Below are 57,671 nucleotides of genomic sequence, written 5' to 3' on the forward strand. Positions count from 1 at the left end.
GAAGAGAATCCGGGTGTACTCGGCAAACCCCGTCGCCGTGATCAGCAACGAGGCCCATGCGACGAGCGGGATCGTAACCGGGTCGTCGTCGCGAGCACTATCCTCGGAGAATGTACGAAACTCGTCTTCGCGGCGGTAGTCGTCTACGCGTTGTACGAAGCAGGCGTCGAATGGATCGTGTACGCGTTCGCTTTCGGTGGCGGCGGCTACGCACTCGTCGAGACGATCACGGACTGGCGAAACGAGCGCAAACCGTGGTATCCATCGAAGCGCGTTCAGCGACTCGACTGAGGGCGGCGGTCTGCGACGATAGTGCGGTTCGGCTGTTCGGTCCCGTTGATTCCGTAACCGAACTCGTCTCAGTCCCCGTCTCTGCCTTGCTAAGAACTAAGTCCGTACTAGTGAAGCTTGGTGGCATGGCACAAAAGAGTGCAGCCGTCGTCGGTGGTGGCATCATGGGCGCTGGCATCGCACAGGTACTCGCGCGGAACGAGTACGACGTAGCCGTCCGCGAGATCAACGAGGGGCTCGCTGACGAAGCCCGCGAACGGATCATCTCGGGGAACTACGGACTCGAGGACGCGGTCGAGGGTGGCTATCTCTCCGCGGACGAGAAAAACGAGGTCCTCGAGCGGCTATCGTTCACGACGGATCTTGACGAGGCGACCGACGGAACCGACTTCGTCATCGAAGCAGTGACGGAGGACCTGGCGATCAAGGGGCAGGTCTTCCGCGATCTGGACGCGGTCACGGACGACCAGCCCCTGTACTCGAATACGAGCGGGTTTTCGGTGACGTCGATCGCCAACGGCGTCTCCGACCCTTCGCGGGTCGCGGTGACGCATTTCTTCAATCCCGTTCCGATCATGTCGATGGTCGAGATCGTGCAGGCACCCCAGACCGACGCAGCCGTCATCGAACGCGCCGAGGAACTGGTCGACGAACTCGGGAAGACCTGTGTCACTATCCACGACGACCCCGGCTCCTACGGGTTCCTCGCCAACCGGTGTTACGCGGCCATGCGCGAGGAAGCCCAGAAGATCGTCGACGAAGGGATCGCGACCGAAGAACAGGTCGATAAAGCCCTCGAGGAGGGGTACAACCACCCCGTCGGGCCGTTCTCGCTGCGCGGCATCGGCGAGGAATGGGATTAGGAAGTCGATACTCCATCCCCGGGTCAACAGTACGGAAACGGGACATGCTGGTGCGCTGGGCCGCGGTGAGCGATTGGTGAACCGCGGACCGATTATGCGCGAGGGATGAGCGAACGCCGACAGGCGTGAGTGAATCGGCTGGGGAGGATATAGTTATCCCGTATTGCCACAATAGCAGTCTGCTGTTTTCGTCGTCATCTTTCGGTCGCGTGAATATGAGAGGTACCGACGTGTCCTGCACCTGCTGGCGGCATGGAGTCGCCACGCCCTCTCCAGCCGATTCGCTCGCACGAGTTTGCGCCGCGGTGAAGCGCGGCACAGCGCGCGCCACCATATCCGGGTCGTTTCGGACCGGAGAAAACCATCGTTCACCGCTACTGAGGCGTTACTTTCCTTCGAACTCGGGCTCGCGGTCCTCCGAGAACGCCGCCGCCCCCTCCGCGTGGTCGTCGGTCTGGAGGACCCTTTCGAAGAGCTGGCGGTCGTACGCCAGCCCCTCCTCGAGCCCGGAGTGGACAGCCATATCTGCGGATTTCTTGATCCCCTGAATAGCTAGCGGCGCCTGTCCAGCGAGGTCGGTGACGAACTCGTCGATCTCGTCCTCGAACTCGTCCTCGGCGAAGGCGTGGTTGATGATTCCTTCTTCGTCGGCCCGTTGGGCCGAGATGTGCTCGCCGGTCATCGCGAGTTCCTTGGCGATTGCGGGGCCAGCCAGCTTCGTGACGTACTGGACGCCGCCGGCACCGGGGAGGATCCCGAGGTTCACTTCGGGGAAACCGAACGTGCTGCCCTCGCTGGCCAATCGGAAGTCACACGCCAGTGCTGTTTCGAGCCCACCGCCCAGACAGTAGCCGTCGATCTTCGCGATGACAGGCGCGGGGAAGTCCCTGATGAAATCGTAGTGTGAGCGGGCCGAGGAGTCGCTGGCGGATTCCGCGGAGAAGCCGCCGATGTCCGTCCCCGCACAGAACGCCTTCTCGCCGGCACCCTCAAGCACGACGGCTCGCAGGGCGACGCCATCTGCCCCCTCGTTTTCCGCCTCGAGCAACTCGAGCCCCGCGACGATGTCGTCCCGTAGCTGACCGTTTAGCGCGTTCAACGCATCCGGCCGGTTCATCCTGATCGTCCCGACGCCGCGGTCCCCGTCGAACGCTATCAGGACAGTGTCCAGTGAGTCGTCCATGGTAAGTGGTTACGGCCAACAATCAAAAAGGTAGACTGTTCGACCCATTGCTTGCGTCACGTTCGGCTCCCTAAAGTCGAATGGCGAAGCTGGCGAGGTACCGTGTATCTGATAAAAAGTAATAGTAGTAAACAGAATGATAACGACGCTCCGAGGTCCGTCGGAATCGATTACTACCGGGTATCGTGACGTCTGTCGGCCAGTAATACCGCTACCAGAACTGAAGGAGAGATTCTGATCGAGAGTCGACCAAATTCGATTTGCGCTCGAGAGCGGATTTCTGCGTCCGTACGACGCCGTTCGGAGCGGACCAACCAAAATTCGAACTTGTCAATTTTGACTATGTATAGTAAGATATGTACAAATGCCGAAACGACGACCGATCGAAATGCTAGGTGATGCGGTCCGATTCCGATCAATTCGCCCACTGACCGGAAATCCTCGGTCGCTCAGAACGACTGCAGTTCCTCGAGTACCGCTTGCGCACTGCCGTCGGAAATGACCTCACGGCCCCGCTCGAGGCCTGCTTCGAGGCTGTCGACGTCCTGACGGGCGTACATCCGGAACGCGGCGTTGAGCGCGATCGCGTCGGCGAACTGGTCGTCGCGATCGCCGGCGAGCACTTCCTCGGTGATCGTCGCGGAGTCGGCAGTGACGTCGTCGACGTTCAGGTCCTCGCTCTCCATCTCCATGCCGTAGTTCGCGGTCTCGATCTCGTAGTCCTCCAGTCCGTCACCTGCTCGCGGCTCGTCGCCGCTCCCATCGTCCGAGGCGCGTAGCGCCTCGCTATCGTTCCACTCGGCGACCTTCGTGTATCCCGGACGGATATCGTCGTAGCCTTCCATCCCCTGGAAGAAGATCGCACGCGAGTAGCCCAGTTCTTCGCTCTCGTCGATCAGTTCGACCATCTTCTTCGCGAACGCGAGGTGGTAGAACGAGCCGAGGTGGACGTCGGCGTTCGCCGGGTTGGCGACCGTCTCGATCGTATTGACGAACGTGCGCACGCCCATCTGGTCGCGCCGATCGTAGAGGTCCTGTACGGCGGGGTTGAACGCGGGCTGGTAGTAGAAGCCGAAGCCGGTCTCGTCGGTCATGTCGGCGCTCTCGGCGGGCGTGAGGTCCGTCCGGACGCCGAGTTCGTCGAGGACGTGCTTGTACGCCGTGGCCTTCTGGGTCGGGACCCGATCGCCGGAGTGGACGACGACGGGCGTGCCCGCCGCGGCGGCGACGAGGCCGGCCCCGACGCCGAGCAGGGCGGAGGTGTGCTTGCCGTCGTAGTTCGCGCCGCAGTCGACCGGATCGCAGTCGGGTTCGGCGGTGACGACCGACTCCTCGCGCATGACGTCGGTGTAGGCCGCCAGCTCCTCGGGGGTGTTTCGCTTCCAGCGGTTGGCCAGCCAGAAGGCACCGAGGGTCGTCTCGTCGGGTTCGCCCGCGAAGATGCGCTGCATCGCTTCGCGGGCCTGCTCGCGAGTCATGTCGTCGGCCGACTTCGGGCCGGAGCCGACGACTGCGGTCATCAGCCGTTTGAGCGGCCACTCGCCGAACTCCTGGGATGTCTGCGCCATGAGCGGCAGTTCGGATGGAACCCGCAAAAGCGTCCCGCTTCCGGCGTCCGCGTGCCCCGTCAAATGGGGGGCGAGCCCTACAGCGTGATCGCCATCATCACCTCGTCGATGTACTCGTCGCCGAGTTTGTAGTGATCCTCGCGTACCGCCTCGGTCTTCCAGCCGCGATCCTCGAAGAACTCGATCGCCTCCTCGTTCGTCGAGGGCACGCTCTGGTAGACCTTCTCGTGGTCGCTCGCTTCGGCCCACTCGAGGGCGCGGTCGAGCAGTTTGCTCCCGATGCCCATCCCGCGGTACTCCTCTAGGACCCCGACGGTGAGTTCCGCGGTGTGGGCGAGTTTCTCGAGGTTCGGGACGTGCAGGTGGGCCCAGCCGACCACCTCGCCGTCGACGACCGCCACGAAGAACATCCGGGACTCGAACTCGTTGTGCCGGAGCAGGACGTTCTCGTGATCGAGTTCGTCCGCGACGCTCTCGGCCTCGATGTAGGTCATCTCCTCGACGACCTGTCGCATCGCGCCGACGATGCCCGAGAGGTCCTCCTGTCTGGCCGGCCTGATCGTGACGTCGACGTCCTCGGCCGTGAACTCCTCGCCCGCCGCCTCGACGTCGATCGCGATCCGGAGGGTGCCGTCGTCGTCCTCGTCGAGGTAGCCGTCCCGCTTGAGGATCGCGACGTTGTGCTGGAACGCTCGTGAATACTGGGGATCCCCCGGGGGATCCGCCGGGAACAGTTTCTCGCGTGCCTCCTCCCGATCGACCGCGCCGTGGGCTTCGACGTACTCGTAGATCTGTTCCCGCTCGTCGCCCTCGATCGAGATGGGTTCGGTGAGCTCCATGTTTAGTGGTAACGATTGCCTCGATAATAAGTTACAGTGGTCGCAGCGGAGCGTGACGATCGAGATCGATCCGTTTACCCGCACAAGTATATCTTCGATTAGAGTTATGTGGTAATGGTATACTGGCAGCAGTCACGACCAGATCCGGTCCTCCTCCGTGGCCGACCAGCGGTTTCTGGAATCGGCCTTTGAGTCGGTTTACGCCCGTATTCGTGCGATTAGGGAAAACGAGGATCGAAGCAACGCAGCGCATCCGGGGTATGGCCGTTCCATCGCGTTTGAATTCATAATCAGGGCTTGAGGCCGTATCAGCCCCACGATCGGTAGCTTTTCATCGGACTACGCCGACATCACTCTCCCGCCACTCGAATTATAACAGTTTTCTGGTTAGATCGAGTTATAAACAGATAGCAGACATATTATACTTCTATTAATTCTGCGACGGCACCCGACGCACCCGGTTCAATCTCTCGGACCGGTACGCCTCGGAACGACGTTCGGTTACGGATGATCGGCGCGATAGCGGCCCGTCGAACGCGGTCGTTCCAGACCGGATCGAGTACGGCGAACGCGGAGGCGGATACGGTTCGGCCCAACCCCACGATCAGTTTTACATTTATTACGAACGTATTAGCGGTATGGGACCCAGTTCTCGAACGTTTGACTGTCCGAACTGCGGTCAAGTTGGATTCGAGCGGCTGTCGACCCACTGGTCCGGACCGAAATGCGAGTTTCCGGCCGTCGAACCGCGCCAGCGCGAAACGATCGAGGGACTCGTTCTCGGGGGCGCACAAATCGGTGGAAACAGCGCGAACAAGCACCTCTTGACCGGATCAGTGTACGAGACGTTCGTCGAGTGGATCGCGAATACCCTCGACTGGCTCACCCACAGTGTCCGGAGGGAGAGCTACGACGACCGTCGTCAAGACCAGTACTACGTTCGAACGCACGCGCATCCGGAGTTCTCCCGCTACGCCGACTGGGTCACCGGTACGGTTCGACGGCCGTCCGATGACCTCCGGGTAACGAGACGCGCGGCCAGAGTCTGGTACGCGTCGGCCGGTTGCCTGGAGTGGCACGGATCGGACGACAGTCAGCCGAGCGCTGCGTTTTCCGCGCTCCACGAGCGGCGCGCAGCGTGGGTGATACGGATCCTAGAGAACCGCGGGTTCGATGTCAATCGGATCGGAAAGCGCGTCCAGTTTCCTCCTCGAGAGACCCGACGGTGGCTCGACTGGATCGGAGCGCCGGTTCCGGGAGTAGCGCACAAGTGGACCACCGATAGACACGAATACGATCGTCTCGCGCCGGATACCCGGTGAAAGCGCCGCGCCCCGAAATGCCGGTCCGGCCGAGAGCGGCGACACTCGCCGCTGGGTCACGATGGAGGCGCGAGAAAAGACGAGCGAGGATCGCTCAGAAGAGGCCGGGGAAGAGGACGTAGCTGAACACCGTCGCGAGGATCCCGACGCCGACGGCGTAGTAGACGAGCGGAATCAGGTTCAACCGTATCACGCGCCCCTCGTGACCGACGAGGCCGACGGTCGCCAGCGCGGCGACGACGTTGTGGATCGCCACGAGGTTCCCGATCGCGCCGCCGACGGCCTGCGCGCCGACGATGAGCTGGGTGGGCAGGCCGAGCTGTGAGGCGGCCTCGAACTGGAAGCCGCCGAAGGTGATGTTCGACACCGTGTTCGAGCCGGCCATCGCGGCACCGAGTGCGCCGATGAGCGCGGTGATGAACGGGTAGGCAGGGCCGACGAGGTCGGCAGTCGCCTGTGCCAGCACGAAGATCATGCTCTCGGTGCCCTCGGCGTGGGCGCCGGACTGGAGCATCACCTGGACCATCGCGATGACGAACACGAGCGCGATCAGCGGCGCGATGAGTTTCTGTCCCGTTTCCGCAAAGGCGGCTTTGACCTGGGTGCTGGACATTCCGTACAGGGGGATCGCGATCAGCGCACAGAGTACCAGCCAGAAGCCGGGCACGTACACCCAGTCGATGCCGCCGCCGATACCCGTCCCGAGGATATTACTCCACTCCGTGCCGAACCGCTGCAGAACGGCGGGGAGCGGATCGACGACGCGAGTGACGACGAGCAAGACGACCAGCAGGATGTACGGCGTCCAGGCACGGAGCAGCGACATGTCCGACGTACCGACGCCGCCGTCGGCGACGGTCGCGTCGCCAGTGCCGCTGCCCGTCCCGGGTGCACTGGCCTCGCCGGGTTCGATCGTGCCGACCCAGTGATCGGGCCACTCCTGGCGGTCCGGGAAGTCCCACTCCTCGTCCGGCACAAAGTAGCCGGCTTTCAGCGCGCCGACGACGATCGCACCACCGACCATCGCACCGAGCAAACTGGGGAACTCGGCGCTGATCTGGGCCGACAGCCAGTACGGGACGACGAACGCAATCCCGGAGAACAGACACAGCGGCGCGACCTCCCAGGCGGGTTCGAGACTGCGCTCCTCCGTATCGCCGAAGAAGTAGACGACCATCGCGACCGCGAACAGCGGCATGACGAACCCGACCAGCGTGTGGTAGGTCGCCGCCCAGACGGCGACCTCGAGCGAGTACTCCTGGACGGTGAATCCGCCCTCCGTGATCGCCGCGCTCGTGGCCTCAGTCGAGCCGAGCGGATCCTCGATCCCGATGATGATCGGCGTGCCGACCGCACCGTACGTGACGGCGATGATGTGGCCGATCAGGCCGGCGATGACGGCGGCGAACGCCGGAAATCCGAGCGCCAGCAGGAGCGGCGCGACGACCGCCGCGGGCGTCCCGAAGCCGGCCGCCCCCTCGATGAACGCCGCGAGGAAAAACGCGATCAACACGATCTGTACCCGCCGATCGTCGCTAATTCTCGCGAAGCCCTGGTTGATCCGGTCGAACGCACCGGCCTGCATCAGCGTGTACAGAAGGAGCAACGCGCCGAAGACGATCCAGAGGATCTGGATCGCCGTCATCACGCCGGACACGGAGGCAGCGACGAGGTACTCCCCTGGCATATCCCAGATAGCCCATCCGACCAGCACCGCCACGACGTACGCGATCGGCATCGCCCGCGTCGCGGGCCACAGCAGACCCACGAGCAGGACGCCCGCGAGCACGAGCGGCGTCGCTGCGAGCACGAGTTCGACGAGACTAACCATTCACATCACCCCCCGCAGATCGTGCGAACGACGGTGATTCGAACTTTACCTCGATGCCATTCTGGATCGCATCTGGCATGGAAAGTAAACTATTCATTTAGTATTTATAATTGTCGATTGTTATCATGTGACAGACAATCGTAGTCACCGAAGGGACCCGTGTGAACGTAGATGTCGTTTCTCGCTATCGGCGACGCACGAGCGGCCGATAACTACTAGAGGACGCCGTTGGCCTGTTTTCGCGGCGATCTTCGGCCAGCGAGTAGTCGGTCAGTGACCGACGCGGACCGACGGACGGTACACCTGTCTGAATCGATAAAGCACACGTCTATGAATCGACACGCCTTTGAATCGGTTGCCGAACTCGGTTATACTGGCTGTCCCGGTCGACCAAGGATCGAACGCCGGTCACGCGACGAGGCTTCGTGGCTCCGTCGGAGACGAACGGGAACCGATTCGAGGCGGCACTCGCCGATTTTGCGGTGCCGGTGACCCGCACCGAACCGGGAGGCCGGGAGTCGGCGCTCGACGCGATCGTTCGCGAGCAGTTCACCGAACCCCGGACTCGGGATCGGATCGTCGACGTGAGTGGGCTCCTGTGAGGACTAGCTCGAATCGCTGCTCGAGCGCGATGCCAGTTACCCGGTGGAACGGCTCGATCCACGGGAGCGGATCGGCCATTAGCGACGGTTACTACCGTCCCAGGAGTCGATGCGATCCGCTGTCCGGCGGGATCGCTCCCGCCGGTGCGATTCTCTCGGTGGAGTTGTCCGGCGTGGCGATCCGGATTGGCGCATGGCAATCACCGGGCGCTCACGAACCCGGAAACGGCTCAGTTCACCGTTTCCGTCGGAGACGAGTCACAGCAGCCACCCGGCTCCGAGATCGCGCAACTGCGCCCCGAATCGCGGAGGCGACTACGGGGCCGTGAGCAGGTCGTTCACTTTCTCGATCGGATGGGGTGGCTTCTCATCGCGGCGCTCGCGATCGCCGATCTGACTCCGACAGGACGCGCCGGGCGCGACCGGCGTCCCGTCGCTCGCGTCGAGTTTCTCGTAGAGCCGTTCTCCGATCGCCTTCGAGAGGTCGTAGTGCTCGGCTTCGTAGCCGAACGACCCGGCCATGCCGCAGCAGCTGGATTCGATCGGGTCGACCGCGTAGCCGGCCCGTCGGAGGACGCCGACGGCGTGGTGGTCCTTGCCGGTCGCCTTCTGGTGGCAGTGGCCGTGGTACGCGAGGGTTTCGTCCGTCTCGTCGAGGGGCAACCGTTCGACCAGGCGGTACGTGTCCAGATACTCGCTGATGCCGTAGGCGTGAGCCGCGATCGTCTCCGCCTGCGGCGTGTTCACCAGGTCGAGGTACTCGTCCTGGAACACCACGGCGTCGGACGGTTCGACGGCGACGATCTCGTAGCCGTTCTCGATGTACTCGGTGAATAACTCGATGTTCGTCCGAGCGCGCTCGTCGGCGGCGTCGAGCATCCCGACCGAGTACGCCGCCCGCCCGCTCGGCGCGACGTCGTCCGGAATTTCGACGTGGACGCCCGCTGATTCGAGCACGCGCACGGCTGCCTTCCCCGCTCGGGGATAGCTGTAGTTCGTGTAGGTGTCGGGGAACAGCACCACCTTTCGATCGGCCTCCTGTGGACTCACGCGCGGTCCGCGCTCGGCGAACCAGTCTTGCAGGGATTCACGCCGGAACGCGGGGAGTTCCCGCTCGGGAGCGATGCCGACGACCTTCTCCAGCAGGAGCCGGCTTCCCGGCAGCTTCTGCCCGACGTTCGAAAGCGGGGCGAGCGTGCTCCCGATCTTCGAGAGCGTGTCGATGTTTCCGAACAGCCGCTCGCGCAGTCCGACCCCCTCGCGCTCGTGGTACTGGTACTTGGTCTCGGCTTTGAGCTTCGCCAGGTCGACGCCGGTCGGACAGTCGCTCTTGCACCCCTTACAGCCGACACAGAGGTCGAGCACTTCGTCCTGGAACCGCTCGGAGTAGAGCTCCTCCTCCGGGATCTCGCCGGAGATCGCAGCGCGGAGCATGTTCGCCCGGCCGCGGGTCGTGGCGATCTCGTCTTTCATTCCCCGGTACGTCGGGCACATCACGTCGTCCGTCTGTCGACAGGTTCCGCACCCGTTGCACAGCTCCACCAGGTGTGAGAATCCCCCTTCGTCGGAGAAATCCAGCTTCGTCTGGGGCTCGATCGAAGTGTATTCCGTCCCGTACCGGAGATTCTCCCGCATGTCGGTCGGCTCCTCGTCGGTGTAGACGACCTTTCCGGGGTTCATCCGCCACTCCGGGTCGAAGACCGATTTAACCTCCTTGAACGCCTCCCAGAGGTCGTCGCCGTACATCTTCGGATTGAACGCCGTCCGTGCGAGCCCGTCGCCGTGTTCCCCGGAGAACGAGCCCTCGTGCTCGAGGACGAGGTCGGTCACGTCCTCGGAAATCGACTGCATCGTCTGGATGCCGTCGTCCTCCTTCAGGTTGAGAATGGGACGAATGTGGAGCGTTCCGCTCCCCGCGTGGGCGAAGTACGCGGCGGACGTGTCGTGGTTCTCGAGGACGGTCATGAACTTCTCGACGTACTTGGCGAGCTCGGCGGGCGGGACCGTCGCGTCCTCGATGAATGGGTACGGTTTCGGATCCCCCTGGAGACCCATCAGCAGCGGAATGGCCGCCTTCCGGAGCTTCCAGAGGTCGTCCTGATCCGCCTCGGTGTACGCTTCGATCACCTCGAAAGCGTCGCCCTCGTCGACGAAGCGGGCGTTGGTCCGTCCGATCGCCTCCTCGAAGTCGTCGTGGAGTTCGGAATCGTACTCCAGCATCAGCGCCGCTTCCGTCTCGTCGGGAATCGGCTCCTCGTAGCGGGAAAACTGCTCGGAGTCGCGAGCGAGCCTGAACATCTCGTTGTCCATCAGCTCCACGGCGCTGGGATCGAACTCGAGGGCCTCGGGAACCGCCTCGAGGGCGTCGAGCAGATCGTCGAAACAGTAGAGGACGAGCGCCGTCTCCTCGGGGAGCGTTACGAGACTGATCTCCGCTTCGACGATCACACCGAGCGTGGACTCTGCGCCGACGAACAGTTTCGAGAGGTTGATGACCGACTCCCCTGCTTCGTTTTCGTAGATCACCTTGTTGAGGTTGTAGCCGGAGACGTTGCGCTTGAGATCCGGGTAGCGGGATTCGATCTCGTCGGCGTTCTCCTCGACGAGCGCGCGAACGGTTCGATAGATCTCCGCTTCGCGGTCGTCTTTCGACACGATCGCGTCCCACTCCTCGGAGTCGAGTACGACCTCGCGAGTGTGGACGAGGGAGCCGTCGGCGAGGACGACTCGCAACTCTTCGGTGTACGCGTCGGTGATTCCGTACCGGACCGAGTGCGCGCCGGTCGAGTTGTTGCCGATCCCGCCGCCGATCGTCGCGCGGTTCGACGAGGCCGGGTCCGGGGCGAACTTGAGATCGTCCTGTTCAAGGTGGTCGTCCAGGTGGTCCTGGACGACCCCCGGCTGGACGCGGGCCCGCCGCCGATCGATGTCGACCGCCAGAATCTCGTCCATGTGGGTCGTCATATCGAGCACGACACAGCCCGGACCCACCGTCTGGCCCCCGAGCGACGAACCGGCCCCGCGGGCCATGATCGGAACGTCGTGTTCGGCGGCGATCCGAACCGCGTTCTGTACGTCCTCGGTATCGCGGGGGAACACGGCGCCCGCGGGCCGGGCCTGATAGATGCTCCCGTCGGTCGCGTACAACACCTGCGCGTACTCGTCGAAGCGGACCTCTCCCCTGACAGCCGATCGAAGATCGTCCGCGAGTTCGGCGTACTCGCGGACGTCACTGTGGTCGTGATCGAGCGCATCTCGAAACTCCTCGTAGCTACTTAGGTCGCCCCGTGGCTTTTCAACGGCCATCGTACGCGATCTTAGAAATCAATCGTTATAAACTCTATCGTTATTTTCTATGCGTACCGTCGCCCGGAAAAGGGGGACGGCGCAACGAAGTCGAGGACATCGTCAACCTCGCCGCGGTCGCCGTCGTCGACGCCCAGCGAGCGGAGCACTGACCGCAGATTCCTGCCGTCCGATTTCGGGGACCGACGGTCCGCGCCGGCGCCGAAGCCGGACGCGTGACCGCAATCTTTATATCTGAATTTTCCGCCCGGTACAGTATGGAGTACCGCGAAGTCGATTCGACGCGGGAGTATCTCGCCCGACTCGAGACCGGCAGCGAGTGGCGAACCGAAATCGAAGACCTGGCCCGGACGGAAGGGATCGAGGCTGGCTGGTTCGCCGCGATGGGCGCCGTTCAGGACGCGGAGATCTGGTTCTACGATCAAGACGAACAGGAGTACGGCTCGGTGACGTTCGACGAACCCCTGGAAGTCGCCGCCTGCGTCGGGAACGTCTCCAGGCTCGACGACGACGTGTTCGCCCACACGCACGTCGTCCTCTCTCGGGAAGACGGCGAGACGCTCGCCGGGCACCTCGACCGGGCCACCGTGTTCGCCGGCGAACTGCACCTGCGGGCCTTCGAAGAACCACTCGTCCGCACACCCCACGAACCCACCGGACTGGACCTCTGGCTGAATCGGTAAGGATCGGACGGGAGCTAGCGCTCGTGCGGCCCAGACCGTTACCGCCCGTCGCTCGTCGGCTTCCAGGCGATCGATCCTGCGCTCCGAACCGGTCGGAAAGCGGCTGCTCCGGTCCGGGAACCGGTCCTCCGCGGACGACAATCAACGAACTTAAGGGATCGTTCGTGCGGACCTAGCCCATGGAGCTTCTCCATATCAACATCAACGTCGCCGACGCCGACGAGACGATCGCGTTCTACGAACAGTTCGGATTCGAGGAAAGCTGGGCGTTCGAAACGCCGGACGGCGAAACGGAGAATCGGTACATCGCGGACGACAACGGAATCGAACTGCAGCTCTCGGACACGACCGGCGACGAGGATTTCGACCAGGGGACCGCGTGGGATCACCTCGCTATCGGCGTCGACGACGTCGACGACGTCTTCGCCGCGATCGATCACTACGGCGTCGAGAAGGAACCGGGCGATCAGCCCGAGGCCGGCGCTCGAACGGCGTTCGTCTCCGATCCCGACGGACGGAAAGTCGAACTCGTCGAATCGCTGGAGTAGTCCCGCGCGGATCGCGGTCGGCGGGTGCCGGCCCCGTTCGAACCGAACGTCAGTTCGATCGCTCGAACGCCGATCGCCGTCGTGAAGCCGTACGGACGGTTCGAGGAGGTGGTACGAGGCCGCTCGATCGGATCTCGCCCTCTCGTTCTCTATTTCAGAAGAGCGGTCGTCGTGCACGAGGGGGTTAGGTATATTACGCCGGTATGAGTGTAAAACCCGGAGGGTCCTCGGCGGGGCTGCACCGAAACGACGCGGCCGACCGTCGCGTTTTCTCTATTCCAGAACGATCGGCCGTCGATACCGGGGACCGTCGAGAAGGAACCGAACAGGTGGGTCGAACGTGGATCGATCCAGAAGTCGGGAGAGCGGGCTAACGGAGTACGAAGACGTGTAACGGGACCGCGTTTCCGGCGTGAATTCCGCGGTCCGCACCGAGACCGGGGTCGAACGATACGGCGACATCACGGCCCTTCCCGGCGGTTTTCCCCGACGGATCCACCGACTCGAAGCGGAGACGAGTTCCTGTTTCCTATTATAGAATAATATTTATACCTTCTGCATACGTGGACGTCCGCATGGGACGACAGGCGAAACACCCCGTCAGAACGACGGAAAAAACGTTGGGGCTCATCGCGGCACTCAATCGACTCGGGACGGCGCGGTTGACCACGCTGGCGAGCGAACTCGATATGGGGAAAAGCGCCGTTCACAACCACCTCAGTACGCTCGAGAAGCACGGATACGTCGTCAAGGATTCCGACACCAAAACCTACCGACTCAGTCTCAAGTTTCTCGACATCGGCGGCCAGATCCGGAGCGAGAGGGACGTCTACAAAGTCGCGGAACCGAAGGTCGAGGAACTGGCGGACGAATCGGGAGAACTGGTCCACCTCGTCGTCGAGGAGGACGGAAGGGGGGTCTACCTCTGCCGTTCGAAGGGCGATCGAGCGGTCGATCTGGACACGTACATCGGCTGTCGACACCACATGCACAGTTCGGCGTTCGGGAAAGCGATCCTCTCTCACCTCCCGCGGGAACGGGTCGACGAGATCATCGACCGCCACGGGCTTCCGAGGGTGACCCCCCGGACGATAACGTCCCGCGACGAACTGTTCGAAGAACTCGAACGGACGCGGGAACGCGGCTTCGCGGTCGACGACGAGGAGCGACTCGAGGGTCTGCGCTGTATCGCCGCGCCGATCAGGTTCGACTCGAACGTCATCGGCGCGATCAGCGTGTCGGGCCCGACCGCCCGAATCGACGACGACTGGGAGTCGAACGAGTTCGTCTCGCAGCTCCGTCGGGCGGTGAACGTAATCGAACTCAACAAGTACAACGTGTAGCGACGGCGATCGCGCCGCCGATCGCCGTCCCCGCGCCGTCGTCGGGATAGGAGACGAGCACCAAACTATTTTAATATAAGAAGGTACTAGATTCGACCGCACTCATGAGTACGCACACCGATCGACTTCACGACCGGAAGTTCGTGCGGACGTTCTTTACTACTCCGACTGCCGTGGAAGGAGAAGACGACTCGGCCAAGATGCTGCGCGGTGCCGTCCAAGTGCGCGGAATGCAGGCGCCCGACGTCTGGGTGCCCGACAACGAAGACGCGACGGCACCTTCGATGCGCGACGAAGGGATCGAGAACATCATCGACGTGGTCTCGGCACACGGCGCCGACTTCCCCGGCGAGATCCACCCCCGCGTCGTCTGGCACCGGGAGGACCCCAACACCCGATACCAGGGATTCCAGCACATCCTGGAGCTCGCGGACCCGGAGAACGGCGCCATCGAACACATCGACGGCTTCGTCATCCCGGAAGTCGGCGACATCGACGACTGGAAGAAGGCCGACGAGTTCATCACGATCGTCGAAAACGAGTACGGGCTAGAGGAGGGCAGCCTGGCGATGTCCGTCATCGTCGAGAGCGGCGAGGCCGAACTGGCGCTCGGCGACCTCCGCGCGGAGATGGGCAAGCCCGCGAACAACCTCGAGCGACTGTTCCTCCTCGTCGACGGCGAGGTCGACTACACCAAGGACATGCGAGCGATCACGCCCACCGGCGAACTGCCGCCGTGGCCGGAACTGCGGCACAACACCTCCCGCGGCGCCAGCGCCGCCGGGCTCATCGCCATCGACGGCCCGTACGACGACATCCGCGACGTCGAGGGCTACCACGAACGCATGACCGACAACCAGGCGAAGGGCATGCTCGGCATCTGGTCGCTCACCCCCGGCCAGGTGGTCGAGGCGAACAAGTCGCCGCTGCCGCCGAAGACCGGCAGCTGGCTCCTCGAAGTCGACGGCCGCGACGTCGAACTCGAAGAAGAAGACGGTCGCTTCGTGTACCGGGGTGACGAAATCGAACTCGACGACGCGGGCGACGACCGGTACACGCTCCGCGTCGGTGCCGACGAGCGCGAACTCGACGGGGACGAACTGACCGAGGAGCTGCTGGATCTGGCCACCTACATCCCGAGCCTGAACGACATCGTCGACTCGATGGAAGAGTTCGAGGCGGCCAAGGAAGCCGGGAAGGGCGCCATCGCCATGGAGCGATCGGCGACCCTGGTCGTCGACGGCGTCGAGGTCGAGATCAGCAACGATCGGATGTGGGACGAGGCGACGTACCAGGCGGCGCAGACGCCCATCAGTCTCTTTCAGGACGTCTACGAGAACCGTCCGGACCAGCACGAGGAACTCGAGGAAATGTACGGCGAAGACGTCGTGGAACGCGCGATCGTCGTCGGGTGAACGGCACCCGGCGCCAGTCGCGTTCGAGGGTGTGACGCCGCGGCGGAACGCCCAGAGATAGTCGCACCTCCGCCGGCGGCTGAGCCGGGACCAGTTCTTCGCGGACTCGGCCACGACCGACTGCACCAGGGGTCTCCGTGTTTTTCGATCGTACCGTGGCTCTCCGCGTTTTCGACCGCGTCGCGGACCGCTGCCTGCCCGTCGTTCCAGCCCCGATCGTCGCCCTCGACGTGATCGATTCGCGAACGTCTCGGAGCACGACTCGTCGTAGTCGCTGTCGTGGCAGCGGCGGACGAGCAGCGGTCGACCGTTCCTCGGGCGCGGGCAAACACGTCGCCCGCGAGAGCGGCATGGTCAACCTGCACATGGAACTGGGCGGCACCGCGCCCGCGATCGTCTTCGACGACGCCGCCCTCGACGACCAGTTCTTCGAGCCGACGCTGCTGGCGGACGTCCCCAGGGACGCCCGCATCGTCGACGAGGAAGCCGTCGAGATCGCCAACGGCTCCGACCTGGCGCTTGACGCCGCCGCCTTCACGAGCGACTACGATCGCGCCATGGAGATGGCCGAGCGGGTCGACGCCGGGGCCGTCCACATCAACGGCGCGCCGAGCCACGGCCTCGGGGACATCCCCTTCGGCGGGAACGAGGACTCGGGGATCGACCGCGAGGGCCTCGACGCCTCGATCCACGAGCTGATGCGCAAGAAGAGTATCGTCCTCTGACGGAACCGATCGCCGCCGTGGTCTCGCGTGCCGCATCTCTCGCCTCGCGTAGCGCATGTCGCATTCTGCGGAGAGCCGACGGGGTGCCGGCCGCCGGTGCGGCCGAGATGTACGACGGGAGCGTGCGATCGGCGGCCGACAGCCGCCACCGCGATCGGACGGGGGACGGACACGTATATCGTTCTCCGGAGTATACTATCGATCTGGCAATTTTACATCCGGGAGTGACGGCCTCGCATCCGCGGGGATCGGTTCCGCGGTCGGCGATCGACGGCGGGAACACGAATTGAAGCCGACCGAGATCGCCCGAAAAACGCACGAGTACGGTGCGATCGACTCGACAGAATCCCGAATTCTCATCTGCCGTGGTGCAACGACTGACGGGTTTCGGGCGACTGCAACTCGGGTCCGGACGCGAACGGTAGATGTGCTTCTAACGAGCTTTTCAGCACCTCTGTCGGTAGTTTTCCCGTCTTCGGTCGGCCCCGTCGAACCGTCGAATGTCTCTCCACAGAAACGTAGGTACAAAAGTAGCACGGCGATAATATCATATGAATTTGCTTTCCGGACGGGAGATCGCCGAACAGCTTCGGCGGCCGATCGGGGCTCCGGAACCGCCCGGTACCGTCGCGGGGACCCGAAAACGATACGGTCCCCGTTTCCCTAGGGTCGTCAATGAGCAGTCTGTCGGGGGACTGGCGCGAAGCGATCGACGACGTCGACGCCGCGATCGTCGACGGCTACCAGAGCGGATTCCCGATCGAGGAACGGCCGTTCCGCCGCGTCGGTACGGAACTCGGGATCGGCGAGTCGGCCGCGCTCGATCGCGTCCGAACGCTCTCGGATCGGGGTATCTTCCGACGGTTCGGGGCCGTCCTCAACCCGCCGGTGATCGGGTCCTCGACGCTCGCCGCAGTGCAGGCGCCCGACGATCGGTTCGACGAGATCGCCGACCTCGTCAACGACTACCGGCAGGTCAACCACAACTACGCCCGCGACCACGAGTGGAACATGTGGTTCGTCGTCACGGCCGGGTCGCGCGAGCGGCGCGACGAGATCCTCGCGGAGATCGAGGATCGGACCGGCTGTGCCGTGCTGAACCTGCCGATGTTGACCGACTACTACATCGACCTCGAGTTCCCGGTCGTTAACGCCGATCGGTTCGCGCGCGAATCGCTGGAGGACGGAACGGACTCCTCGGCGACTCGCATCAGCGAGGAAGCCGCGGGCGACCTCTCGGCGTTCGAGGCCGACCTCCTGCTCGCGATCCAGGACGGGTTCCCGCTCTCGCGGACGCCGTACGCGGACGTGGCCGATCGGATCGGGGCCGACGTGGACGACGTGCTCGCGGGGATCGAGCGGCTTCGAGACGACGGCTGTATCAAGCGCATCGGCTGCATCGTCAACCATGTCGTCACCGGCTTCGACGCGAACTGCATGGTGGTCTGGGACGTACCGGACGACCGCCTCGACGACTGGGGTGAGCGCGTCGGCTCTCTCCCGTACGTCACGCTCTGTTACCACCGCCCGCGCCGGCCCGAGCACGACTGGCCGTACAACCTGTTCACGATGATCCACGGGCGCGACCCTGCCGCCGTCGACGAGAAGATCGACGAACTGGCCGCCGACTACCTGCCCGTCGATCACGAGCGACTCTACTCGACCGAGACGCTGAAGCAGACCGGCGCGCGGTACGAGGACCTGGTCGGACGCTGATCGGCGAAGGCTTATCGAATCCGACGTGGTCGTCCGGCGTGTGACCGACGCGACGGCGGCGGAGTCGCCCGCAGACGCCTATCGCGGCGAGCCGACCCGCGGAAAACTCCTCGAAATCGCGGCCTACTACCTGTTCATCGGTATCGTCGGATTCGGCGGGCCGCTGGTCCACATCGCGATGATGGAGGCCGACCTCGTCGGCGAGGACAGCCGCGAGTGGACCGACGACTCGACGTTCATGGAGGGGCTCGCGATCTGCAACATGCTTCCCGGCCCCGCCTCGACGCAACTCGGGATCTTCATGGGCTGGCTCTACGCCGGCAATCCGGGCGCGATCGTCGCCGGCTTCTGCTTCATGCTCCCGACGTTCGCCGTCGTCGTCTTCTTCTCGTGGCTCTACTTCGCCTACCAGGCGCTGCCGTCGGTGACGGCGCTGTTCTACGGCATCAACCCGGTCGTGATCGGGTTGATCGTCGGCGCGTCGTGGTCGATGGCGCGCAGCGCCTTCGCGGAGGGACGGCGCGACCTCGAGTTCGAACTCGGCGACGAGACGGTGTCGATCGACTACCTGCTCGTCGGATTGCTCGCCGCCGCGATCGTCGCGACGGCCACGCTCGGCACGAACCCCGTCGTCCAGTTCGTCGTCGCCGGCGCGATCGCGGTCGCGATCTACCGCTCCTCGTGGGTCCGGGCGAACCGGCGGCGCGTCTCGCTGTGGACGATCGGCGGGGTCGTCGCCGGCGTCGCGTTCGCGCTCCGGGATCGGCTGTTCGACCTCCTCGGGCCGGCGGCGCGACGGACGATCGAGGCCAGCCCGCTGTGGGGACTCTTGCTCGCGATATGGGCGAACCCGTGGGTGAAGCTCTTCGCGTTCATGGTCTACACCGGGTCGTTCATCTACGGCGGCGGACTCGTCCTCATCCCGTTCATCGAACTTTACGTCGTCGGCGAGTTCGGCTGGATGACCGGCCGCGAGTTCGTCGACGGGATCGCGATCGGGCAGCTCTCGCCCGGCCCGGTCGTGATGACGACCGCGTTCGTCGGCTACAAGCTCATGCTCGACACCTACGGAGCGGTCTCGATCGCGATTCTCGGCGCGTTCGTCGCGACGGTCGGCGCGTTCGGGCCGTCGTTCGCGTTCATCATGGGGTTCTTCCCGTACTTCGCGCGGGTCCGGGAGAACGACGTCGTCCAGTCGGCGCTGGTCGGCGTCAACGCCGCGGTCGTCGGCGCGATCCTCGGCGCGACCGTGACCCTCGCCGCGGAATCGTTCGTGGACTTGTTCACGGTCCTGCTCGCCGCCGTGACCTGCGTGCTGTTCGTCCGCGGGCTCCACGCCGCATACCTCATCGTCGGCGGCGGCGCGATCGGGATGGCGTGGTTCTTCCTCGTGCTCTGACCGGCACGCGGCCGTTCGCGCTCGCGCGGTCGCGTATCCGGCCGGGGATCACTCGATCGCCGCGGCCACGAGTTCGATCGGCGTCGGCGGCTCCTCGTCCGCGCCGGGGCGGTTCTCGAGCTGGGTCCGACAGGAGGCACCGGGCGCGACGACCTGCTCGCCCTCGCTGTCGTCAACCTGGTCGTACAGAATCTCGGCGATCGCGTCGCTCATCGAGGCGTGTTCGGTCTCGTAGCCGAAGCTCCCGGCCATTCCGCAACAGCCCGAGTCGAGGGGGTCGACGGCGTAGCCCGCCCGCCGGAGGACGCCGACGGCGTGATGGTCCGTCCGGCTCGCCTTCTGGTGGCAGTGGCCGTGGTAGGTCAGGGTCGGACCCGTTTCGGGATCGCGGTCGAACGCGATCGAGTCGTCCAGGCGGAACGTATCGAGGTACTCGCAGACGCCGTAGGTGGCGTCCGCCACCCGGTCGACGGACTCCCCGGTGAGCAGGTCGCGGTAGTCCGACTGGAACATGACCGCGTCGGAGGGTTCGATCACGACCACGTCCCGGCCGTCCTCGACGAGGGGCGCGAGCGCACGGACGTTCTTCCGGGCGGCTTCGCGGGCCGTCTCGAGGAAGCCCTTCGAGAACGCCGGCCGGCCGGTGTCGCCGAGGTCGTCGGGGACCGTCACGTGGACGTTCGCCGCCTCCAGCACGCGAACGGCCGCCTTCCCCGCCTCGGGGTGGCTGTAGTTGGTGTAGGTGTCGGGGTAGAGCACCGCGCGCCGATCGGCCGCGTCGGGGTCGACCTGCGCGCCGCCGCGGTGGGCGAACCAGTCCCGGAACGTCGTCGCGTGGAACGTCGGCAGCGGGCGATCGGCGGCGATGCCGACGGTCGCGTCGAGCAGCGTGCGAGCCCCCGGGAGTTTCGGGAGGACGTTGGAGAACGGTGCGAGCTCCGACCCCCACTTCGAGAGGGTCGCGACGTTTGCGAAGAGCCGATCGCGGAGCGTCGATCCGTTGCGCTGGTGGTACTCGTGGGTCACTTCGGCCTTGAGCTTCGCCATGTCGACCTCGCTCGGACAGTCGATCGCACAGCCCTTGCAGCCGATGCACAGCCCCATCACCTCCTCGACGAACTCGTCGGTGAACGCCTCGCCGGGGGGCAAATCGCCGCTCATCGCCTGCCGGAGCGCGTTCGCCCGGCCGCGGGTGGCCGTGATCTCCTCGCGGCTCGCGCGGTAGGTCGGACACATCACGCCGCCGGTCGTCGACTGCTCGCCGCGGCAGCCGCCACAGCCGTGACAGAGTTCGACCATCCCCTGCATCCCGTTGTCGGTGTCCCACTCGAGTTCGGGGTCGAACCCCGCTTCGAACTCGTAGTCGGGATCGAACCGCAGGTGCTCGCGCAGGTCCGTGGGGTCGTCCTCGCGGAAGACGACCTGTCCGGGGTTGAGGAGCCAGTCGGGATCGAACGCCGTCTTGAGGTCCTGGAACGTCTCCCAGAGCCGATCGCCGTACAGCTTCCGGTTCCACTGGGTCCGGGCGCGGCCGTCGCCGTGTTCCCCGGAGACCGACCCGCCGAGTTCGACGACGAGGTCGGTCACGTCGTCCGCGATGCCGTGAAGCTGTTCGAGGCCAACCTCGGTCTTCGTGTTCACGAGCGGGCGGACGTGGAGCACGCCGGGACCGGCGTGGGCGTAGAAGCTCGCGTACGTGTCGTGGTTCTCGAGGATCTCCTCGAACCGCTCGACGAACTCCGGGAGATTCGCAGGCGGAATCGCGGTGTCCTCGATGAACGAGATATGCTTCTCGTCGGTCGTTCGCGAGAGCAGGATCGGCAGGCCGGACTTGCGGAGTTTCCAGAGTTTCGCGCGCTCCCCCTTCTCGTAGGCCTCGAGGGCGTCGATCGCGAGCGTCTCGGCCCCGGTTCGCGGCGCGTCTGCGGCCGGTTCGCCCTCGGGAGTGACGGCCGGACAGCGATCGGCCAGCAGACCGGCAACCTGCTCCCGACCGTGGTCCGCGTCCGCGGCGTAGAACTCGACGAGGAGGACGGCGTTCGTTCCCTCGGGAAGCATCTCGGTGACCGGGCCGAACTCCGCGGTATCACGGGCGAGATCGATCAGCACGCCGTCCAGCACTTCGACCGCCGCGGGATCGTGTTCGAGGATCGGCTCGACGTCCCGCATCGCCTCGTGGAGGTCCCGGTAACAGAGCAGGGAGACCGCCTTGGTTTCGGGTACCGGTTCGAGCGAGACCGTGGCCTCAGTGACGATCGCGAGCGTCCCCTCGCTACCGGCGAGCAGCCGTGCGAGGTTGACCGTGCCCGGATCGCCGCTAACTTCGGCGGTTTCACCGCCTTCGGTTCGCGACGACTCCGCCGGCGCGCTCTCCCCGCCGAGGAGCGTCTCTCCCCGGGCCTCGGCGACCAGTCGATCGAGGTTGTAGCCCGAGACGTTTCGCTTGAGATCGGGATACGTCTCGACGATCAGGTCGGTGTCGTCCGCGAGGATCCGATCGATCTCGGCGTAGATTCGACTCTCCAGGTCGCCGTCGGGGTCGGCCCGTTCGCCGATCTCCGCGAGCGTGACCTCGCCGAACGTCGTCACCGTGCCGTCGGCGAGGACGGCCTCGCACTCCTCGACGTAGGCGTCGGTCTTGCCGTACACGAGCGAGTGCGATCCGGTCGAATTGTTGCCGATCGCACCGCCGATCGCGCTCTTGTCGCCCCAGGCGGGGTCGGGCGCGAACTTCAGGTCGTGGGACGCGAGGGTCTCGTTCAGCGTCCCGAGAATCGTCCCCGGCTGGACCGTCGCCGTCCGGGACTCAGGATCGATCTCGCGGATCTCGTTCATGTACCGCGTGAAGTCGAGCACGACGGCCCGGTTGACCGTCTGGCCGGCGAGGCTCGTCCCGCCGCCCCGCGGGAGGACCGGGACCCCACGATCGGCGCAGTGCTCGACGATACCGACGACGTCGGCCGTCGACTCGGGAAACGCGACCGCGATCGGGGTCACCTCGTAGGCGCTCGCGTCCGTCGCGTACAACTGGCGCGAGTAGGAGTCGGCACGCACCTCGCAGTCGACGACCGCCGTCAGGTCCGCAACGAGCGCCGGGCGATCGACGTCGTCGCTCCGGTAGTCGTAGTTCGCACGCCGGTCGGCGGCCGGGTCGGCGCTCGGCTCCGTGGCCATACCTGCCTCTTGCCGCTGAGCGGCTTAAACGGTCGGCATTATCGGCAGATGGCTGACGACGGAAAGGAGTGATCGAAGGATACCGTGGCCCCGTCGTTTTCCCACGCGCCCCCGGGGCCCCGTCCGGGTATCGGACGGTAAACGAGTGTAGGCAACCACCGGACACGAACTGACTGCCTAACTGGTTGGGTAGATCTCCGCTCGGCTCGCGCTTCGTGGACCGCTCACCGATGGCCGATCGCCGATGTGTGCGAAAGTACCAACATAGAATTGTACATAAATATAATACATGTTTGATAAATTGGTGGTAGCCGAGACATATGTCGATCTGCATGATACCGTCGGAAGAACCCATCTAAACCGTGATTCGAATTCTATCCGGCGGCTATTTGAACCCTCGTCCGGATCTGCCTGTAGACGACTAAAATAGCCCTATTGCCGGCCAGATTTGTTCTCGATCCGTAGTTAGATATTTCGGCGGCTGAGCGCTCGAAAAGGAACTTCAGCTTTCAGATCTTCATATACATATGATAATTTAGATATCACCGAGCTGCTTTTTCGTCGGTGAGGACGCCTGTTCGCCGGGACCTGTCGTTCGGGTCGATCGGCGCAGGTATTCGCCACGCCCGCGTCCAGGCCGCTCGTACGGACTCCTGTCCGTCAGTTCCGGCACGATCGCCGGACGATCGCGGTTGCGCCGGGAACGCGGTGCGTCAGACCGTCTCAGTCGAACGTCGGGGATCGGCCCTCGAGGAACGCTTCGACCCCCGCCTCGTGAGCGTCCGTTCCGTACGCGAGCGTCTGGAAGTGGGCTTCCCGATCGAGTCCGTCGCGCCACGATCGGCCCAGGTTGTCGTGGATCGCCCGCTTCGCGAGTCCGACGTTCTCGATCGGCCGGGTCGCGAGCGTCGCCAGGAGGTCGTCGACCCGATCGTCGAGTTCGTCGTCGGACACCGTCTCGTTGACGAGTCCCAGCCGTTCGGCCTCCGCGGCGTCGACCAGTCGGCCGGTGAACGCGAGTTCCTTCGCCTTTCGCAATCCGACGAGTCGCGGCAGCGTCACCGTGGCGCCCGCGTCGGGAACCAGGCCGACGTTGACGAACGACGCGCCGAATCGGGCCGACTCGCCGGCGTAGGCGAAGTCCGCCGCTGCGACCAGCGAGAGCCCCGCGCCGACGGCGTCGCCGTCGACCTTCGCCACGATTGGGACGGGACTCGTCAACGCCCGTTCCGCCACGCGACCGAGGGTGGTACGGACGCGATCGTACGCCTGCTTCGGGGTTTCCTCGCGCTCGGCCATCGCCTCGACGTCGCCGCCCGCGCTGAACGCCTCGCCCTCGCCCGCGAGGACGACGGCGTCGAGTTCGGTCGGATCGAGATCCGCGAGCGCGTCGGCGAGGTCGCGCGCGACCGCCGCGGTGAACGCGTTTCGAACGTCGGGTCGATCGAACGTGAGGTACCGGACGCCGTCGGTATCGTGGACGTGCATGCGACAGCGTGCGTCGGCGGGCGACTTCAACGTCCGTGTGGTCACGCGACCGACTGGCCGGCCGAGCGCGATCGCTCCAGGCGGTCTCCGCCGACCCCAGTCCGCCGGCGATCGGCGGTCAGGTCACTCCTTGCGGTGAATGAGGAACTTCATGTCGCCCTGGAAGACGACGGTGTCGTCCTGGTTGGTCATCTCGGTGTCGAGGACGACGATCCCAGCGTCCTCGTGGTCGACGTCGTTCTTCTCGGTGACCTCCATCTCCAGCGAGATCGTGTCCCCGATGTAGACCGGGTTCGGGATGTCCATGTAGTTCATCCCGAGGAAGGCGTAGGCCGTCCGCTCGACGATCCCCGATCGGTAGACGAAGCCGGTCGCGTGGACGAACGTCATCGGACCGTGGGCGATTCGGCCGTCGAACGGGCCGTCCTCGGCGTACTCCTTGTTGGTGTGTAGTTCGGTCCAGTCCCCCGCAAGCGCCGAGTGCATGACGAAGTCGGTCTCCGTGACGGTGCGGCCGACGCTCTGGAACTCCTGGCCCTCTTCGAAGTCCTCGAAGTGATGCGGTTCGTAACTGTATGCCATACGTAGACATCCAAACCACCGTACAAATAAGTTACTTCGACTGAGGGATGCGGCGGATCGTCGGACGATTGATGCTGGATTTCCCGACGGGCGATCGTCCGGCTACCCGGCCTGCGCGGATTCAGTAGCGACTCGTCTCCCGAGACCCTCGTCGACGGCGTCCGTCGTCTTCAGCCACGTGGCGAGTGGTGGGCCGATAGACGTATCGACTCCGCCGGTGCGATCGGGGTCAGCGGTCGACCGCGGCCGCTACCGGTGATCGTAGACACGCTTGACTTTCCCCACCTCGGTCCGTTCGATGCCGCCGGGATCGGCGACGATCAACTCGTCCGGCGTGAACGAGAGGACGTTCTCGAGTCGGGTGAGCACGCGGTCGCGCAACTCCGCTTCGGCGACGTCGACGTCGGGTTCGCGCTCGATCGTGAGTTCGAGGCGATCGAGGGCGTCCTCCCGGTAGAGGTCGATCCGGTAGTACGGCGCGATCGCGTCGAACTCGAGGACGACCTCTTCGATCTGGCTGGGATAGAGGTTGACCCCGCGGACGATGAGGAGGTCGTCGGCCCGGCCGGTGATGTTGTCCATGCGAACCATCGTCCGGCCACAGTCGCACTCGTCGTACGTGAGCGTGGTGAGGTCGCCGGTGCGATACCGGATTGCCGGCAGGGCCGCTTTCGTCAGCGTCGTCAACACGAGTTCGCCCTCCTCGCCCGCGGGGAGCACCTCGCCGGTCTGCGGGTCGATCACCTCGGGGTAGAAGTGGTCCTCCCAGATATGTAGCCCGTCCTGGGCCTCGTGGCACTCGTTGGAGACGCCGGGGCCGATGATCTCCGAGAGGCCGTAGATGTCGATTCCGTTCGCCCCGAGTCGGTCTTCGATCTCCTCGCGCATCGGATCGGTACAGGGCTCGGCACCGAAGATGACCGTCGAGACCGGCAGTTCCGTCGGGTCGACGCCCATCTCTTCGGCCGTTTCGGCGAGGTACAGGGAATACGACGGCGTACACGCGATCGCGTCGCTCTCCAGATCCTGCAGCAACTCGACCTGTCGCTGGGTCTGGCCGCCGCCGATCGGGATGACCGTCGCCCCGAGTTCTTCGATCCCGTAGTGAAGGCCGAGTCCCCCCGTGAACAGCCCGTAGCCGTAGCCGTTCTGGACCGTATCACCCGGTTCCACGCCGGACGCGACGAGGCTCCGGGCGACGACCTCGCTCCATACGTCGAGGTCGTCGGCGGTGTAGGCGACGATCTTCGGCTTGCCGGTGGTGCCGGACGAGGCGTGGATGCGGCGGATTTCCTCGTCGTCGACGGCGAACAGCCCGTCGGGATACTCGTCACGGAAGTTGGATTTGGTCGTGAACGGCAACTGCTGGATGTCGTCGATCGTCTGGATATCCCCCGGCGCGACGCCAGCCTCGTCGAACGCGTCCCGGTAGTACTCGACGTTCTCGTAGGCGTTGCGGACCGTCTCTCTGAGCCGTTCGTTCTGCAGTTCCCGAATCTCTTCCCGCGGTGCCGTCTCGATCTGCGTGTAACTCATCCTCGTCTACCACTCTTCCGTGCCCCGACAAAAATCATGTGGTGTGTGCACACCCGACCGTGCGGAACGAGGTCTCTCTCGACCGGTGACGGGGCGGTGATCGAGTTCGGCGACGAGCGTCGGCGCGCTCGAGTCCCCGTTCGTGCGTTACCACCGATTGCGACGCTGTCGATCAGTGGGCCGCCGGTCGCTCCGCGGGCGGCAACTGCACCGTCTCGACGATCGGTTCGTCGAACGGGAGCCGCATCCGGAGGTCGTTCCCGCTTCGATCGACCGTCTCGAACCCCATCCGCCGGTAGACGTGCACCGCCCGCTCGTTCGCGGCGTCGACGTCGAGCACGAGCGCCTCGTGACCCGCGTCGGCGGCGTAGGCGATCAGGTGCCGACAGAGTTCGGTCCCGATGCCGCGGTCGTGGTGCGCCGGATCGACGAAGACGACGAACTGGGGTTCCACGCTCGAGCGCGGCGAGTAGGCCGCGTGGCCGACGACCGTCCCGTCGTGAACGGCCACGACGTTGAAGCCGCGTTCGAGCAGGCGCTCGAGCCACGAGTCGATGCGCTCGCGGCCGACGGGCGGAATGCCCATCGATCGGTGGGCGTCGGGATAGTCGACGTACATCGAGGCGAGCGCGTCGAGACGCCGTGCCTCGAACGGTTCGACCAGGATCGGTTCGCCGTGCTTGTCGACGAACCGGGGACAGCGAGGGGGGCAGCCCGTCGTCCCCTCACAGTCCGCGGGATCCCAGGCGGGGCATGTGTCGATCGTCATCGACGGTCACGGGTGTGAGTTGGGCGCACACGTTCATCACTCTCGTCCCGTTCATGTATGGTCTTTTTATACTGAGTCGCCCGGCGAGCGACGAGAGGTCACCCGTCGCTACGATTCTCCCTCTGGACTGACGGTCACTACGGGCATGTCGGTTCCGAGGATGACCGACTGCGTGACGCTGCCGAAGATGACCTTCCCCGTCGGCGTGCGTTTTCGTCCCGACAGACAGATCATGTCGGCGTCCGTCTCGTCGGCCGCGGCGATCAGTTCGGACGCCGGCTCCCCGCTTGCCTCGTAGTACTCGTAGTCGACGCCGCGTTCGTCGAACGACGCTGCGACGTGTCGGACACCGTCGAGTTGCTGGACCGATCGTCCCTCGGGGTTCTCCTGGAAGACGTGTGCGAGTATCGCCGTGATCTCGTCGGCTGCACCCGGCATGGACTCGATCATCGACGCCTGTGCGGTCGCCCGCTCCACGTCGGTGTCGAGTCCGACCAGTATCCGGTACATGCTCCGGGAATCGTTCGCACGATGCATAACGATCGGCCGCTACTTGTCCGGGTTTTATCCCTTCCCGTCCCGCGGTGCGTCGCCGTCTGTCGGCCCTGCCGCGGTCGGATCCGTCGGCGTCCGGAGTCCCGCGACGAGGCCCGACTGCCGGGCGTCGTTCGTGACTATAGTAGCCACTGAAAGTCGATGCACACCTGATCGCAGGACGGCGTTGCGATCAGTGTGTAAGTCGTTTCAGTGGCTACTATATTCGGGCGCGCCTCGCTCGGATTGCGGGCCGGATTCGGAGAGTCTTGCCGGCTGTCACTATATAAAACCACGACAAACGGAGGTCTATTTTTATGAGCTATTATAATTATATACTGCACGTATGATCGACGGTGGCACGGGTCACGGCAGGAGGCGAGACGTTCTCAAAGCACTAACCGCGGGAAGTGTTGCCGGACTGACTGGGTTGGCCGGTTGTGTCGGCGACCCGGAAGACGTCTCGGATGACGACGACGAGGAGTTCGATACGGTCCAGTTCGGCGTCCTCGAGCCGTTCACGGGCGAGTTCAGCGACCTCGCCGAAGAGCGACATCAGGGGACCGAACTCGCGATCAAGCAGATCAACGAGAGCGACGAGTACGACTTCGAAATCGAGTACAGCGAGTACGACACGCAACTCGACCCGGCGACGGCGACGCAGCGGGCCGAGGAGGCGGTCCAGTCCGACGAAGCGGGGTTCATCACCGGCTGTATCTCGAGTTCCGCCGCGCTCGCGATCAACGATTTCGCGCTCGAGAACGAGGTAGTGTACACGCCGGGGGCGGCCGACGTCTCGATCACGGGGGGCAACTGCAACGAGTACGTGTTCCGATTCGAGACGAACACCGCACAGATCGCCGAAGTGATGGCCCAGTGGACCGCCGACGAATTCGGCGATCGGATCTTCTACCACATCGCGGACTACGCCTACGGCGAGTCGGTCCTGAACGAGGTCGAGATGCGGATGGAGTCGATCAGCGACTCCTACGAACAGGTCGACGTGACTCGATCGGACCCGGGGTCGACCGACTTCGAGGCGTTCATCAGTCAGATCACCAACGCGACCGACGACGCCGACGCGCTCGTCGTGGGGATGACCGGTGCCGACCTCGCGATTTTCCTCTCGCAGGCCAGCGAACGCGGACTCCAGGACGAGATTCCGATCGTGACGACGACGGGGTCGTTCCGCGCCGTGCGGGCCGGTGCCGGCGCGGGTGCGTACAACACCTACAGCGGGGTTCGATACGTCCCCAGCATCGAGACCGGTGACAACCAGGCGTTCGTCGAGGCCTACGAGGCCGAGTACGACGCCGTCCCGGACAACTTCTCGCGCGTCGGCTACGAGTCGATCCGGATGGTCGCGAACGGGATCCGCGAGGCCGGGTCACGCGATCCGACGACGGTCGCGGAGACGCTCCCCGGACTGGAACACGACACGATCTTCGGCCCGAACGAGTTCCGGGAGTGCGACCAGCAGGCGCTGAATCCCGTCTGGATGGGCGAGTGCGTCGAACCGGACGACGGCGAAACCGCGGACGTCGACCTCCTGACGGATCTGTCGGGGGAGGACGCGGCGCCCGACTGTGAGGACACCGACTGTGACCTGTAACGAGTGCGGATCGGTTGCTTCCAGATAATCATGGTCGGAGAATCCTTCCAGGTTCTGTTCGACGGGTTGACGATCGGCGTCGTTTACGTGTTGCTCGCCGCCGGACTGTCGGTCATCTTCGGCGTCATGCACGTCATCAACTTCGCCCACGGGGAACTGTTCGCGCTCGGGGCGTACTTCGCGCTCGCACTCGTCGCACCGTTCGGTGCGGCCGGCTTCTTCGTCGCGTTGCTCGTCGCTCCGTTGCTGGTCGGCGTCGTCGGCGTCGCGATCGAACGCTACACGGTGCGGCCGCTGTACGGTCGGAATCCCCTCTATCACATCCTGCTCACGTTCGGCCTGGTGCTGGTGATAAACGACCTGATATACCTCGTCTGGGGGACGGGAAGCACCAGCCTCGCCGTGCCGGCGGTGCTCTCGGGATCGATCGACGTACTCGGGTTCAATACCAGCATCTACAACGTGTTCATCGTCGTCTTCGGGAGCGTCGTGGCGCTGGCCGTCTGGGCGGTCCTCGAACACACGAAGTACGGACTGATCATCCGGGCCGGATCCCAGGACCGGCAGATGGTTCGGAACCTGGGGATCGACATCGATCGGTACTACTCGCTCGTCTTCGGCGGGGGTGCGGCGCTGGCCGCCGTCGCGGGCATCATCCTCGGCGGCTACCGGACGGTCAGCCCGGGGATGGGAATGTCGATCATCATTCCGGCGTTCGTCATCGTCGTCCTCGGCGGCCTCGGCAGCTTCAGGGGCGCCGTCGTCGGCGGTCTCCTGGTCGGGATCATCCAGACGTTCCTGCGTACCTACGTCCCGTTCTTCGAGGGACTGGTGATCTTCCTGCTGATGATCGCCGTCCTCCTCTTTCGGCCCCGCGGACTGTTCGGCGTCGAATTCGAAGAAGAGGGCGGCGGCGACCTCCTGACCGGCACCGACGGCGGGATACTCGACCCGCGGACCCGGACCCGCCTCGGACTCGCGGTGGTCGGCGTGCTCGCGGTGGTTCCCCTCGGGGTCGGGACGCTGTACTCGTCGTACGCGGTCACGTTCGTGATCGAGGTCATGATCTGGGCGCTGTTCGCGCTCAGTCTGGACTTCGTGATGGGCTACACGGGACTGGTCTCGCTCGGCCACGCGCTGTTCTACGGACTCGGGGCCTACGCGGTCGCGATCGCCTTGCTCTACGTGAGCGGTTCCGCGATCGTCGCGATCGCGTTCGCGATCGTCGTCTCCGCGGCGATCGCCTGGTTCGTCGGCTACCTCTCGATCCGCGTCTCCGGGGTCTACTTCGCCATGATTACGCTCGCCTTCGCCGAGTTGTTCTACAACGCGCTCTACCGGGACCCGTTCGGATTGACCGGCGGCTCGGAGGGCCAGTTCGGGCTCTCGACGTACTACGGGATCGCCGGGATGGGGGTCTCGCTCGACGACGTCGCGATTTTCCTCGGCCCCGTCGTACTGACCGGCCAGTCGCTATTTTACTATATCGCGCTCGTGAGTCTGGTCGCCGCGTTCCTGCTCACCCGGCGGATGCTGGAGTCGCCGTTCGGCGCGGTGCTCAAGTCCATCCGCGAGAACGAACAGCGGGCGACGTTCATCGGCTACGAGACGACAGTCTACAAGCGGCGCGCGTTCGTCGTCAGCGGCGCGCTGGCCGGCGTGGCCGGCGGGCTCTTCACCCTCAACGCGGGGTACGCGACGCCGTCGTTCGCCTACTGGCTCCACTCCGGCGAAGTGATCGTGATGGTCATTCTCGGAGGCCTGGGAACGCTCTACGGCCCGATCGTCGGCGCGGCGGTGTTCTTCGGTCTCGAGGGGATACTCACGGACTTCACGGGCAGGTGGCGGCTGGTGCTCGGGACGATCTTCGTCCTGTTCGTCATCTTCCTCCCGCGCGGTTTGGTGTCGCTCCCGGCCCAGGTCGCCCCGCACGTGACGGGCGGGTCCGGACCCGGCCCGGACGCCACTGAACCCACGCCGGACGAATCGGGCGTCAGGGGTGACGACTGATGGCTATGAAACCGACCACATCCGAACGACCGACCACCGACGAACCGATCCTCCGGACGGAGAACCTCGTCAAGAAGTTCGGCCAGTTCACGGCGACAGATCGGGTCGACCTGACGGTGAGACGGGGCGAGTTCCGGAGCATCATCGGCCCGAACGGCGCGGGCAAGACCACGCTGTTCAACCTCGTCACCGGTGCGCTCCCCGTCACCGGCGGGTCGATCTACTTCGACGGCGAGGAGATCACCACCCTGTCGCCCTCGCAGCGAGTGCGCCGCGGGATCGGCCGCTCGTTCCAGATATCGAACATTTTCGGCGGGCTCACCGTGCGGGAAAACGTCAGGCTCGCCGCGCAGTCGATCGGCCGCGACCGGTACAACGCCGTCGAATCGCTGTTCAAACCGACCGACCGGTACGACGACATGAACGATCGGACCGACCGGATCCTCGACCGGATCGGCCTCGCCGACGTCACCGACGAAACGGCGGACGCGCTCGCCTACGGGGACAAGCGACGGCTCGAGATCGGGGTCGTGCTCGCGACCGACCCCGATCTCGTCCTGTTCGACGAACCGACCGCCGGCATGAGCGTCGAGGAGACCCAGGAGACGATCGACCTGATCGAGGAGGTGCTGGTCGACCAGACGCTGTTGCTCATCGAGCACGACATCGAACTCGTCATGGAACTCTCCGATCGAATCACCGTGTTGAATCGCGGGCAGGTCCTCGCCGAGGGGACGCCCGAAGAGATCGCCGAGAATCAGGACGTACAGGACGCCTACCTCGGGGGGATGGTCGAATGAGCGACGACCCGTTGCTCTCGGTCGATCGGGTCGACGCGGGGTACGGCGAGACGCAGGTGCTCCGGGATCTGTCGCTGTCGATCGACGAGGGAGAGATCGTCTCCCTGGTCGGGCGGAACGGCGCGGGGAAGACGACGACGCTGCGGACCATCATGGGAATCCTCGCCCCCTCGAGCGGGCGAGTCACGTACCGGGGCGAGGACGTTTCGACGCTCGACGCGACGACGACGGCACAGCGCGGGATCGCGCTCGTGCCGGAGGAACGACGGATCTTCCCGGAACTCTCGGTCAGGGAGAACCTGGAACTCGCCGACCACGGCGGGCCGCCCGACGTCGATTCGCTGTCGGTCGAGGCGGCGCTCGACACGTTCGAGAACCTGCAGGCGCGCGCCGGGAACCCGGGGTCGTCGCTGTCGGGGGGCGAACAGCAGATGCTCGCGATCGCGCGCGCCCTCGTCGGCGGTGCCGACCTCGTCCTGCTCGACGAACCGACCGAAGGGCTCGCACCCTACATCGTCCAGGACGTGATGGATATCGTCGCCGACCTCAACGAGCGGGGGATCACCGTCCTGCTCGTCGAACAGAACGTCCACGTCTGCCTCGAACTCGCCGACCGCAACTACGTGATCAACCAGGGCGAAATCGTCTACGAGGGCACCTCGGACGACCTTCGGGAGAGCGAGGACGTCCTCGACAGGTACCTCGGCGTCACCGCGTAACCTTCGGGACCCACCTTCTGACAACTTCTACCGGACGACCCGTCCTCACGGCTTGTAGACGCGACCGCGGAACGTCGCGATCCGATCGTCCCCGTCGTCGGTGACGACGACCTCGAACTCGGCGGTGCGGCCGCCGTCGTGGGTCTCCTCGGCGGTCGCCGTGAGGACGGTTCCGACGTCGACGGCGTCGAGGTAGGAGATGTTCGTCTCGAGGGCGACCGCCGTCTCCCCGTACGAGTTCGAGGCGGCGGCGAACGCGGCGTCGGCGAGCGAGTAGATCGCGCCGCCGTGGGGCGTTCCGTGGAAGTTCGTCAGGTCGTCGGTGACCTCGAGTCGCGTCCGCGCGCGTCCCGGTTCGAGGTCGACGAGGTCGATCCCGAGTGTCTCGCAGTAGGGGTCGCTCTCGACGTGGCTGCGGATGGCCTCGGTGTCTGTCATATCATCCCACACTGACGTCCACGAAAATGTATCTACTGGATCCGGAACCTCGTCATCCGATCGCTTGCCGTCAGTCGATCCGAAAGCCGACGCTTGCCGCCAGGGAATCCGAACTCCTACCGGTAGATCTGCCGAAACAGCGCCGCTTCGGCGCGGCGGAGTCGTTCGAGAAACGCCGACTTGCTGATCCCGAGTTCCGCGGCGACCGCCTCGGAGGTCGTCTCGCGCGGGATCGCGAAGTACCCCATCTCGAGGGCGGTGCGAATGCACTCCTCCTGGGCCGGCGTGAGATCCCACCGCTGACTGGGCGACTCCGTCGCTTCGGACTGGAGGGGATAGACCCGCTCGAGTTTGACGCCGACGGTGTCGCCGGCCGCCGCCATGACGCCCTTGAGGACGTCGCGGCCGACGACCGCGCCGAAGATCATCGCCGCGCCGTCCCGGTATTGCAGCGTCTCGACGATCAGTCCGCCGTCGATCAGTCGGTGGACGACGCAGGGCTGTTTCGACAGACACCGGTACCGATTCCGGCCGTCGGTCTTCGAGACGTGCAGGTACGAGATCCGCTCGTCCTCGTCTAAGACCGCTGTCAGCCGATCGCTCGACGGTGCACTGAACTGCAGGAGATCGTAGCCGTCGCTCCGGCGCTGCGGGGGTTGGGCGCTGATCTCGACGTCGACGGAAGCCGCCCGTGACGCCTCCGCGAGCGGGCAATCGTCGTTTTTGACCCGAAATTCGACTGCGAGACATTCCTCGATCATCCCGATCGTCTACACACGTCTCTCTCGCCACAGTACTTAAAACCTCGTTATATGGCGGTCAATTTCTAAGGGTCTATCCGTCGTGTATAATTATGAACCAATGGACCTCGACACAGTGAAAGACCGGGCGGGGCCGCGGGAGTTTAGCCCCGCCGACGACCTCCCCGAGGAGTACCGGAAGGCGGCGACGCGGATGATCGAATTCCACGCGAACAGCGAGATCATGGGCGCGTACCTGGAGCGGCCGTTCATCCGCCAGGCGCCGAGTATCGATCGAAAACTGGCCTTCTCGGCGAAGGTCCAGGACGAGATCGGCCACGGCCAGTTGCTCTACCGCGCGGCCGAATCGCTCGGCGTCAAGACCCGCGAGGAGATGCTCGACGACCTGGCCAACGGCGACGGAAAGTTCCTCAACTGCTTTCACTACCCGATGGAGTCGTGGCCCGAGACGGCGATGATCGCCTTCTTCGTCGACGGCGCGGCGATGCGCCGCCAGGCCACCCTCCGGCGGACCAGCTGGGAGCCGTACGCCCACGCCATGGACAAGGTGTGTTTCGAGGAAGGGTTCCACGTCAAACACGGCGAGGACATCCTCGCGACGCTGATGAGCGGCTCGCGGAAGGAACAGCGGATGACCCAGGAGGCCTTCGAGACGTGGTGGCCTCGCATCATCCAGTTCTTCGGGCCGACCGACGACAAGAGCACGCACCACGACTTCGCGGCCTCGGTGGGGCTGAAACAGCAGTCCAACGACGAACTCCGGACCGCCTTCCTCAACCAGTACATCCCCAAGGCGGAGAAGTACGGCCTCGAGATTCCCGACGAGCCCCGCATCCGCAAGAACGACGAGGGCGATTACGAGGTCGTCGAGAGCGACCTCGACTGGGACGAGTTCTTCACGATCGCGAAGAACGAGTACGAACCCGGGCTCGGCCAGATCGACGGCCGAAGGGCCGCACAGGAGGCCGTCCAGTGGGTCCGCGACACGATCGAATCCGACGCCACAGCCGCCGGCGGCCACGCGCCGCAGGCGGCCGACTGACCATGATCTGGGAAGTGTTCCGCCAGGAGAAGACCGGGGAGTACCACACCCACTGTGGCAACGTCCACGCGCCCGATCGGGAGATGGCCAAGCAGTTCGCCGCCGTCCAGCACGGCCGGCGCAAGCCCACGAACAGCCTCTGGGTCGTTCCGCGGGACGAAATCGGCGAGATCGACGCCGAGGACGTCGCATTCGGCGGGACGACGGACAAGAGCTACCGCTGGGCGACGGCGTACAGCACGACCGGGCAGGACGCTCGCGAGGTCGTCGAATCGGAGGACGAACAGGCGACGGCCGAACGACAGCGGGGTGACGACTGATGTCGTCGACGCTCGACGATCCCGCGGACCTCGACGAGCGCGAACGCACCGCGCTCGAAACCCTGTTGAAGCGGCTGGGCGACGACGAGTTCGTCCTCGCCGAACGGTACACGGAGTGGCAGGTCCGCGCGCCCAGCCTCGAGTCCGACCTCGCACTAGCGAACAACGCGCAGGACGAACTCGGCCACGCCCGTCTGTGGTACGACGTGCTCGCCGACCTCGGCTTCGAGGAGCGCGACCTGGTGTACGAGCGCGACCCCGAGGACTTCCGGCACAGCACGCTCGTCGAACGGCCGTTCGCGGAGGGCGACTGGGCCGACGCCGTCCTCCGATCGTACCTCTACGACGTCGCGGAGGACCTCCGTCTCGAGGCGCTGGAAGACTCCTCGCACCCGAAAATCGCCGATCGCGTCGGCAAGATCCGGAGCGAGGAGGAGTACCACCGCGAACACGCCCAGAACTGGCTCGACCGCCTCGCCGACGGCGACGAGGGCCACGAGCGCCTGCAAGATGCGCTCGATCGGCTGTTCCCGCACGCGTTGACATTGTTCGAACAGTGCGCGCCGCCACGCGGCGCGAGTGCGAGCGGTGATGAACCGCGAGCAGTGGACGTCGAGGCGGACATCGTCGAACTCGGCCTTCGCGACGCGACCCTCGAGGAACTGGGCGAGGAGTGGCTGTCGATCGTCGTTCCGTATCTCGAGTCCCTGGACCTCGCCGTTCCCGCGAGCGGTCGATCGGACGCGGACACCGACGAGTTCGAGTTCGAAGTCACCCGCGAGATGCTCCCCGAGGCGCGCGGCCGGGACGGTTCCCACACCGACGCGTGGTTCGACCTCTACGACGAGTTCACGCACACGTACCGCGACCTCGGGCGAAGCGACACGACGAAAATCATGGACACCCCAGAATGAGCGGCGAGATTCCGGAACCGGGGGCGAAATCGAGCTTCACCCCCGATTTGGATACCGGCGCGGACGCCGAGGCGACGCCCTGCGCGTACACCGACTACCGGGAGGGCGAGACGATCGACGCCCTCCCGGCGACGGGCGAGGACGCGACCGGCGTCGAAGCCGACGTGTGGGACGCCCTCTACGCGATCGAGGATCCCGAGATGCCGATCAGCATCGTCGACCTCGGGCTGATCTACGGCGTCACGGTCGCGGACGGCGTCGCGACCGTCGACATGACGCTGACCTACTCGGGCTGTCCGGCCCGGGACATGCTCACCGACGAGGTCGAGGAGCGCGTGGCCGCCGTCGACGGCGTCGAGGCGGCGGCGGTGCGACTCGTCTGGAGTCCGGGCTGGACCGTCGAGATGGTGACCGAACGGGGCAAAGACGACCTGCGAGAATTCGGCCTGAGCATATGAGACGAACCTCCGATCCGAGCGTCACGACGAGCGGCGACGACAGCGGCGCTGCGTGCCCCTACTGCGAGTCGACCAATACGGTCCGCGAACACCCGAAAGGACCCTCGCTCTGTCGGTCCATGCACTACTGTCACGACTGCGAACAGCCCTTCGAGAAGTTCGAGTAGCCGTGGTCGTCTCTCGAGAGTCACTCGACCTGGTACTCAGTCGATTCCTGACCTCCAGTCGAACGAAGAATTTTGGTACTCGATTACGTGAATGAGAGACGAACACATGTCAGCGACTGTCGAACGAACCTCCCGTGAGGAGTTACGGGAGGTACAGAACGAACGGCTCCGCGAAACCGTGTCGCGCGCCTACGAGCGCGTCCCGTTCTATCGCGAGACCCTCGACGAAATCGGCGTTTCGCCGTCCGACATCGAAACGGTCGACGACCTTCAGGACCTGCCGTTTACGACCAAATCCGACTTCCGTGACGAGTATCCCGACGGGCTGTTCGCCGTCGACGACGAGGAAATCCGCCGCATCCACGCCTCGTCCGGCACCACCGGCAAGCCGAAGATCGTCGCCTACACCGCCGACGACCTCGACCGCTGGAACGAGGTCATGGCGCGGTCGATGGCGGCGGCGGGCATCGAACGGGGGGAGACGTTCCAGAACGCCTACGGCTACGGGCTGTTCACGGGCGGGCTCGGATTCCACGGGGGCGCGGAGGAACTCGGGACGACGGTGATCCCCACGAGCAGCGGGAACACCCGGCGACAGGTCGAACTCGCGCGCGATCTGGAGAGCGACGCGATCGGCTGTACGCCGTCGTACGCGCTGTATCTCGCCGAGACGGCCGAAGAGATGGGCGTCGACCCGCGGAACCTGTCGATCTCGACGGTCCTCTACGGCGCGGAACCCTGTACCGAACCGATGCGCGAGGAGATCGAAACGCGGCTCGACGCGACGGGGATCGAGAACTACGGCCTCTCCGAACTGATCGGGCCGGGCGTCGCCGTCGAGTGCCACGAGGCCCAGGCGGGGATGCACATCTGGGAGGACCACTTCTATCCCGAGGTGATCGACCCGCAGACCGGCGAGGTGCTCCCCGCGGGCGAGGAGGGCGAACTCGTGTTGACGTCGCTGACGAAAGAAGCGCTTCCGGTCCTCCGGTATCGCACCGGCGACCTCACCGCTCTCACCGCGGAGGAGTGTGACTGTGGCCGAACGATGGTCCGGATGGACAGCGTCACCGGCCGGGCCGACGACCTCCTCATCGTCCGCGGGGTCAACCTCTATCCCAGCCAGATCGAGGACGTCGTCCTCGAGTTCGACGCGGTTGCCCCCCACTACCGGATCGACCTCTACCGGGAGGACGCCCTCGATCGGTTCGAGTTGACGATCGAACTGGTGGCGGGCTTTGCCGGTGACAGGGACCGACTTCGTACGGACGTCCTCGAACGGCTACAGAACGCGCTGTCGATCACGCCCGATACGCTCGAACTCGTCGAACACGGGTCGATCGAGCGCACCGAGGTCGGGAAAGTAAAGCGCGTCTACGACCACCGGTAACGACGTCGGGGCAAACGGCTCCACTAACTGGCACATTTATTATCGCTCGGCGGACAACCGTGTTGCATGGACATCGAAGCCTTCTTCGAAGGCATGCCGTTCGCATCCTTGCTCGGAATCGACGTGACGGCGTGTGCCGACGGCCACGCCGAGGGTCGCCTCGAGATGACGGCGGACCTCTCGTGGAACGAGGAGGAGTTGATGGCCCACGGTGGCGTCACCTTTACCCTCGCGGACACCGTCGGCGGGGCGGCGCTGGTCTCGCTGGTCGAACAGCCCGTTCCGACGATCGACATGCGAATCGACTATCTCAGCGCCGGAACGGGTGACCTCTACGCCGAGGCCGACGTCGTCCGCTGCGGGAATGACGTCGGCGTCGTCGACGTCGACGTCTACGCCGCCGAGGGCGGCGAGACTCCGCCGGAGTCTCGGGAAGACGGCGAAGCCGTCGGTACCCACATCGCCGACGCACGCGGCGTTTACAAGACCGGGTAGATCGGTCCCCGGCGCGGTCGGTGCCGACGCCGGACCGGGGATGCAGTCGTCCACCCGCTCGCCCGATCGCTCCCGTCGTCGCGTCGATCCGGACGCGCGTTTCGGGACTCCGGCCGCCTCTCTGGGGGCTGTTTCGGGGGTATGCACCGCACCTCGGGCCGACCGCACCCGTTCGAGCAAACAAAACGACCGTCGGTTCGGCTGTGGCAGTCTTCTGTGTACGTCGGCACCCGTCCCCGGAGTGACTTCACGCGCACTGAACGCCCACTCGATGCGATCAAACCCCGGTTTCCGGCTTGGGCCAGCCGGTCACGGAGCGCGATCGTCTCGTGACGCAGACGTTCGAGTTGTTCGAACGATCTGGATTCGAGCGGTAGCGTATACCCGTTCCACTGGCCGCGTCCGTACAACCATATCGGTGCAAATGGGTCGTCTACGGCCGGTTTGCCGTCGGTCCGGTCGATCCACCAGTCGTGGTTTCGTTACCGAACGCAGTGGAATATTCGGATAACTCGAACGCCGGTCGTGTCTGGTCGACGACGCCAGTGGCCTCGAGCAGTCCCGCCACTCTTGGCGGATCGAGGAGTTGCTTTCTTCCAGAACAAAAACTAAACCGTCCCTCCCTCGATACAGGGACATGGAAGACAGCCCTCGATCGAATCGCCCGGTAACGACGACCGAGTCGTCCATCCGAATCCTCGAACGTCTCCAGCGGAATCCCGGGCGGACGCTCGACGAGTTGACCGACGAGTTGGATCTCGCCCGCAGTACGATTCATCGACACCTTCTCACGCTCGAGGACAACGACCTGCTCGTCAGGGAGGACGGGCGGTTCTACCTGGGCCTTCGGTTTCTCGACTTCGGGATCAGCGCTCGCAACCGCGTCCCGTTCTTCGACGTCGGTCGGCGGCAGGTCGATCGCCTGGCCGAAGCGACCGGCGAGAAGGTCTGGCTCGTCGCGAAGGAGGGGGACTTCAGCGTGCACCTCTACAAGGCGTCGGGCGAGAGCCCCTTACGGACGTCTGCCCGCGTCGGACAGCGTCGGTATCTCCACCAGCTCGCCGCCGGCAAGGCCATACTGGCGTCTCTCGACGACGACGAGTTCCAGGGCATCGTCGATCGACGGGGACTGGTGCAGATGACCGAACACACCATCACCGACGTCGACGAACTCCGCGAGGAACTGGACGCGATCCGGGACCGGGGCTACGCGTTCAACACCGGCGAGTCGATCGAGGGGCTGAACGCGGTCGGTGCGCCGATCCGGGACGAAGACGGAACGCCGATCGGGGGTATCAGCATCTCCGGGCCGGCAAATCGCGTGAAGGGCGACTACCTGAAAACCGAACTGCCGGACAAACTGCTCGCGGCGATCGACGAGATACACATCAATCTCAGATACAGTTCGACGCGGTAAAGGCACGGACGCGTTTCGTTCCCCGTCACGGTCGCTCGCTGGATTCCGGCGTGACCACCACGTGCAACCGGACGAGAGCCGTCTCACATCGACTCGTCCGTTTCGACTCCATCGTGGCCCGCTCGCACCGATCGAACCGCTCACTGCGTCGAACTGTGCCCGCCCTGACATTCAGCCGGTGGCGTCCGCCTTCGCGAGATTGCCCGTCGATCGACTGTCCGAATATCTTGGATGCCTCTCGGCTCGAGCACTGCACGGTATTACATAGGTACGTTTGTAATAATCTGTGGGGTATGCTGATATTTCCGAAACGCGGGGGACCCATTTCAGCCCATCACTCGCGTGCGGTTCCAGGTGCTATTCCGGGTCGTAACCCGGTAATACGCGACCTCTCGAACCCGGGACGGGAGTACTTCCGGACGAAATCCAAGCTATTCGTACCGGCCCGGTCAATCCACCACGCTTCGCTCGAACCGTCCCGTCCGCTTCACGTAGACGTTCGCCGATCGGTTTCGTTCCGCTCTCGATCAGCGGTGCTCGCCGTTCGCTGGTTGCCGTCCCGGATACTTGGACAGACGGCGTCGAGCGCCCCTCTCGGCGTCGCCGTTCCGGGGACGGCGTTCGAGACGAACGGCGCTGGGTACGCGCGCCTTTCGTATGCGACCGGCACGGCGTACGCCTTTCGTACGCGACCGGCATAGAAGCGTTGAAGACGGCGCTCGATGCGGTGACGTCGGTGACTCGGAACACTTTTCAGGGTCGCTTTCGTTTCTGTGCGGTGATCGTTCTCGAGACCGATCGTTTCGCAGAATAGCTAGTATCGGAATTGCTGAAAAGTCTTTATTATGCTCGTTTCTGTTGGACGATAGTATATGGCACGCGAAACCTGGGCGAGTCGGATCGGGTTCATACTGGCGGCGGTCGGAAGCGCCGTCGGACTGGGGAACATCTGGCGGTTCCCCTGGATGACAGCGGAGAACGGCGGAAGTGCGTTTCTGCTGATGTACTTCCTCATCGTGCTCGGTATCGGCGTTCCGGGACTGCTGACAGCGTTCGTCATCGGCCGTCGTTCGAGGCGGAACCCGGTCGGGGCGTTCAAATCACTCAAAGGATCACGCGCGTGGACGGTCCTCGGCGTGCTGTGTGTCGTGACGTCGATCGTATTGATTTCGTTCTACAGCGTCGTCGGCGGCTGGATCCTCCGCTATTTCGTCGAGAGCTTCACGGGCGCGTACTTCGCCGATCCCGGCGCTCACTTCGAGACGATCAACTACGGCACGAACGCCTTCCTGTACCAGGTCGCGTTTCTCGGAATGACCGCCGTCATCGTGATGGCCGGTGTGAGAAGAGGCATCGAGTCGGCGACGAAGTTCATGATGCCGGGCATCGCGGTCCTGCTCGTCGGCCTGGCGATCTGGGCCTCTCGACAGCCGAACGCGATCGACGGCTACCAGTTCTACCTGGCGTTCGACGGGGCGTATCTCGCCGACAACTTCCTCGCGGTTCTCGGTTCGGCCGCCGGACAGGCGCTCTTTACGCTCTCGATCGGTGGCGGGACGATGCTCACGTACGCCTCGTACGTCGACGACGAGCGATCGCTTCCGTTCGACGCGACGACGATCGCTGGTCTCAACCTCGGCATCGGGGTTCTGGCGGGACTCGTCGTGTTTCCGCTTCTCTTTTCGTTCGCCGGGGGACCGACGGGTGGCGGGCCCGGCGCACTCTTCGTGAGCATCGCCGGTGCCTTCGCCAATCTCCCCGCGGGACGACTCTTCGGGGCGGCGTTCTTCCTCGTCGTCCTGCTCGCCGCCGTCACCAGTTCGATAAGCATCCTGGAGATCCCCGTCGCCTTCGTCGTCGACGAATTCGACGTCGAGCGATCGATGGCGACCCGAGGGCTGTTCGTGCTGGTCGTGGTCACGGGTTCCCTGAACGCCTTCAACGCCGACGTGTTCGCGCTCTTTGCCGACCAGCTCGTGGACCTCCTGCTGACGCTCGGTCTGATCGGATTCATGTTCTACGCGGCGTGGGTGCTCGGAGCGGACGCCGTCGATGAGTATCTCACCGGCGCGGGATCGCTCTCCCGTCCGTTCGCCACTTCGTGGCGGTACGCGATCGGAACGGTGTTCCCGACGTTCCTCCTCTTTACGTTCTACTCCGACGCGCTGAGCCTGGCAGGGTACGCACCGAGTACGGCCGCGGTTGCGATCGGTGCTCTCGCGACGACGGTTCTGTTCGTCCTGCTCGTGGTCTGGTCGGAACGGGGCGTCCTCGCCGAGAGCGTCGAAACCGCGGACTGAGACGGATTGCTGTCTTGATTTGCCGGCGCACCCGCAGACGGGTCGTAGTTGCGTCGGAACTGGCCTCTATAGTAGCAACTGAAAGTCAATGCGCACTCGATCGCAGGACAGCTTCGCGATCGATGTGTAAATCGTTTCAGTTGCTACTATAGCAGTCCGCCCGAGCGCTCGGTCGACGTTCTCGGACGCCCCGTTTTTCACCGACACAGCCGACGCGGCGATCCAGGCCGGTCCCGGTCGGCCCGGTGGTCTTCGACTCGCGTCGTCCATTACCGGGTGATATTGGGAGCACGTCTCACAGAACTATTAAGTACCGTCTCGGTAATTGTATCCCATATGGCAACCGCCAGTATGCCGGAGGTTCGTGCCGCGATCGAGTCGCTTCGACGTTTCGGAGCCGGTCTCTCGATTCCCCTCCGTACGATTACACTGGCGGACGTCGCTCCGATGCGAGGCGGGAAACGCACTCGCGTCGGACACGTTCTCTGGGAATAACTCGCGGGATTCGTACCCACCGATCCCGATGGGACCCAGACTGGCCGTGGTACAGACCCCTGAGTAGTCACCGGTCCACACACCACCAATGAGCGCATACGACGACGCAGACCAGCACGTGAATAGCGAGTCCACGCAACTCGACGACGACGAACCGATCCGGATCCTGGACGAGGACGGGAACGTCCTCCCGAACGCGGCGGTTCCGGATCTTTCGAACGAAGAGTTGCTGGCGATGTACGAAGATATCGCGCTCGCACGCCGGTTCGACCAGCGTGCGATCAGCCTCCAGCGGCAGGGCCGCATCGCGACTTACGCGCCGATGACGGGCCAGGAAGGGGCCCAGGTTGCGACGAGCTACGCCCTCGACGACCAGGACTGGCTGTTCCCGACCTACCGCGAGCACGCAGCCAAGTACGTCCACGGCATGAGCCTGGCCTCACTCCTGAAGCCGCTTCGTGGCATCCGGGAGGGGTACGCGATCCCCGACGAGGTCAACGTCATGCCGGAGTACATTCCGATCGCGACGCAGTTGCCCCAGGCGACGGGGATGGCCTGGGGGCAGAAACTCCAGGGCCAGACCGACAGCGCCGTCCTGTGTCACTTCGGGGACGGGGCGACCTCCGAGGGTGACTTCCACGAAGGGCTGAACTTCGCCGGCGTGTTCGACGTGCCCGTCGTGTTCGTCTGCAACAACAACCAGTGGGCGATTTCCGTGCCGCGAGACCGGCAAACTGCGAGCGAAACGATCGCGCAGAAAGCCGCCGCCTACGGCCTCGAGGGTGTTCGCGTCGACGGACTCGATCCGCTCGCCATGTACGCGGTTACGCGTGATGCGCTCGCGAAGGCGAAAAACCCGACCGATGACGAACGGCGGCCGACGCTCGTCGAGGCGGTCCAGTACCGCTACGGCGCCCACACGACGGCGGACGATCCGTCCGTCTACCGCGAGGAAGACGAGGCGGACGCGTGGCGACGGAAGGACCCCCTCGATCGCCTCCGGAACTACCTGTCCGCGGAGGGGATCCTCGACGCGGAAACCGAGGCCGCGATCGACGATCGGATCGACGCCCAGATCAGCGATGCGCTGGCGACCGTCGAGGCCACCGAGACCGATCCCGAGCGGATCTTCGAACACGTCTACGAGGAGATGCCCGAGCGGCTTCGCGAGCAGCGGGACGAACTGCTCGCGCTCCGCGACAAGTACGGCGACGACGCGTTCTCGGAGGTGCTAGAATGAGTTCGGGGAAGACGGCGACCGCCGAGTCCAGGACGGACAGTCTGACGCTCGTCGAAGCGGTTCGAGACGCGCTCTACACGGAACTGTCGGCGGACGAATCCGTCGTGGTACTGGGCGAAGACGTCGGGAAGAACGGCGGCGTCTTCCGCGCGACCGAGGCGTTGTACGAGGAGTTCGGCGGTGATCGCGTCGTCGACACGCCGCTCGCGGAGTCCGGCGTCGTCGGCACGGCGATCGGGCTGGCGCTGTCCGGGATGCGGCCGGTTGCGGAGATGCAGTTCATGGGCTTTTCCTACCCCGCGTTCGATCAACTCGTCAGTCACGCCGCCCGGATGCGGATTCGGAGCCACGGCCAGTACTCGGTCCCGATGGTTGTCCGGGCACCGTACGGCGGTGGCATCCGGGCCCCCGAACACCACTCGGAGTCCAAGGAGGCCTTCTTCGTTCACGAGCCAGGGCTGAAGGTCGTCTCCCCGAGTACGCCGTCCGACGCGAAGGGACTGCTCATCGCGTCCGTCCGGGACCCGGACCCGGTCGTCTTCCTCGAGCCCAAACTGCTCTACCGTGCGTTCCGCGAGGACGTTCCGACGGGCAGGTACGAGGTGCCGCTGAGCGACGCCGCGATCAGGCGGACGGGAAGCGACGTCACGGTGTACACGTGGGGGGCGATGACCCGTCCGACGCTCATCGCCGCGGACAACGTCGCCGAGGAACACGGGGTCGACGTCGAAGTCGTCGATCTCCGCACGCTGTCCCCGCTGGACGTCGAGACGATCGTCGACTCGTTCACGAAGACCGGTCGGGCCGCGATCGTCCACGAAGCGCCGAAAACCGGCGGCGTCGGCGCGGAAGTGGCGACGACCATCCAGGAGCACGCGCTCTGCTATCAGGAGGCCCCGATCGAGCGCATCACCGGGTTCGACGCGCCGATGCCGTTGCACGCGCTCGAGGACTACTATCTCCCGCAGGCCGTCCGTATCCAGGACGGGATACTCGAGACCGTCGCCTTTTGACGGCGGGACGCGGGCGGTTCGACCGCTGGCCCGCGGTCGCCGGCGGCGACGGCCGGAGTCGCCCATTCACCAACGATTAAGACGGTCGTCACGAATGCGTACTGTATGCAACTCGGGACCGGACTGTTTACGGCCCAGCGGCGGCCGGACGACGATCGCGAGGCGAGCGAACTGTACGACGAACTGCTGGCGCTGACTCGCGAGATCGAGGCCGCCGGACTCGACAGCGCGTGGGTCTCCGAACACCACTTTGCGGCCGACGACTACCTCTCGGGAACGATGCCGGTGCTCGGTGCGATGGCCGCCGAAACCGAGGCCCTCGAGATCGGCAGTTGCGTCGCGCTCGGCCCGCTGTACGATCCGATCCGGCTCGCGGAAGACGCCGCAACCGTCGATCTGCTCGCCGCCGGCCGGCTGACGCTCGGGCTCGCGATCGGATCGAACCCGCGCGAGTTCGACGCGTTCGGCGTCCCGCGGGACCAGCGGGCCGATCGACTCGCCGACCTCGTGCCGTTCCTCCGGGCCGCCTGGAGCGAGGGCGAACTCGGCTACGAATCCGACTTCCACGACGTTCCGGACGACGTCTCGATCACGCCGAAACCGGACGACGGAGACGTTCCGATCATGCTCGGCGGCGCGGCCAAACCGGCCGTCCGGCGGGCGGCCCGGACCGCGGACGCGTGGTGTGCGCCCTCCTCGCTCTCGGTCGAGGGGGTGCGAATGCGCGTCGAGGACATTCGACGAGTCCGCGACGCGGAGGGTCTCGACGACGACTTCACCATCTACGTCCTCCAGCACGGGTGGGTCGGCGACTCCCGCGAGGACGCCTGGACGACGATGCGCGAGGGCTACTTCTACATTCAGCGGCGCTACGAGGAACTCTTCTCCGGCGATCCCGTCGACGAACTCGACGACGAGCGAAAACGGGACCTGAAGGAGCAGGCTATCTACGGGACCCCGTCGCAGGTCGTCGACGAACTCGAGACCTACCGGGACGCGCTCGGCGACGACGTGCACGTCATCCTCCGGACCTACCATCCCGGCGTCGGAACCGAGGCGATGATCGACTGCATCCACCGCCTCGGCGACGAGGTGGCTCCCAAACTCCGGTAACGCCCGGTTCCGGCCCACGGCTCTCGATCGGCACGGCGCCGTCGCGGACGCGCTGGTTCTGCTGGTCTCACGATCGGCGACGGCGTCTCCGCGGGTGCCGTCAGTGATCGATGACGGTTATCTCCTCGACGGGCCACTGACTCAGGATCTCGACGCCGTTCTCGCGGACGACGACCATCTCCTCGACGCGAACGCCCTGCCGATCGGCGGGCTCTTGCGTCTCGACGGCCATCGTCATCCCCTCCTCGATCTCGATCGGGTGGTCGGGCGAGAGGCCGCGCCAGATCAGCGGCACCTCGTAGAGCTGGAGTCCGAGGCCGTGGGCCCAGTGGTTGGTCGTCAGCTGCCAGTGCTCGTCGGCGTCGTAGTAGTCGGCGTGCTCGCCCTCCATGTCGGGGAAGCCCCGGGCGATTTCGTCGGTGGTCGCGCCGGGTTCGATACGCTCGAGCACGTCGTAGAGATTGTCCCGGGCGGCTTCGTAGGCTTCTTTCTGGGCTTCGGTCGGTTCGCCCATCGAGAAGGTTCGGTAGTAGCACGATCGGTAGCCGAGGTAGCCGATATTGTAAAAATCGGCGTAGACGAGATCGCCCGGCCGGATCATCCGATCGGTGGTATTTGCCTGGTGTTTCGGCCACGTGTTCGGGCCGGAGGTGAGGTAGCCGCCGCCGACGAACGCGCCGTGGCGCCAGAGTTCGTTCACGGCCTCGCCCCACACCTCGGTCTCGCGCATGCCCGGCTTCGCCTCCTCGGTGATCCGTTGGAAGCCGGCCTCGCAGATCGCAGCGACCATCCGCAGACACTCGATCTCGTCCCGGGTCTTTACCTTCCGGGCGTCCTCCATGATCGTCGTGCAGGTGTCGACGTCGGTCTCGAGTCCCTGCTCCTCGAGCGCCGCAAGCAGGCCCCGATTGCCGACGTCGACGCCGAGCGTCTCGTCGGCGACGCCGTACTCCGCCATCGCCTCGGCGACGCCCTCGGCCATCGTCGTTCGGAGGAACTGACGGGCGGAGTCGCGGCCGGACGCGCGCGGAACGTTCCCGAGACCGGGACAGGCGTACCGGACGTCGTGCAGCCAGGGGCAGTTGAACCGCTGGTTGCTCGCGTGATCGGCGGTGTCCCAGTGGACGACGTCGCCGTTCTCCGTCAGCAGGGTGTAGTGGTCCGCGCCGCTGCCGCCGGTCATCGCCAACCCCGTCACGTAGCGGATGTTCGGGTCCGCTAGCAGTAGCATCGCCCCGAGATCCGTCTCCTGAAGCCGTTCGAGCGCCCGGTCCTTGCGTTCCTCCCGGAGCCGTCGGGTGTCGATTCGTTCCTCCCAGTCGACGGCCTGCGTGCCGCGGGTTCCCTCCATGAAACGCCGCTCGTAGCCGGTCATGTACGATCGTATCAACTGAGCCGAACCACATAAATCGTGGCGCTTCTCGCGATCGAACGGTGACCCTCGCGGCGTTCGAGCGCGTTCCCTGGGTCGTCCCGGCCCGCACGGAGCCGATCAGACCGGGTCGAGCCCCTGCTCCTCCCGCAGCACGTTAATGTACTTCCGGAAGCCGGACTCGAGATCGTGCTCGGGGTCGTAGCCGAGATCTTCCTGGGCCGCCGTCATGTCGAGGTTCTGCGTCCAGGGGAGTTCGCCGTCGTCCGAGACGTCGATGTCGGCGTCGGGCACGATCGATTCGACGGTTTCGGCGGCCTCGCGAACCGTCGCGAGCACCCCGCGGACGTTGTAGACGCGCTGGCTCAGTTCGCCTTCTGGCGTAAACGCCGCCTTCCGGAACGCCTGGGCGATGTCCTCGACGTGTTGCCAGTCGATCGCCTGATCGCCGTACTCGACGCTGTACGGGTGGCCGAGCGCGGGCTTTTCGATGATGTTCGCCAGGAAGGCCGAGCCGCCGGTCTCGCGGTAGGGGCCGTAGGCGACGGTCGGCCGGAGCGCGACGTGGTCGAGCCCGTAGTCCTCGTGGTAGACCCGCGCCTGGTGCTCGTTGTACTCCTTGGTCGCGCCGTAGAGCGTGTCGGGGTAGAGGAGTTCCGTCTCGTCGATCCACTCGGCGTCGTAGTTCCCCGGTGGGGCGTACGCCGCCGCCGACGAGGCCCAGGCGACGCGCTCGACCTGGTCGTCGAGCGTTCGTGCCGCCTCGAAGACGTTGTTCGTCCCCATGACGTTCACGTCGGCCGCGGCGCGGGGGTTCTCGCGTGCGGTCGTCGTCAACAGCGCGGCCAGGTGGACGATGTGGGTCGTGCCCGTCTCCTTGACTGCCCGGATCACGTCGGTCGGCTCCGAGACGTCGCCGCGTCGCACCGTCACGTCGTCGGCCGCGCCGAGTTTCTCGAGGATCTCCGTGTCCGTCGAGAGGTCGTACGCCACGACGTCGTGGCCGTGTTCGAGCAGGTCCTGTACCACGTAGGAACCGATGAATCCGGTTCCGCCCGTCACCAGTACGGTCGTATCGGTGTCGTTCATGTCTGGATGATAGTTCGATGGGTCACGTATAGGTTGGTGTTCGTTCGCACGGCGATGGTCGGGGCCGCATCACTCGTGGAGCCCCCCGACCGACTCGTAGAACGAGGACGCCAGCGTGTCGGCCATGTCCGCCTCGCGATCGATCCGGACGTCGAGGACGTGGGGGACGTCGGCCGCTTTCCCGTCCTCGAGCGCCCCGACGAGGTCGCCGGGAGCGGTCACGCGCCGACCGACTGCTCCGAACGCCTCGGCGACGTTCACGAAGTCCGTGTCGTGGAACTCGACGCCCGCGATGTCGCCGTCCTCGCCCTGCATCTGGCGAACCATGCCGAGGCTGGTATCGTTCAGGACGACGAACGTCGGGGCGACGCCGTACTCGACGGCCGTCTCGACGCTGTTCATCGTCATCGAGAAGCCGCCGTCGCCGGCGACGGCGATCACGTCCTTGCCGGTCGTCAGCGCCGCCGACACTGCGGCCGGGTTCGCCCACCCCATCCCGCCGACGCCGCCGCTCCCGAAGTAAGTGCGGACCGCCGGCGTCTGGAGGTAGTACAGCAGCCAGAACCGGTTGTTTCCGGAATCGGCCGTGACGATCGTCTCCTCGTCGACGACCGACTCGATCGCTTTGACCGCGCGCTGTGGTTTGATCGGCGAGGAATCGTCCTCGCACTCGGGCGCGGTGAACCACTCCCGCGCCTCGGCGGCCCGATCGATCGCCCACTCGTTGGCCCCGCCGCCGGCCTCGGCGAGTGCGGCCAGGCTCTCTTTCGCGTCGCCGATGAGGCCCACGTCCGCGGGGTAGACCCAGCCGGCGTTTCGCGTGTCGACGTCCGCGTGAACGATCGTCTGCTCGTCGGGTCGGATAAATTCGGGCGCTTGCCAGTTGGTGTCCATCGGGTTCAGCCGGCAGCCGACGACGAGCAACGCGTCCGCCTCGCTGACGACCTGGTTCGCACCCTCGTGGCCGAACGAGCCCATGACGCCCACGGCCCGCTCGTCCGTCTCCGGGTAGGTCGACTTGCCGAGATACGATGTCGCGACGGCGCAGTCGTAGGCGTCGGCGACCGCCGCGAGTTCGTCGTAGGCCTGTGCGGCGTGAACGCCGTTGCCCGCGACGATCACCGGCCGATCGGCCGTCTCGAGCGCCTCGGCGGCCGCGACGGTGTCCCGGGCGGTCGGCGCGGCGTCCCAGGTCCGGGTCTGGGCGCGTGCGTCCCAGGCGGGTGGCGTCCGATCGGTCGGGACGTCGCCCGTGATCGCGTCGCCGTCGAGGATCACCGCCGTGGGGCCCGGCCGGCCGGCGACGGCGTGTTTGAACGCCAACTGCGTCGATCGCACCGTCTCGACGGGCGTGCGCGGGAACCACCACTCCTTGCTCACGCCGTCGAGGATGTTCGGCAGGCTGAACCCGCCGTAGTCGCCCCGGGCTTGCTGGTACGGTGCGAGCGTCGAGTACTCGCCGCGTTCGGAGGCTTCCGTGAGCACGACCATCGGCGACGACGACAGCCGCGCCTCCATCTGGCCGATCAGTCCCAGACTCCCGATCCACGGTCCCTGTCCGGCGAGGACGCCCGGATCGCCGGTCAACCGACCGTACGTCTCGGCCATCACGCTCGCCTCGCGTTCGTCGCGGGGCCGGACGAGGTCCACGTCCGAGTCCGGGAGGTGTTCGAACAGTTCGATCACCCGGCCGCCCGGGTAGCCGAAGACGTACTCGACGCCGAGGTCCTCGAGGGTCTCGACGAGTACGCTAGCCGTGGTCGTCATTCCTCGGGCGCGACGTGGACGGTTTCTTCGACGACCATCAGCGGACCGGCACCGAGGTCGACGAACTCGGCCGCGTCGGTCCGGACCTCCCGTCCGACGTCGGCGTGTGCTCCCCGCCATCGGTCGACGAACTCCTCGTGGCTGTACTCGTCTCGCCGGACGAGACGCTCGACCAGTTGTATCATGCAACGTCACTGTTGTCCGCCGGCGACTTTGTTCTATCGGTGGGTCGTGTTCGCGTCGTCCGCGGTGACCGCTACCGAGTGGCAACTATTATGCTCGCCGCCGATCGTTTCGGGCGTATGACCGAACCGGCCGCAGAATCCGAGATGCCCCCGATGCGCGTCGACCACGTCGGCATCGCCGTCGAATCGATCGAGGACGCCGAGGCGCTGCTGTTCGTCCTCGGTTGCGAGAAGATCCACGAGGAATCGAGCGAGTACGGCGAGTTCACGTGGGCGACGTACGTCCTCGGAGACGCCTCCCGAATCGAACTGATCGCTCCTGACGACGGGTCGGAGTCGTTCCTGACCGAGTTTCTCGACCGCAACGGGCCTGGCCTCCACCACGTCACGCTCGAGGTCGCCGACCTCGCAACGGCGATCGACGTGCTAGAGGCCCACGAAGTGCGGGTCGTCGACTACGCCGAGTTCGACCACTGGAGCGAGGCGTTCGTTCCGCCGAGCAATCCGACCGGGGCGTTGCTCCAGTTGATGGAGTACGGCGAGGGGTACGCGGCGCATCGCGCGGCCGGGGAACGGCTGTTCGTGGACGGCGATCCGCTCTGATCCCTCGACGAGGGTCTCCGGGAATCGACAGCGACCTCATGATTTATACTTGATTGTGAGGCGAATACCCCCGACCCACCGTGGTCGGGGATGAAGCCGACAACTCGTGGTACAAACCATTAAGTGAACACATCGGTAATCAAGGGACAGCGATGGAATACAGTCACCGCTACCAAGCATACCCGACACAAGAGGTAGCGGAGCGACTGGAACACCATCTCGACGTTCATCGCCAACTCTACAACCACGTCAGCTGGGACTACGAACAAGCCCTGGAAGACGACAAGCCAAGTGAGTACGACCAGAACAACAAACTCCCCGAGTGGAAACGGCGGTGGCCGGTGTTCGGTGAACTGCACTCGAAGGCCGCACAAGCCACCGTTGCGCGTTTCCATCGGAACCTCTCGAACCTTCGTAAGAAGAAAGAGAACGGACACACTGTTGGTCAGCTCAAGCGGCAAGCACCCGCTGATTATCGAAGCGTGACGTACAATCAGTCTGGTTTCGACCTCGATGAAAAGAGGGGCCACGACAAGTATGCGTACGTCCGCTTCAGCAAAATCGGCTGGGTCAAAATTCGGTACTCACGCCCAATCCCTGACCACGCCACCATCAAAGAGATTACGTTCAAAAAGGAGACGACCGGCGAGTGGTTCGTCTCCTTCGGTTTGGAAACGGATGATGCCACCCTTCCTGAGAAACCCGATGTGGACTCGCTCAATACGAGCAACAGCGTTGGGATCGACCTCGGTATCCTCAACTACATCCACACCAGCGATGGCAAGACTGTGGATTGGCTCGACCTTGAGGATGAATACGAGCGACTCCGCCGCGAGCAACGGAAGTTATCACGGAAAGAACACGGATCAAACAACTACGAGAAACAACGTCGAGAAGTGACGAAGGTCAAGCGCCGCATCCAGAGGAAAGTGCTGGGCTACCAGCATAAGATAACGACGTGGCTCGTCCGCGAGTACGACGCAGTGTTCGTGGAAGACCTGAACGTCCAGAGTATGCTTCAGGGCGATGGGAACGCCCGTAACAAGCAGGATGCGGCGTGGCGACAGTTCATCCAACTTCTCGAATACAAAGCCGACCTGTACAGCTGTCACGTCGTGCAGGTAGAAGCGCGAGGTACTACCAAAGAGTGCGCGGCATGTGGCGCGGAGACGCCGAAACCTATCTGGATCAGAGAACACTCCTACCCCTCGTGTGGGTTCGAGACGGATAGGGACGCGAACGCGGCGATGAACATCCTCAAACGTGGTTTTGCTGAACTAGGGCTGGGATGGCCCGAAGACACGCCTGTGGAGACTGTGACCGCTGCGGACACGACTCGGTTTGAGTCTGTGTCTGCAAGTCACGTCATTGAAACAGGAAGCCTGCCCCCGTGAGAGCAGGATTCCCCGCGCCACTGTGCGCGGGGTAACATTCAATGTAGCGTGCGCAAAACGTTCCTCGTGATGTACAAGCACGTAGCCCTACTGGTTCGACAGGACGGGATGAGCCACGAGGAGTTCGTCGACTACTGGCAGACCAATCACACGCCGATCGCGCGGGACATCGAGGGCGTCGTCCGGTACCAGCAGGTGCTCCCGACGGAGCCGGACCACGCCGAGTTCGACGGGCTTGCGGAACTGTACTTCGAGGACCTCGAGGACCTGCATGCCGCGCTCGGAAGCCCTGGATCCCGGGATTACGATCCCACGAAGGAGGTCGCCGCGAAGGCCCGCGAGGACGTCGACAACTTCCTCGCGGTCGAGGACCGACCGCGGTTCATCGGGGAGGAGATCGTCCAGAAGGACGAGGTCGACGGCGATACCGACGGGCTGTACAAGCACTCGGCGTTTCTCGTCCGCCAGGAGGGGATGACACACGAGGAGTTCGTCGACTACTGGCAGACCAACCACACCCCGATCGCGCGGGAGATCGAGGGGGTCGTGAAGTACAACACGGTCATTCCGACCGATCCCGAGAACGCGGAGTTCGACGGCGTCGCCGAACTCTACTTCGAGGATCTCGAGAAACTCTACGACGCGCTCGGGAGCGAGGGATCCCGGGACTACGATCCCGACCGCGGCAAGGCGAAGGAGGCCCGCGAGGACGTCGACAACTTCCTCGCGATCGACGATCGGCCCCGGTTCATCGGTCGGGAGCGCCTGGTCAACGCCGAGGCCGAGCGCTGATCGACATGCCGGACGCCGATCTCGACTTCGATCGCCAGGTTCGCGACGCCTTCCCCGAACTCGAGCACATCGGGAGCGAGGACCTCCGCGACCGCGTCGTCGAGGCGTGGGTGCTCGGTCTGGAGCGTGGCGGGTGGCGAGACGTCGCGGACGTGCCCTACGCCTGGAACATCCAGGAGGTCACGAACGTCGACCACGTTCGCGGCGTCACCCGCATCGCGCTCGAGGCGGCCGAGGAACAGCGATCGTTCCACGGCGCGGCCCCCGACACCGACACGATCGTCGCCGCGTGTCTCCTGCACGACGTCGGCAAGTGCTACGAGTACCCCGACCACGTCGACGACGACCTGCTCGACGACCCCGACCCGCGGTACGTCAGCGAGGAGATCCCCCACTCCATCTCCGGCTACGCGCTCGCCCACGAGGTCGGCTGTCCGATCGCCGTCCAGCGGGCGATCCCGCACTTCCTCGGCGAAGTGCCGACGCGGACGCTCGAGGCCGAACTCGTCAAGAGCGCCAACTCGGCGTCCTCGAACGCGATCACGCAGGCGACGATGGGAATCACGTTACAGGAGTGGGTCGAGAAGTACTCCCAGACCTCCTGAGCGGTCTGGCATCGGCCCACTCGCGTCTCCGACCCGTTCCAACAGTTCGAACGAATACGCTTCTCGTTCGAATAGCGGGAACAAGGTTTTTGTCATCCCGGGACGAGGGACGGAGCATGACACGGGACTCGGCACACAGACCGGTCGAAACCGTCGACACCGCGTTCGACATCATCGAGTTGCTCAAACGGACCGACGCCGGCGGGATCACCGCGATCGCCGACGAACTGGGGCTGGCGAAGAGTACCGTCCACCGGCACGTGAAGACGCTCGAATCCCGCGGGTTGCTCGTCCAGGAGGGCGACACGTACCGCATCAGCACCTGGTTCCTCGACTACGGCGTTCACGTCCGCAACGAGCACACGCTGTTCCCGGTCGTCAGGCCGAAAGTGGACGAACTGGCGGCGGAGACGGACGAGAAGGTCTGGGCCGTGATCGAGGAACACGGCATGGGCGTCCACATCTACGGGGCGGAGGGCCGTCACTCGGTCAAGACCCACGCCCGGATCGGCCAGCGGACGCCCCTCCACCAGTTCGCCGCGGGCAAGGCCATCCTGGCACACCTCCCCGAGGACCGGATCGACGACGTCCTCGACCAGTACGGCCTCGCCGCCCAGACCGATCGGACGATCACCGATCGGGACGAGCTGCGCGAGACGCTCGCGACGGTGCGCGATCGGGGATACGCCTTCAACCGGGAGGAGTCGGTCGTCGGCGTGCACGCGGTCGGCGCGCCGATCAGGGACCAGTCGGGGGTCGCCGTCGGCGCGATCAGCGTCGCCGGACCGGCCAACCGACTGCGCGGCGACCTGTTGACCGACGAACTGCCCGACCTCCTGCTCGGCGCGACCAACGAGGTCGAGATCAATCTCGCCCACTCCTGACCCCTCGTCTGCTGCTCCTGACACCCTTCGCCTTCGATTCCCGATCCGTCGGTTCGAGTGCTGTTCGAGTAATTCGAACGATCGTCGCGGGCCATTCGCGACCGGCGTGTCGCGCGTTCGTTCCGATCGCTCCCGAATCCCGTTCCACACCGCCGTTTTCGCCCGTCCGTCGGGGTTCTCAACTGGTCCAGTTCTGGCTGACAGGCGCGTTCACAGCCGCGCGGAGTGATGGATTCGAGCCGTCTCTGTTACAACTGTATGTTCGTAATGTATTGGCCTACGAGCGATCGACCTCGTTCGAATAGTTCGAACGACATCGGCGGTCCGCCGTCCCGTCGTCGAACGGACGGGCGCCGGCCCGTTACAGGTCGAGGAACTCCGTGGCGTTCTCCCAGAGGATCTTGCGCTGGGTCTCCTCGTCGAAGTCGAGTTCGGCGAACTGCTCGAGCCACGGCTCCGGTTCGAGCATCGGGTAGTCGGTGCCGAACATGACCTTGTCCGAGAGGAGCGATTTCGCGTAGTGGAGTACCTGGTCGTCGATGTACCGGGGCATCCAGCCCGAGAGGTCCATGTAGACGTTGCCCTTCTGCTGGCAGATCGCGAGTTGCTCTTTCTCCCAGGGGTAGGCCGGATGCGCGATCAGGATCTGCAGGTCGGGGTGGTCGGCGGCGACGTCGTCGATCAGCATCGGATTCCCGTACTTGATCTTCAGCCCGCGGCCGCCCGGCGAGCAGGCCCCGAGCGTCGAGTTTCCGCCGTGGAACACGACCGGGACGCCGAGGTCCTCGATCGTCGCCCACAGGTCCTCGTGTGCGGGGTCGGACGGATCGAACCCCTGGGCGATCTGCTGGAACTTGAATCCGGAGAGGTCGAGGTCCTCGACGCACCGGATCGCTTCCTCGACGCAGTCGTCCTTGAGCGGATCGACCGAGCCGAAGCCCACGAAGAAGTCGTCGTACTCGTCGCGCACCTCGGCGACGTAATCGTTCGGCACCGGGGGATTCCCCGTGTTGGTCTCCGCGTCCCAGCCGAGCAGAACGGCCCGATCGACGCCGGCCTCGCGGTACTCCGCGATCATGTTGTCGTAGGTGTCCGTCTCGAGGTCGGCGCCGAACCGATCGGCCGCGTCCTGCATCATCTCGCCGCCGGCGTCGTGGAGGAACTCGCTAGTTGGCTGATGTGCGTGCGTGTCGATCGCCCGCGGCTCGTCGAGAACGTCAGGCAAACTCATACCGTACGCGAGGTCGCGGTACTATATGTATTTTTTCTCACCAACGGGATCGGATGCCGCCCGCGGGGATCAGTCGGTCGATTCCGATCGGCGGTCGAGCAGTCGTTCGATCTCCGCCTCGTCGAGCACGTCGACCAGTGTGGCGTCGTCGCGCCGGTAGGCCTCCCACTGGTCGTCGGTCAACGCGTCTTCCAGTTCCTCGTCGTCGACTGCGGCTTCCAGCGCGTCGTCGAGGTCGTCCGGGTCGTAGCCGGGGATCGGCATAGTCGGTGCTACGTCGTTCACCTTCTTATACGTCACAGGGGGCACGGGGGTGGTGCAGCCGTCTCCGACTGCGGTCGCGTCCCGCCGGTCGGTACCGATCTCGATCGCCAGATCGGCTCCTCGAACCGGGCTGATGTCAGGAAGATAATATTGACACGTGAAACACACGTAAAAACCGCAATCCCTAGAATATCATCCCTCAGAAGGCCGTATGAGATACTCATGACGGCTTCAAGAGTCGATAGTGGCCACCCACTGGTCGATTCTGATCGATACTGGAACTGACAGCGTAACTGGTAGATCGTATTCGAACGAATCAGTCGCCGCTCATATTCGAGAACCTATCAGATTTAGACACATCCGTCGCGACGTGTCGTATCCCGTTGGGAGGAGGACGTCTGGGATCGGCCGATCGACAGATCGAGACGCAACCCGGAACGTCGCGTCGCCGTCACTCGCCGGTGAATTCCGGCTCGCGGCCCTCGAGGAACGCCTCGATCCCCTCGTCTTTGTCCGCGGTCGCGAACAGTTGGACGAACAGTTCGGCCTCGTACTCGAGGCCCTCCTCGAGTCCCATCCGGGACCCGGCTTTGACGGCGTTCTTGGCGAACTCGAGCGCGATCGGGCTCTTTTCGGCCATCGAACTCGCGAGGTCGTAGACGCCGTCGTCGAGGTCTGCTTCGTCGTAGACCGCGTCGACGAGGCCGATTTCCTTTGACTCCGTGGCGTCGATCAGTTCGCCGGAGAGGATCAGCCGCATCGCCTGTCCCTCGCCGACGAGTCGGGTGAGCCGCTGGGTGCCGCCGCCGCCGGGGATCAGCCCGAGGTTGATCTCGGGCTGGCCGAGTTTCGCGCCGGCTTCGGCGATCCGGACGTCGCAGGCCTGTGCGAGTTCACAGCCGCCGCCCAGCGCGTGGCCGTTGATCCGGGCGATGACCGGAATCGTCGCGTCGTCGACGGTCTCGTAGACCCGCGGCCGCTCGCTGGCCCGGCGCTGTTCGACGGGACCGCGGTCCTGGAACTCGGTCACGTCGGCCCCGGCGACGAACGCGCCCGAGCCCTCG

Annotated in this window: 50 protein-coding genes and 1 pseudogene (2 of these 51 running past the window's edge); 30 read left to right on the forward strand and 21 right to left on the reverse strand. The window is 64.8% G+C overall.

Translation table 11 applies throughout. The features are described from left to right. A protein-coding gene (locus AC6I6X_RS09595; RefSeq protein ID WP_497930284.1) for a hypothetical protein crosses the window boundary here: on the reverse strand, positions 1 to 48 show its 5' portion. The gene continues 384 nt to the left of window position 1, outside the view; the window shows 48 of its 432 coding nt (coding positions 1-48); its start codon is at positions 46 to 48; the stop codon falls past the left edge of the window. Positions 49 to 416: 368 nt separating this feature from the next. On the opposite strand from AC6I6X_RS09595, the gene AC6I6X_RS09600 reads away from it, so the two are divergent. Beyond that, complete coding sequence (locus tag AC6I6X_RS09600; protein ID WP_497930285.1) at positions 417 to 1,154, forward strand: 3-hydroxyacyl-CoA dehydrogenase family protein; 738 nt, start codon at positions 417 to 419, stop codon at positions 1,152 to 1,154. Positions 1,155 to 1,539: 385 nt separating this feature from the next. Here AC6I6X_RS09600 and AC6I6X_RS09605 read toward each other — a convergent pair whose 3' ends face one another. The 4 genes from AC6I6X_RS09605 to AC6I6X_RS09620 all read right to left on the reverse strand — a co-directional run bounded on the left by AC6I6X_RS09605 (position 1,540) and on the right by AC6I6X_RS09620 (position 7,897). Beyond that, positions 1,540 to 2,337: an enoyl-CoA hydratase/isomerase family protein gene (locus AC6I6X_RS09605; RefSeq protein WP_497930286.1), complete on the reverse strand. Its 798-nt coding sequence runs from the start codon at positions 2,335 to 2,337 to the stop codon at positions 1,540 to 1,542. 449 nt (positions 2,338 to 2,786) lie between these two features. After that, entirely contained in the window at positions 2,787 to 3,905 is a 1,119-nt protein-coding gene (locus AC6I6X_RS09610; RefSeq protein WP_497930287.1) for an anthranilate phosphoribosyltransferase, read from the reverse strand. Between the two features lie 77 nt (positions 3,906 to 3,982). Further along, complete coding sequence (locus tag AC6I6X_RS09615) at positions 3,983 to 4,744, reverse strand: GNAT family N-acetyltransferase (protein WP_497930288.1); 762 nt, start codon at positions 4,742 to 4,744, stop codon at positions 3,983 to 3,985. Between the two features lie 1,416 nt (positions 4,745 to 6,160). Beyond that, entirely contained in the window at positions 6,161 to 7,897 is a 1,737-nt protein-coding gene (locus AC6I6X_RS09620) for an L-lactate permease (protein WP_497930289.1), read from the reverse strand. 425 nt (positions 7,898 to 8,322) lie between these two features. Between AC6I6X_RS09620 and AC6I6X_RS09625 the strand changes: the two genes are divergently transcribed. After that, the gene (locus AC6I6X_RS09625; RefSeq protein WP_497930290.1) at positions 8,323 to 8,499 is read left to right on the forward strand and encodes a hypothetical protein; all 177 of its coding nucleotides are present in this window, start codon (positions 8,323 to 8,325) and stop codon (positions 8,497 to 8,499) included. A 315-nt stretch (positions 8,500 to 8,814) separates the two neighbouring features. Here the strand turns inward: AC6I6X_RS09625 and AC6I6X_RS09630 are convergent, their stop codons facing one another. Next, entirely contained in the window at positions 8,815 to 11,805 is a 2,991-nt protein-coding gene (locus AC6I6X_RS09630) for an FAD-binding and (Fe-S)-binding domain-containing protein (RefSeq protein ID WP_497930291.1), read from the reverse strand. A gap of 257 nt (positions 11,806 to 12,062) precedes the next feature. Between AC6I6X_RS09630 and AC6I6X_RS09635 the strand changes: the two genes are divergently transcribed. The 7 genes and pseudogenes from AC6I6X_RS09635 to chrA all read left to right on the forward strand — a co-directional run bounded on the left by AC6I6X_RS09635 (position 12,063) and on the right by chrA (position 19,634). Continuing rightward, a complete protein-coding gene (locus AC6I6X_RS09635; RefSeq protein WP_497930292.1) occupies positions 12,063 to 12,488 on the forward strand; it encodes a PPC domain-containing DNA-binding protein in 426 nt (141 codons plus the stop codon). A gap of 179 nt (positions 12,489 to 12,667) precedes the next feature. Further along, positions 12,668 to 13,036 (forward strand): VOC family protein, encoded by a 369-nt coding sequence (locus AC6I6X_RS09640; RefSeq protein ID WP_497930293.1) that lies wholly within the window; start codon positions 12,668 to 12,670, stop codon positions 13,034 to 13,036. 575 nt (positions 13,037 to 13,611) lie between these two features. After that, positions 13,612 to 14,379: an IclR family transcriptional regulator gene (locus AC6I6X_RS09645; RefSeq protein WP_497930294.1), complete on the forward strand. Its 768-nt coding sequence runs from the start codon at positions 13,612 to 13,614 to the stop codon at positions 14,377 to 14,379. A gap of 104 nt (positions 14,380 to 14,483) precedes the next feature. Further along, positions 14,484 to 15,794, forward strand: coding sequence for a malate synthase AceB (gene aceB, locus AC6I6X_RS09650; protein ID WP_497930295.1), 1,311 nt, complete (start codon positions 14,484 to 14,486; stop codon positions 15,792 to 15,794). A 299-nt stretch (positions 15,795 to 16,093) separates the two neighbouring features. After that, positions 16,094 to 16,519: pseudogene (locus tag AC6I6X_RS09655) on the forward strand (aldehyde dehydrogenase family protein); the annotation flags it as partial. Between the two features lie 675 nt (positions 16,520 to 17,194). Continuing rightward, positions 17,195 to 18,235 (forward strand): siroheme decarboxylase subunit beta, encoded by a 1,041-nt coding sequence (ahbB, locus tag AC6I6X_RS09660; protein WP_497930296.1) that lies wholly within the window; start codon positions 17,195 to 17,197, stop codon positions 18,233 to 18,235. A 40-nt stretch (positions 18,236 to 18,275) separates the two neighbouring features. After that, complete coding sequence (chrA, locus tag AC6I6X_RS09665; protein WP_497930297.1) at positions 18,276 to 19,634, forward strand: chromate efflux transporter; 1,359 nt, start codon at positions 18,276 to 18,278, stop codon at positions 19,632 to 19,634. A 48-nt stretch (positions 19,635 to 19,682) separates the two neighbouring features. On the opposite strand, the gene AC6I6X_RS09670 is transcribed toward chrA, so the two are convergent. From AC6I6X_RS09670 to AC6I6X_RS09695, 6 genes are all read right to left on the reverse strand, one after another. Continuing rightward, a complete protein-coding gene (locus AC6I6X_RS09670; RefSeq protein WP_497930298.1) occupies positions 19,683 to 22,808 on the reverse strand; it encodes an FAD-binding and (Fe-S)-binding domain-containing protein in 3,126 nt (1,041 codons plus the stop codon). Positions 22,809 to 23,531: 723 nt separating this feature from the next. Continuing rightward, entirely contained in the window at positions 23,532 to 24,296 is a 765-nt protein-coding gene (locus tag AC6I6X_RS09675) for an enoyl-CoA hydratase/isomerase family protein (RefSeq protein WP_497930299.1), read from the reverse strand. A gap of 123 nt (positions 24,297 to 24,419) precedes the next feature. Beyond that, the gene (locus AC6I6X_RS09680; RefSeq protein WP_497930300.1) at positions 24,420 to 24,878 is read right to left on the reverse strand and encodes a MaoC/PaaZ C-terminal domain-containing protein; all 459 of its coding nucleotides are present in this window, start codon (positions 24,876 to 24,878) and stop codon (positions 24,420 to 24,422) included. Positions 24,879 to 25,127: 249 nt separating this feature from the next. Further along, the gene (gene paaK, locus AC6I6X_RS09685; protein WP_497930301.1) at positions 25,128 to 26,414 is read right to left on the reverse strand and encodes a phenylacetate--CoA ligase PaaK; all 1,287 of its coding nucleotides are present in this window, start codon (positions 26,412 to 26,414) and stop codon (positions 25,128 to 25,130) included. Between the two features lie 172 nt (positions 26,415 to 26,586). After that, complete coding sequence (locus AC6I6X_RS09690) at positions 26,587 to 27,183, reverse strand: GNAT family N-acetyltransferase (RefSeq protein ID WP_497930302.1); 597 nt, start codon at positions 27,181 to 27,183, stop codon at positions 26,587 to 26,589. Between the two features lie 108 nt (positions 27,184 to 27,291). Beyond that, positions 27,292 to 27,693 carry a universal stress protein gene (locus AC6I6X_RS09695; RefSeq protein ID WP_497930303.1) on the reverse strand — a complete coding sequence of 134 codons (402 nt, stop codon included), beginning with the start codon at positions 27,691 to 27,693 and terminating at the stop codon, positions 27,292 to 27,294. A 370-nt stretch (positions 27,694 to 28,063) separates the two neighbouring features. On the opposite strand from AC6I6X_RS09695, the gene AC6I6X_RS09700 reads away from it, so the two are divergent. Genes AC6I6X_RS09700 through AC6I6X_RS09715 form a run of 4 tightly spaced genes read left to right on the forward strand, consistent with a single transcriptional unit; the run spans position 28,064 to position 32,858 of the window. Further along, positions 28,064 to 29,329 carry an ABC transporter substrate-binding protein gene (locus tag AC6I6X_RS09700; protein ID WP_497930304.1) on the forward strand — a complete coding sequence of 422 codons (1,266 nt, stop codon included), beginning with the start codon at positions 28,064 to 28,066 and terminating at the stop codon, positions 29,327 to 29,329. A gap of 30 nt (positions 29,330 to 29,359) precedes the next feature. Beyond that, positions 29,360 to 31,339, forward strand: a complete 1,980-nt coding sequence (locus AC6I6X_RS09705) for an ABC transporter permease (protein WP_497930305.1) — start codon at positions 29,360 to 29,362, stop codon at positions 31,337 to 31,339. Next, positions 31,339 to 32,139, forward strand: a complete 801-nt coding sequence (locus AC6I6X_RS09710; RefSeq protein ID WP_497930306.1) for an ABC transporter ATP-binding protein — start codon at positions 31,339 to 31,341, stop codon at positions 32,137 to 32,139. The genes AC6I6X_RS09705 and AC6I6X_RS09710 overlap by 1 nt, the downstream gene beginning before the upstream one ends. Next, positions 32,136 to 32,858: an ABC transporter ATP-binding protein gene (locus AC6I6X_RS09715; RefSeq protein WP_497930307.1), complete on the forward strand. Its 723-nt coding sequence runs from the start codon at positions 32,136 to 32,138 to the stop codon at positions 32,856 to 32,858. Before AC6I6X_RS09710 ends, AC6I6X_RS09715 begins: the two co-directional genes overlap by 4 nt. Positions 32,859 to 32,903: 45 nt before the next feature. Here the strand turns inward: AC6I6X_RS09715 and paaI are convergent, their stop codons facing one another. Together paaI and AC6I6X_RS09725 are read right to left on the reverse strand one after the other, a co-directional pair. After that, positions 32,904 to 33,296 carry a hydroxyphenylacetyl-CoA thioesterase PaaI gene (gene paaI, locus AC6I6X_RS09720; RefSeq protein WP_497930308.1) on the reverse strand — a complete coding sequence of 131 codons (393 nt, stop codon included), beginning with the start codon at positions 33,294 to 33,296 and terminating at the stop codon, positions 32,904 to 32,906. Positions 33,297 to 33,412: 116 nt separating this feature from the next. Next, the gene (locus AC6I6X_RS09725) at positions 33,413 to 34,057 is read right to left on the reverse strand and encodes a helix-turn-helix domain-containing protein (protein ID WP_497930309.1); all 645 of its coding nucleotides are present in this window, start codon (positions 34,055 to 34,057) and stop codon (positions 33,413 to 33,415) included. Between the two features lie 100 nt (positions 34,058 to 34,157). On the opposite strand from AC6I6X_RS09725, the gene paaA reads away from it, so the two are divergent. The 12 genes from paaA (at position 34,158) to AC6I6X_RS09785 (ending at position 46,421) form a co-directional block, all read left to right on the forward strand. Then, on the forward strand, positions 34,158 to 35,099 hold the full coding sequence (paaA, locus tag AC6I6X_RS09730; RefSeq protein WP_497930310.1) for a 1,2-phenylacetyl-CoA epoxidase subunit PaaA: 942 nt from the start codon (positions 34,158 to 34,160) through the stop codon (positions 35,097 to 35,099). A 2-nt stretch (positions 35,100 to 35,101) separates the two neighbouring features. After that, a complete protein-coding gene (gene paaB / locus AC6I6X_RS09735) occupies positions 35,102 to 35,419 on the forward strand; it encodes a 1,2-phenylacetyl-CoA epoxidase subunit PaaB (protein WP_497930311.1) in 318 nt (105 codons plus the stop codon). Continuing rightward, entirely contained in the window at positions 35,419 to 36,333 is a 915-nt protein-coding gene (gene paaC / locus AC6I6X_RS09740; RefSeq protein WP_497930312.1) for a 1,2-phenylacetyl-CoA epoxidase subunit PaaC, read from the forward strand. The genes paaB and paaC overlap by 1 nt, the downstream gene beginning before the upstream one ends. Beyond that, the gene (gene paaD / locus AC6I6X_RS09745; RefSeq protein ID WP_497930313.1) at positions 36,330 to 36,791 is read left to right on the forward strand and encodes a 1,2-phenylacetyl-CoA epoxidase subunit PaaD; all 462 of its coding nucleotides are present in this window, start codon (positions 36,330 to 36,332) and stop codon (positions 36,789 to 36,791) included. The genes paaC and paaD overlap by 4 nt, the downstream gene beginning before the upstream one ends. Next, positions 36,788 to 36,958: a 1,2-phenylacetyl-CoA epoxidase subunit PaaE gene (gene paaE, locus AC6I6X_RS09750; RefSeq protein ID WP_497930314.1), complete on the forward strand. Its 171-nt coding sequence runs from the start codon at positions 36,788 to 36,790 to the stop codon at positions 36,956 to 36,958. Before paaD ends, paaE begins: the two co-directional genes overlap by 4 nt. Before the next feature lie 106 nt (positions 36,959 to 37,064). Beyond that, on the forward strand, positions 37,065 to 38,348 hold the full coding sequence (paaK, locus tag AC6I6X_RS09755; protein ID WP_497930315.1) for a phenylacetate--CoA ligase PaaK: 1,284 nt from the start codon (positions 37,065 to 37,067) through the stop codon (positions 38,346 to 38,348). Positions 38,349 to 38,414: 66 nt separating this feature from the next. After that, positions 38,415 to 38,843, forward strand: coding sequence for a PaaI family thioesterase (locus AC6I6X_RS09760; protein ID WP_497930316.1), 429 nt, complete (start codon positions 38,415 to 38,417; stop codon positions 38,841 to 38,843). A 637-nt stretch (positions 38,844 to 39,480) separates the two neighbouring features. Next, entirely contained in the window at positions 39,481 to 40,260 is a 780-nt protein-coding gene (locus AC6I6X_RS09765) for an IclR family transcriptional regulator (protein WP_497930317.1), read from the forward strand. Between the two features lie 872 nt (positions 40,261 to 41,132). Next, on the forward strand, positions 41,133 to 42,560 hold the full coding sequence (locus tag AC6I6X_RS09770) for a sodium-dependent transporter (RefSeq protein WP_497930318.1): 1,428 nt from the start codon (positions 41,133 to 41,135) through the stop codon (positions 42,558 to 42,560). A gap of 583 nt (positions 42,561 to 43,143) precedes the next feature. Continuing rightward, positions 43,144 to 44,295 (forward strand): pyruvate dehydrogenase (acetyl-transferring) E1 component subunit alpha, encoded by a 1,152-nt coding sequence (pdhA, locus tag AC6I6X_RS09775; RefSeq protein WP_497930319.1) that lies wholly within the window; start codon positions 43,144 to 43,146, stop codon positions 44,293 to 44,295. After that, positions 44,292 to 45,308, forward strand: a complete 1,017-nt coding sequence (locus AC6I6X_RS09780) for an alpha-ketoacid dehydrogenase subunit beta (RefSeq protein WP_497930320.1) — start codon at positions 44,292 to 44,294, stop codon at positions 45,306 to 45,308. Before pdhA ends, AC6I6X_RS09780 begins: the two co-directional genes overlap by 4 nt. Positions 45,309 to 45,413: 105 nt before the next feature. Next, on the forward strand, positions 45,414 to 46,421 hold the full coding sequence (locus AC6I6X_RS09785; RefSeq protein WP_497930322.1) for an LLM class flavin-dependent oxidoreductase: 1,008 nt from the start codon (positions 45,414 to 45,416) through the stop codon (positions 46,419 to 46,421). A 100-nt stretch (positions 46,422 to 46,521) separates the two neighbouring features. On the opposite strand, the gene AC6I6X_RS09790 is transcribed toward AC6I6X_RS09785, so the two are convergent. The 4 genes from AC6I6X_RS09790 to AC6I6X_RS09805 form a co-directional block, all read right to left on the reverse strand. Then, positions 46,522 to 47,796 (reverse strand): M24 family metallopeptidase, encoded by a 1,275-nt coding sequence (locus AC6I6X_RS09790; RefSeq protein WP_497930323.1) that lies wholly within the window; start codon positions 47,794 to 47,796, stop codon positions 46,522 to 46,524. A 117-nt stretch (positions 47,797 to 47,913) separates the two neighbouring features. Next, positions 47,914 to 48,882, reverse strand: a complete 969-nt coding sequence (locus tag AC6I6X_RS09795; RefSeq protein ID WP_497930324.1) for an NAD-dependent epimerase/dehydratase family protein — start codon at positions 48,880 to 48,882, stop codon at positions 47,914 to 47,916. A gap of 69 nt (positions 48,883 to 48,951) precedes the next feature. Further along, entirely contained in the window at positions 48,952 to 50,649 is a 1,698-nt protein-coding gene (locus AC6I6X_RS09800; RefSeq protein WP_497930325.1) for a thiamine pyrophosphate-binding protein, read from the reverse strand. Then, entirely contained in the window at positions 50,646 to 50,834 is a 189-nt protein-coding gene (locus AC6I6X_RS09805; RefSeq protein ID WP_497930326.1) for a hypothetical protein, read from the reverse strand. Before AC6I6X_RS09805 ends, AC6I6X_RS09800 begins: the two co-directional genes overlap by 4 nt. A 117-nt stretch (positions 50,835 to 50,951) precedes the next feature. On the opposite strand from AC6I6X_RS09805, the gene AC6I6X_RS09810 reads away from it, so the two are divergent. From AC6I6X_RS09810 to AC6I6X_RS09830, 5 genes are all read left to right on the forward strand, one after another. Further along, positions 50,952 to 51,437 carry a VOC family protein gene (locus AC6I6X_RS09810; RefSeq protein ID WP_497930327.1) on the forward strand — a complete coding sequence of 162 codons (486 nt, stop codon included), beginning with the start codon at positions 50,952 to 50,954 and terminating at the stop codon, positions 51,435 to 51,437. A gap of 152 nt (positions 51,438 to 51,589) precedes the next feature. Then, positions 51,590 to 52,831 (forward strand): RNA-guided endonuclease InsQ/TnpB family protein, encoded by a 1,242-nt coding sequence (locus AC6I6X_RS09815; protein WP_497930328.1) that lies wholly within the window; start codon positions 51,590 to 51,592, stop codon positions 52,829 to 52,831. Positions 52,832 to 52,900: 69 nt separating this feature from the next. Next, positions 52,901 to 53,623, forward strand: coding sequence for an EthD domain-containing protein (locus AC6I6X_RS09820; RefSeq protein ID WP_497930329.1), 723 nt, complete (start codon positions 52,901 to 52,903; stop codon positions 53,621 to 53,623). 5 nt (positions 53,624 to 53,628) lie between these two features. Then, positions 53,629 to 54,228, forward strand: coding sequence for an HD domain-containing protein (locus AC6I6X_RS09825; protein ID WP_497930330.1), 600 nt, complete (start codon positions 53,629 to 53,631; stop codon positions 54,226 to 54,228). A gap of 116 nt (positions 54,229 to 54,344) precedes the next feature. Next, positions 54,345 to 55,112 (forward strand): IclR family transcriptional regulator, encoded by a 768-nt coding sequence (locus AC6I6X_RS09830; protein ID WP_497930331.1) that lies wholly within the window; start codon positions 54,345 to 54,347, stop codon positions 55,110 to 55,112. Positions 55,113 to 55,473: 361 nt separating this feature from the next. Here AC6I6X_RS09830 and AC6I6X_RS09835 read toward each other — a convergent pair whose 3' ends face one another. The 3 genes from AC6I6X_RS09835 to AC6I6X_RS09845 all read right to left on the reverse strand — a co-directional run. Continuing rightward, complete coding sequence (locus tag AC6I6X_RS09835; RefSeq protein ID WP_497930332.1) at positions 55,474 to 56,343, reverse strand: amidohydrolase family protein; 870 nt, start codon at positions 56,341 to 56,343, stop codon at positions 55,474 to 55,476. Positions 56,344 to 56,412: 69 nt separating this feature from the next. Continuing rightward, complete coding sequence (locus AC6I6X_RS09840) at positions 56,413 to 56,607, reverse strand: DUF8027 family protein (RefSeq protein WP_497930333.1); 195 nt, start codon at positions 56,605 to 56,607, stop codon at positions 56,413 to 56,415. A gap of 451 nt (positions 56,608 to 57,058) precedes the next feature. After that, a protein-coding gene (locus AC6I6X_RS09845; RefSeq protein ID WP_497930334.1) for an enoyl-CoA hydratase/isomerase family protein crosses the window boundary here: on the reverse strand, positions 57,059 to 57,671 show its 3' portion. Its footprint extends 194 nt past the window's final position; the window shows 613 of its 807 coding nt (coding positions 195-807); its start codon lies off the right edge, out of view; its stop codon occupies positions 57,059 to 57,061.

The sequence above is a fragment of the Halosolutus sp. YCN4 genome, from assembly GCF_059736495.1.

Coding starts and splice junctions, on each gene's coding strand:
- AC6I6X_RS09600 (WP_497930285.1), top strand. CDS start 417: ATGGCACAAAAGAGTGCAGCCGTCGTCGGTGGTGGCATCATGGGCGCT.
- AC6I6X_RS09605 (WP_497930286.1), bottom strand. CDS start 2,337: ATGGACGACTCACTGGACACTGTCCTGATAGCGTTCGACGGGGACCGC.
- AC6I6X_RS09610 (WP_497930287.1), bottom strand. CDS start 3,905: ATGGCGCAGACATCCCAGGAGTTCGGCGAGTGGCCGCTCAAACGGCTG.
- AC6I6X_RS09615 (WP_497930288.1), bottom strand. CDS start 4,744: ATGGAGCTCACCGAACCCATCTCGATCGAGGGCGACGAGCGGGAACAG.
- AC6I6X_RS09620 (WP_497930289.1), bottom strand. CDS start 7,897: ATGGTTAGTCTCGTCGAACTCGTGCTCGCAGCGACGCCGCTCGTGCTC.
- AC6I6X_RS09630 (WP_497930291.1), bottom strand. CDS start 11,805: ATGGCCGTTGAAAAGCCACGGGGCGACCTAAGTAGCTACGAGGAGTTT.
- AC6I6X_RS09635 (WP_497930292.1), top strand. CDS start 12,063: ATGGAGTACCGCGAAGTCGATTCGACGCGGGAGTATCTCGCCCGACTC.
- AC6I6X_RS09640 (WP_497930293.1), top strand. CDS start 12,668: ATGGAGCTTCTCCATATCAACATCAACGTCGCCGACGCCGACGAGACG.
- AC6I6X_RS09645 (WP_497930294.1), top strand. CDS start 13,612: ATGGGACGACAGGCGAAACACCCCGTCAGAACGACGGAAAAAACGTTG.
- aceB (WP_497930295.1), top strand. CDS start 14,484: ATGAGTACGCACACCGATCGACTTCACGACCGGAAGTTCGTGCGGACG.
- ahbB (WP_497930296.1), top strand. CDS start 17,195: ATGAGCAGTCTGTCGGGGGACTGGCGCGAAGCGATCGACGACGTCGAC.
- AC6I6X_RS09670 (WP_497930298.1), bottom strand. CDS start 22,808: ATGGCCACGGAGCCGAGCGCCGACCCGGCCGCCGACCGGCGTGCGAAC.
- AC6I6X_RS09675 (WP_497930299.1), bottom strand. CDS start 24,296: ATGCACGTCCACGATACCGACGGCGTCCGGTACCTCACGTTCGATCGA.
- AC6I6X_RS09680 (WP_497930300.1), bottom strand. CDS start 24,878: ATGGCATACAGTTACGAACCGCATCACTTCGAGGACTTCGAAGAGGGC.
- paaK (WP_497930301.1), bottom strand. CDS start 26,414: ATGAGTTACACGCAGATCGAGACGGCACCGCGGGAAGAGATTCGGGAA.
- AC6I6X_RS09690 (WP_497930302.1), bottom strand. CDS start 27,183: ATGACGATCGACACATGCCCCGCCTGGGATCCCGCGGACTGTGAGGGG.
- AC6I6X_RS09695 (WP_497930303.1), bottom strand. CDS start 27,693: ATGTACCGGATACTGGTCGGACTCGACACCGACGTGGAGCGGGCGACC.
- AC6I6X_RS09700 (WP_497930304.1), top strand. CDS start 28,064: ATGATCGACGGTGGCACGGGTCACGGCAGGAGGCGAGACGTTCTCAAA.
- AC6I6X_RS09705 (WP_497930305.1), top strand. CDS start 29,360: ATGGTCGGAGAATCCTTCCAGGTTCTGTTCGACGGGTTGACGATCGGC.
- AC6I6X_RS09710 (WP_497930306.1), top strand. CDS start 31,339: ATGGCTATGAAACCGACCACATCCGAACGACCGACCACCGACGAACCG.
- AC6I6X_RS09715 (WP_497930307.1), top strand. CDS start 32,136: ATGAGCGACGACCCGTTGCTCTCGGTCGATCGGGTCGACGCGGGGTAC.
- paaI (WP_497930308.1), bottom strand. CDS start 33,296: ATGACAGACACCGAGGCCATCCGCAGCCACGTCGAGAGCGACCCCTAC.
- AC6I6X_RS09725 (WP_497930309.1), bottom strand. CDS start 34,057: ATGATCGAGGAATGTCTCGCAGTCGAATTTCGGGTCAAAAACGACGAT.
- paaA (WP_497930310.1), top strand. CDS start 34,158: ATGGACCTCGACACAGTGAAAGACCGGGCGGGGCCGCGGGAGTTTAGC.
- paaB (WP_497930311.1), top strand. CDS start 35,102: ATGATCTGGGAAGTGTTCCGCCAGGAGAAGACCGGGGAGTACCACACC.
- paaC (WP_497930312.1), top strand. CDS start 35,419: ATGTCGTCGACGCTCGACGATCCCGCGGACCTCGACGAGCGCGAACGC.
- paaD (WP_497930313.1), top strand. CDS start 36,330: ATGAGCGGCGAGATTCCGGAACCGGGGGCGAAATCGAGCTTCACCCCC.
- paaE (WP_497930314.1), top strand. CDS start 36,788: ATGAGACGAACCTCCGATCCGAGCGTCACGACGAGCGGCGACGACAGC.
- paaK (WP_497930315.1), top strand. CDS start 37,065: ATGTCAGCGACTGTCGAACGAACCTCCCGTGAGGAGTTACGGGAGGTA.
- AC6I6X_RS09760 (WP_497930316.1), top strand. CDS start 38,415: ATGGACATCGAAGCCTTCTTCGAAGGCATGCCGTTCGCATCCTTGCTC.
- AC6I6X_RS09765 (WP_497930317.1), top strand. CDS start 39,481: ATGGAAGACAGCCCTCGATCGAATCGCCCGGTAACGACGACCGAGTCG.
- AC6I6X_RS09770 (WP_497930318.1), top strand. CDS start 41,133: ATGGCACGCGAAACCTGGGCGAGTCGGATCGGGTTCATACTGGCGGCG.
- pdhA (WP_497930319.1), top strand. CDS start 43,144: ATGAGCGCATACGACGACGCAGACCAGCACGTGAATAGCGAGTCCACG.
- AC6I6X_RS09780 (WP_497930320.1), top strand. CDS start 44,292: ATGAGTTCGGGGAAGACGGCGACCGCCGAGTCCAGGACGGACAGTCTG.
- AC6I6X_RS09785 (WP_497930322.1), top strand. CDS start 45,414: ATGCAACTCGGGACCGGACTGTTTACGGCCCAGCGGCGGCCGGACGAC.
- AC6I6X_RS09790 (WP_497930323.1), bottom strand. CDS start 47,796: ATGACCGGCTACGAGCGGCGTTTCATGGAGGGAACCCGCGGCACGCAG.
- AC6I6X_RS09795 (WP_497930324.1), bottom strand. CDS start 48,882: ATGAACGACACCGATACGACCGTACTGGTGACGGGCGGAACCGGATTC.
- AC6I6X_RS09800 (WP_497930325.1), bottom strand. CDS start 50,649: ATGACGACCACGGCTAGCGTACTCGTCGAGACCCTCGAGGACCTCGGC.
- AC6I6X_RS09805 (WP_497930326.1), bottom strand. CDS start 50,834: ATGATACAACTGGTCGAGCGTCTCGTCCGGCGAGACGAGTACAGCCAC.
- AC6I6X_RS09810 (WP_497930327.1), top strand. CDS start 50,952: ATGACCGAACCGGCCGCAGAATCCGAGATGCCCCCGATGCGCGTCGAC.
- AC6I6X_RS09815 (WP_497930328.1), top strand. CDS start 51,590: ATGGAATACAGTCACCGCTACCAAGCATACCCGACACAAGAGGTAGCG.
- AC6I6X_RS09820 (WP_497930329.1), top strand. CDS start 52,901: ATGTACAAGCACGTAGCCCTACTGGTTCGACAGGACGGGATGAGCCAC.
- AC6I6X_RS09825 (WP_497930330.1), top strand. CDS start 53,629: ATGCCGGACGCCGATCTCGACTTCGATCGCCAGGTTCGCGACGCCTTC.
- AC6I6X_RS09830 (WP_497930331.1), top strand. CDS start 54,345: ATGACACGGGACTCGGCACACAGACCGGTCGAAACCGTCGACACCGCG.
- AC6I6X_RS09835 (WP_497930332.1), bottom strand. CDS start 56,343: ATGAGTTTGCCTGACGTTCTCGACGAGCCGCGGGCGATCGACACGCAC.
- AC6I6X_RS09840 (WP_497930333.1), bottom strand. CDS start 56,607: ATGCCGATCCCCGGCTACGACCCGGACGACCTCGACGACGCGCTGGAA.